The 57,671-nt window shown below is 33.0% G+C and carries 55 protein-coding genes (2 of these 55 only partly in view); 19 read left to right on the top strand and 36 right to left on the bottom strand.

The window, feature by feature from the left end:
- The 3 genes in view from ACVBED_RS05990 to ACVBED_RS05980 are tightly spaced (at most 13 nt apart) and all read right to left on the bottom strand, a layout consistent with a single transcriptional unit that may run on beyond the window.
- Positions 1-332, bottom strand: partial view of a M23 family metallopeptidase gene (locus tag ACVBED_RS05990; RefSeq protein WP_447119364.1) — the start only. 487 nt of this gene lie to the left of the window's left edge; the window shows 332 of its 819 coding nt (coding positions 1-332); the start codon lies at positions 330-332; its stop codon lies off the left edge, out of view.
- 1 nt (position 333) lies between these two features.
- Positions 334-1,209 carry a class A beta-lactamase, subclass A2 gene (bla, locus tag ACVBED_RS05985; protein ID WP_473094674.1) on the bottom strand — a complete coding sequence of 292 codons (876 nt, stop codon included), beginning with the start codon at positions 1,207-1,209 and terminating at the stop codon, positions 334-336.
- Positions 1,210-1,222: 13 nt separating this feature from the next.
- Complete coding sequence (locus ACVBED_RS05980; RefSeq protein WP_473094673.1) at positions 1,223-2,185, bottom strand: Gfo/Idh/MocA family protein; 963 nt, start codon at positions 2,183-2,185, stop codon at positions 1,223-1,225.
- A gap of 99 nt (positions 2,186-2,284) precedes the next feature.
- On the opposite strand from ACVBED_RS05980, the gene ACVBED_RS05975 reads away from it, so the two are divergent.
- A complete protein-coding gene (locus ACVBED_RS05975; RefSeq protein ID WP_473094672.1) occupies positions 2,285-2,935 on the top strand; it encodes a protein-L-isoaspartate(D-aspartate) O-methyltransferase in 651 nt (216 codons plus the stop codon).
- 48 nt (positions 2,936-2,983) lie between these two features.
- On the opposite strand, the gene ACVBED_RS05970 is transcribed toward ACVBED_RS05975, so the two are convergent.
- Positions 2,984-3,808, bottom strand: a complete 825-nt coding sequence (locus ACVBED_RS05970; protein ID WP_473094671.1) for an SDR family oxidoreductase — start codon at positions 3,806-3,808, stop codon at positions 2,984-2,986.
- A gap of 98 nt (positions 3,809-3,906) precedes the next feature.
- Complete coding sequence (locus ACVBED_RS05965; protein ID WP_473094670.1) at positions 3,907-4,932, bottom strand: beta-ketoacyl-ACP synthase III; 1,026 nt, start codon at positions 4,930-4,932, stop codon at positions 3,907-3,909.
- 285 nt (positions 4,933-5,217) lie between these two features.
- Between ACVBED_RS05965 and ACVBED_RS05960 the strand changes: the two genes are divergently transcribed.
- Positions 5,218-5,508: a hypothetical protein gene (locus ACVBED_RS05960; RefSeq protein WP_447119352.1), complete on the top strand. Its 291-nt coding sequence runs from the start codon at positions 5,218-5,220 to the stop codon at positions 5,506-5,508.
- A gap of 109 nt (positions 5,509-5,617) precedes the next feature.
- On the opposite strand, the gene ACVBED_RS05955 is transcribed toward ACVBED_RS05960, so the two are convergent.
- Positions 5,618-6,010, bottom strand: coding sequence for an acyl-CoA thioesterase (locus ACVBED_RS05955; protein ID WP_447119350.1), 393 nt, complete (start codon positions 6,008-6,010; stop codon positions 5,618-5,620).
- Between the two features lie 285 nt (positions 6,011-6,295).
- Here ACVBED_RS05955 and ACVBED_RS05950 point away from each other — a divergent pair, with 285 nt between their 5' ends.
- The 3 genes from ACVBED_RS05950 to ACVBED_RS05940 all read left to right on the top strand — a co-directional run bounded on the left by ACVBED_RS05950 (position 6,296) and on the right by ACVBED_RS05940 (position 11,560).
- Complete coding sequence (locus ACVBED_RS05950; protein WP_473094669.1) at positions 6,296-8,284, top strand: urocanate hydratase; 1,989 nt, start codon at positions 6,296-6,298, stop codon at positions 8,282-8,284.
- A gap of 28 nt (positions 8,285-8,312) precedes the next feature.
- Entirely contained in the window at positions 8,313-8,987 is a 675-nt protein-coding gene (locus tag ACVBED_RS05945) for a peptidoglycan DD-metalloendopeptidase family protein (RefSeq protein ID WP_447119346.1), read from the top strand.
- Positions 8,988-9,172: 185 nt separating this feature from the next.
- Positions 9,173-11,560 carry a TonB-dependent receptor gene (locus tag ACVBED_RS05940; protein WP_473094668.1) on the top strand — a complete coding sequence of 796 codons (2,388 nt, stop codon included), beginning with the start codon at positions 9,173-9,175 and terminating at the stop codon, positions 11,558-11,560.
- A 104-nt stretch (positions 11,561-11,664) separates the two neighbouring features.
- Here ACVBED_RS05940 and ACVBED_RS05935 read toward each other — a convergent pair whose 3' ends face one another.
- On the bottom strand, positions 11,665-13,203 hold the full coding sequence (locus ACVBED_RS05935; RefSeq protein ID WP_447119340.1) for a S41 family peptidase: 1,539 nt from the start codon (positions 13,201-13,203) through the stop codon (positions 11,665-11,667).
- 232 nt (positions 13,204-13,435) lie between these two features.
- Here ACVBED_RS05935 and ACVBED_RS05930 point away from each other — a divergent pair, with 232 nt between their 5' ends.
- Both ACVBED_RS05930 and ACVBED_RS05925 read left to right on the top strand, forming a co-directional pair.
- Positions 13,436-14,632, top strand: a complete 1,197-nt coding sequence (locus tag ACVBED_RS05930; protein ID WP_447119338.1) for an MFS transporter — start codon at positions 13,436-13,438, stop codon at positions 14,630-14,632.
- 36 nt (positions 14,633-14,668) lie between these two features.
- A complete protein-coding gene (locus tag ACVBED_RS05925) occupies positions 14,669-15,097 on the top strand; it encodes a hypothetical protein (protein WP_447119336.1) in 429 nt (142 codons plus the stop codon).
- An 81-nt stretch (positions 15,098-15,178) separates the two neighbouring features.
- Here the strand turns inward: ACVBED_RS05925 and ACVBED_RS05920 are convergent, their stop codons facing one another.
- Positions 15,179-17,389, bottom strand: a complete 2,211-nt coding sequence (locus tag ACVBED_RS05920) for an NADP-dependent isocitrate dehydrogenase (RefSeq protein WP_447119334.1) — start codon at positions 17,387-17,389, stop codon at positions 15,179-15,181.
- Positions 17,390-17,792: 403 nt separating this feature from the next.
- Here ACVBED_RS05920 and tpx point away from each other — a divergent pair, with 403 nt between their 5' ends.
- Positions 17,793-18,290 (top strand): thiol peroxidase, encoded by a 498-nt coding sequence (gene tpx / locus ACVBED_RS05915; protein ID WP_473094667.1) that lies wholly within the window; start codon positions 17,793-17,795, stop codon positions 18,288-18,290.
- A 60-nt stretch (positions 18,291-18,350) separates the two neighbouring features.
- On the opposite strand, the gene ACVBED_RS05910 is transcribed toward tpx, so the two are convergent.
- The 5 genes from ACVBED_RS05910 to idi all read right to left on the bottom strand — a co-directional run bounded on the left by ACVBED_RS05910 (position 18,351) and on the right by idi (position 22,607).
- Positions 18,351-19,514 (bottom strand): BaiN/RdsA family NAD(P)/FAD-dependent oxidoreductase, encoded by a 1,164-nt coding sequence (locus ACVBED_RS05910; protein ID WP_473094666.1) that lies wholly within the window; start codon positions 19,512-19,514, stop codon positions 18,351-18,353.
- A gap of 37 nt (positions 19,515-19,551) precedes the next feature.
- Positions 19,552-20,022: a CYTH domain-containing protein gene (locus tag ACVBED_RS05905; RefSeq protein ID WP_473094665.1), complete on the bottom strand. Its 471-nt coding sequence runs from the start codon at positions 20,020-20,022 to the stop codon at positions 19,552-19,554.
- A gap of 20 nt (positions 20,023-20,042) precedes the next feature.
- Positions 20,043-20,657 (bottom strand): Pr6Pr family membrane protein, encoded by a 615-nt coding sequence (locus tag ACVBED_RS05900; RefSeq protein WP_447119328.1) that lies wholly within the window; start codon positions 20,655-20,657, stop codon positions 20,043-20,045.
- 338 nt (positions 20,658-20,995) lie between these two features.
- Positions 20,996-22,075 carry a glycine cleavage system aminomethyltransferase GcvT gene (gene gcvT / locus ACVBED_RS05895; RefSeq protein ID WP_447119326.1) on the bottom strand — a complete coding sequence of 360 codons (1,080 nt, stop codon included), beginning with the start codon at positions 22,073-22,075 and terminating at the stop codon, positions 20,996-20,998.
- Between the two features lie 22 nt (positions 22,076-22,097).
- A complete protein-coding gene (gene idi / locus ACVBED_RS05890) occupies positions 22,098-22,607 on the bottom strand; it encodes an isopentenyl-diphosphate Delta-isomerase (RefSeq protein WP_447119324.1) in 510 nt (169 codons plus the stop codon).
- Positions 22,608-22,777: 170 nt separating this feature from the next.
- On the opposite strand from idi, the gene ACVBED_RS05885 reads away from it, so the two are divergent.
- Together ACVBED_RS05885 and ACVBED_RS05880 are read left to right on the top strand one after the other, a co-directional pair.
- On the top strand, positions 22,778-23,179 hold the full coding sequence (locus tag ACVBED_RS05885; protein ID WP_447119322.1) for an LNS2 domain-containing protein: 402 nt from the start codon (positions 22,778-22,780) through the stop codon (positions 23,177-23,179).
- Positions 23,180-23,204: 25 nt separating this feature from the next.
- Positions 23,205-24,167 (top strand): D-2-hydroxyacid dehydrogenase, encoded by a 963-nt coding sequence (locus ACVBED_RS05880; RefSeq protein WP_473094664.1) that lies wholly within the window; start codon positions 23,205-23,207, stop codon positions 24,165-24,167.
- A gap of 47 nt (positions 24,168-24,214) precedes the next feature.
- Here ACVBED_RS05880 and mscL read toward each other — a convergent pair whose 3' ends face one another.
- Positions 24,215-24,586 (bottom strand): large conductance mechanosensitive channel protein MscL, encoded by a 372-nt coding sequence (gene mscL, locus ACVBED_RS05875; protein ID WP_473094663.1) that lies wholly within the window; start codon positions 24,584-24,586, stop codon positions 24,215-24,217.
- Between the two features lie 204 nt (positions 24,587-24,790).
- Here mscL and ACVBED_RS05870 point away from each other — a divergent pair, with 204 nt between their 5' ends.
- A complete protein-coding gene (locus tag ACVBED_RS05870) occupies positions 24,791-26,290 on the top strand; it encodes an NAD(P)H-hydrate dehydratase (RefSeq protein WP_447119320.1) in 1,500 nt (499 codons plus the stop codon).
- On the opposite strand, the gene ACVBED_RS05865 is transcribed toward ACVBED_RS05870, so the two are convergent.
- From ACVBED_RS05865 to yidD, 3 genes are all read right to left on the bottom strand, one after another.
- Positions 26,287-27,273, bottom strand: coding sequence for a DNA topoisomerase IB (locus ACVBED_RS05865; protein WP_447119318.1), 987 nt, complete (start codon positions 27,271-27,273; stop codon positions 26,287-26,289). The two genes, ACVBED_RS05870 and ACVBED_RS05865, sit on opposite strands and share 4 nt — an antisense overlap.
- 71 nt (positions 27,274-27,344) lie before the next feature.
- Complete coding sequence (gene lgt, locus ACVBED_RS05860) at positions 27,345-28,214, bottom strand: prolipoprotein diacylglyceryl transferase (RefSeq protein WP_447119316.1); 870 nt, start codon at positions 28,212-28,214, stop codon at positions 27,345-27,347.
- A 7-nt stretch (positions 28,215-28,221) separates the two neighbouring features.
- The gene (yidD, locus tag ACVBED_RS05855) at positions 28,222-28,476 is read right to left on the bottom strand and encodes a membrane protein insertion efficiency factor YidD (RefSeq protein ID WP_447119314.1); all 255 of its coding nucleotides are present in this window, start codon (positions 28,474-28,476) and stop codon (positions 28,222-28,224) included.
- Between the two features lie 89 nt (positions 28,477-28,565).
- Between yidD and ACVBED_RS05850 the strand changes: the two genes are divergently transcribed.
- Positions 28,566-29,846: a replication-associated recombination protein A gene (locus tag ACVBED_RS05850; RefSeq protein WP_447119312.1), complete on the top strand. Its 1,281-nt coding sequence runs from the start codon at positions 28,566-28,568 to the stop codon at positions 29,844-29,846.
- A 46-nt stretch (positions 29,847-29,892) separates the two neighbouring features.
- Here ACVBED_RS05850 and pheA read toward each other — a convergent pair whose 3' ends face one another.
- The 10 genes from pheA to ACVBED_RS05800 form a co-directional block, all read right to left on the bottom strand.
- The gene (gene pheA / locus ACVBED_RS05845; RefSeq protein ID WP_447119310.1) at positions 29,893-30,732 is read right to left on the bottom strand and encodes a prephenate dehydratase; all 840 of its coding nucleotides are present in this window, start codon (positions 30,730-30,732) and stop codon (positions 29,893-29,895) included.
- Positions 30,733-30,795: 63 nt separating this feature from the next.
- Positions 30,796-31,398, bottom strand: coding sequence for a DUF2911 domain-containing protein (locus ACVBED_RS05840; RefSeq protein ID WP_447119308.1), 603 nt, complete (start codon positions 31,396-31,398; stop codon positions 30,796-30,798).
- Positions 31,399-31,474: 76 nt separating this feature from the next.
- On the bottom strand, positions 31,475-32,518 hold the full coding sequence (locus tag ACVBED_RS05835) for a bifunctional transcriptional activator/DNA repair enzyme AdaA (protein WP_447119306.1): 1,044 nt from the start codon (positions 32,516-32,518) through the stop codon (positions 31,475-31,477).
- A gap of 29 nt (positions 32,519-32,547) precedes the next feature.
- Positions 32,548-33,024 carry a DUF1203 domain-containing protein gene (locus tag ACVBED_RS05830; RefSeq protein WP_447119305.1) on the bottom strand — a complete coding sequence of 159 codons (477 nt, stop codon included), beginning with the start codon at positions 33,022-33,024 and terminating at the stop codon, positions 32,548-32,550.
- A gap of 82 nt (positions 33,025-33,106) precedes the next feature.
- The gene (locus tag ACVBED_RS05825; protein ID WP_447119303.1) at positions 33,107-33,748 is read right to left on the bottom strand and encodes an ABC transporter ATP-binding protein; all 642 of its coding nucleotides are present in this window, start codon (positions 33,746-33,748) and stop codon (positions 33,107-33,109) included.
- Between the two features lies 1 nt (position 33,749).
- On the bottom strand, positions 33,750-35,285 hold the full coding sequence (locus ACVBED_RS05820; protein WP_473094662.1) for an ABC transporter permease/substrate-binding protein: 1,536 nt from the start codon (positions 35,283-35,285) through the stop codon (positions 33,750-33,752).
- A gap of 51 nt (positions 35,286-35,336) precedes the next feature.
- Positions 35,337-36,044 carry a YqjF family protein gene (locus tag ACVBED_RS05815; protein WP_447119298.1) on the bottom strand — a complete coding sequence of 236 codons (708 nt, stop codon included), beginning with the start codon at positions 36,042-36,044 and terminating at the stop codon, positions 35,337-35,339.
- A 99-nt stretch (positions 36,045-36,143) separates the two neighbouring features.
- Positions 36,144-39,329: a carbamoyl-phosphate synthase large subunit gene (gene carB / locus ACVBED_RS05810; protein ID WP_473094661.1), complete on the bottom strand. Its 3,186-nt coding sequence runs from the start codon at positions 39,327-39,329 to the stop codon at positions 36,144-36,146.
- A gap of 2 nt (positions 39,330-39,331) precedes the next feature.
- On the bottom strand, positions 39,332-40,420 hold the full coding sequence (locus tag ACVBED_RS05805; protein WP_473094660.1) for a carbamoyl phosphate synthase small subunit: 1,089 nt from the start codon (positions 40,418-40,420) through the stop codon (positions 39,332-39,334).
- A gap of 81 nt (positions 40,421-40,501) precedes the next feature.
- The gene (locus ACVBED_RS05800) at positions 40,502-41,395 is read right to left on the bottom strand and encodes an aspartate carbamoyltransferase catalytic subunit (RefSeq protein WP_447119296.1); all 894 of its coding nucleotides are present in this window, start codon (positions 41,393-41,395) and stop codon (positions 40,502-40,504) included.
- Between the two features lie 233 nt (positions 41,396-41,628).
- Between ACVBED_RS05800 and ACVBED_RS05795 the strand changes: the two genes are divergently transcribed.
- Complete coding sequence (locus tag ACVBED_RS05795) at positions 41,629-42,084, top strand: Lrp/AsnC family transcriptional regulator (protein WP_473094659.1); 456 nt, start codon at positions 41,629-41,631, stop codon at positions 42,082-42,084.
- Here ACVBED_RS05795 and argH read toward each other — a convergent pair.
- The 8 genes from argH to ACVBED_RS05755 form a co-directional block, all read right to left on the bottom strand.
- A complete protein-coding gene (gene argH / locus ACVBED_RS05790) occupies positions 42,081-43,385 on the bottom strand; it encodes an argininosuccinate lyase (RefSeq protein WP_447119290.1) in 1,305 nt (434 codons plus the stop codon). The two genes, ACVBED_RS05795 and argH, sit on opposite strands and share 4 nt — an antisense overlap.
- A gap of 113 nt (positions 43,386-43,498) precedes the next feature.
- Positions 43,499-44,581: a M20 family metallo-hydrolase gene (locus ACVBED_RS05785; RefSeq protein ID WP_447119288.1), complete on the bottom strand. Its 1,083-nt coding sequence runs from the start codon at positions 44,579-44,581 to the stop codon at positions 43,499-43,501.
- On the bottom strand, positions 44,556-45,353 hold the full coding sequence (gene argB, locus ACVBED_RS05780; protein ID WP_447119286.1) for an acetylglutamate kinase: 798 nt from the start codon (positions 45,351-45,353) through the stop codon (positions 44,556-44,558). Before argB ends, ACVBED_RS05785 begins: the two co-directional genes overlap by 26 nt.
- Positions 45,354-45,364: 11 nt before the next feature.
- Positions 45,365-46,318 carry a Rossmann-fold NAD(P)-binding domain-containing protein gene (locus ACVBED_RS05775; protein ID WP_447119284.1) on the bottom strand — a complete coding sequence of 318 codons (954 nt, stop codon included), beginning with the start codon at positions 46,316-46,318 and terminating at the stop codon, positions 45,365-45,367.
- 53 nt (positions 46,319-46,371) lie between these two features.
- Positions 46,372-47,511: an aspartate aminotransferase family protein gene (locus ACVBED_RS05770; protein ID WP_447119283.1), complete on the bottom strand. Its 1,140-nt coding sequence runs from the start codon at positions 47,509-47,511 to the stop codon at positions 46,372-46,374.
- A 22-nt stretch (positions 47,512-47,533) separates the two neighbouring features.
- A complete protein-coding gene (gene argC / locus ACVBED_RS05765) occupies positions 47,534-48,499 on the bottom strand; it encodes an N-acetyl-gamma-glutamyl-phosphate reductase (RefSeq protein WP_447119281.1) in 966 nt (321 codons plus the stop codon).
- Positions 48,496-49,689, bottom strand: a complete 1,194-nt coding sequence (locus tag ACVBED_RS05760) for an argininosuccinate synthase (protein WP_447119279.1) — start codon at positions 49,687-49,689, stop codon at positions 48,496-48,498. Before ACVBED_RS05760 ends, argC begins: the two co-directional genes overlap by 4 nt.
- On the bottom strand, positions 49,658-50,242 hold the full coding sequence (locus tag ACVBED_RS05755; protein ID WP_447119277.1) for a GNAT family N-acetyltransferase: 585 nt from the start codon (positions 50,240-50,242) through the stop codon (positions 49,658-49,660). The genes ACVBED_RS05760 and ACVBED_RS05755 overlap by 32 nt, the downstream gene beginning before the upstream one ends.
- A gap of 262 nt (positions 50,243-50,504) precedes the next feature.
- Between ACVBED_RS05755 and acs the strand changes: the two genes are divergently transcribed.
- The 6 genes from acs (at position 50,505) to ACVBED_RS05725 (ending at position 57,132) form a co-directional block, all read left to right on the top strand.
- Positions 50,505-52,412: an acetate--CoA ligase gene (gene acs / locus ACVBED_RS05750; protein ID WP_473094658.1), complete on the top strand. Its 1,908-nt coding sequence runs from the start codon at positions 50,505-50,507 to the stop codon at positions 52,410-52,412.
- A 66-nt stretch (positions 52,413-52,478) separates the two neighbouring features.
- A complete protein-coding gene (locus ACVBED_RS05745; RefSeq protein WP_447119275.1) occupies positions 52,479-53,411 on the top strand; it encodes a DUF6438 domain-containing protein in 933 nt (310 codons plus the stop codon).
- Positions 53,404-54,543, top strand: coding sequence for an NAD(P)/FAD-dependent oxidoreductase (locus tag ACVBED_RS05740; protein ID WP_447119274.1), 1,140 nt, complete (start codon positions 53,404-53,406; stop codon positions 54,541-54,543). The genes ACVBED_RS05745 and ACVBED_RS05740 overlap by 8 nt, the downstream gene beginning before the upstream one ends.
- Entirely contained in the window at positions 54,543-55,259 is a 717-nt protein-coding gene (locus ACVBED_RS05735) for a methyltransferase domain-containing protein (protein ID WP_447119272.1), read from the top strand. The genes ACVBED_RS05740 and ACVBED_RS05735 overlap by 1 nt, the downstream gene beginning before the upstream one ends.
- Positions 55,260-55,297: 38 nt before the next feature.
- Complete coding sequence (locus ACVBED_RS05730) at positions 55,298-56,350, top strand: type III polyketide synthase (protein WP_447119270.1); 1,053 nt, start codon at positions 55,298-55,300, stop codon at positions 56,348-56,350.
- Positions 56,344-57,132, top strand: coding sequence for an enoyl-ACP reductase FabI (locus ACVBED_RS05725; protein ID WP_447119268.1), 789 nt, complete (start codon positions 56,344-56,346; stop codon positions 57,130-57,132). Before ACVBED_RS05730 ends, ACVBED_RS05725 begins: the two co-directional genes overlap by 7 nt.
- A gap of 49 nt (positions 57,133-57,181) precedes the next feature.
- Here ACVBED_RS05725 and ACVBED_RS05720 read toward each other — a convergent pair whose 3' ends face one another.
- Positions 57,182-57,671: the end of an alkene reductase gene (locus ACVBED_RS05720; protein WP_447119266.1), read on the bottom strand. 596 nt of this gene lie beyond the right edge of the window; 490 of the gene's 1,086 nt are visible here — the last part of the coding sequence; its start codon lies off the right edge, out of view — the gene reads right to left on this strand; its stop codon occupies positions 57,182-57,184.

Genomic DNA, 57,671 nt, shown 5'->3' with positions numbered 1-57,671 from the left:
TCATCATAATTAGTTTGCGTAATATCGCCAAAAGTATAATTACTACTTGAGCCATAACCTGCAGCTTTTTCAAGTTTAATCGGTGTGATCTCTGCGATCAGAAATCGTTTAGTCTGAGCCGGAATCACAACTATTTTACCATTTGGCAGCGAACTTTTCATATTATTTAAGGTGAAAATAAAAACAGCAGACATTGGCATTAATTCTAGATTTTCTGCGTACAGTTCATAAGAGCGGTCTTTTTTTTCTGAAAAGTATTTTATAGTTCCAACGCTTTGAGCAGTTATAAAAAACGGCAGAATACAAAGGAGGTAAGCCAAGATATTTTTCATACTAACTGTTTAAATTATCAAAAACGATTTTAGAAATATCCGCAATTATTTTGCAATTTACTTTTTCAGTTTCTTTAGAATTGCTCACGAAAACACAAATTGCATAATGAGTGCCGTTGGGTAATGTGATAATTCCCATATCATTTGTCGCCGCAGTAAATCCATTAATTGTGAAAGAAGTTCCAGTTTTATGTGCTAAAACATTTTTTGGTAATGATTCTGAAAGTCTATTTTTTCCGGTCGAAGTTTCCGCCATTATTTTCATTAAAAAATCGGTAGATGATTTAGAAACAATTTTACCTTCTTGGAAATCTTTTAAAAGTTTGACAATCGAATTCGTTGAACTAAAATTTTCATATTGTTTGTCTAAAACTTCATGACACTGTTCTTCAGTATATTTTATTTGAAAATCTTTGACGCCTTTTTTATTTATAAAATCTTGTACGGTTTTTGTGCCGCCAATTAATTTTAATAATAAATCACAACCATTATTGTCGCTTTGCGCCACCGTATATTCAATGATTTCCGCTAAAGTTAATTCTACATTCCCAATTGGATATTTCTCCCTAATTGGACTCCAAGTATTCTCTAACAGATCTGTTTTTTTAATTAAAATTGTTTGGTTTAAACTTAATTTTCCTTTATCAACTAAATTTAAAACTGCCAAAGCGATATGAAATTTAAATACACTTTGCATTGGTAAATGCTCATTTCCTTTAATGTTAAGTGCAAAAGGTTTTTCAATTCCCAAAACAGAAATACCGACAGTGGCTTTTTTTTCAGCGGTTATTTTATGAATTTGAGTTTCTAAATCAGATTTATTTTGCGCACATGACGTTGCGAAAATTATTAAAAATAGGAAGATTAGGTTTTTCATTTAATTTAAAATTCTAACTTATCATCTTCACAATTTCCAACGCTATTTTCAACGCTTCAGTTCCATCTTGCAAACTCACTTCCACATTTTTATTTTCTGTGATAGAATCTGCAAAACTTTCCAACTCATCTAAAATTGCGTTATTGGGATGAATCGGCGGATATTCAAAAATAATCTGGTTTTTTTCACCTTCCGCATTTTCAATGATCATATCAAAATCACTCGGATTTTCTGGTGCTTCTTTAATGCGAATAACTTCAGATTTTTTCTCTAAAAAATCCACAGAAATATAAGCGTCCTTCTGGAAAAACCGAGATTTTCGCATCGCTTTCATCGAAATTCTGGAAGTCGTCAAATTAGCAACACAACCATTTTCAAACTCAATTCTCGCATTGCAAATATCTGGTGATCTTGAAACCACAGAAACGCCGGAAGCATGGATGACTTTCACTTTAGATTTTACCAGACTCAGCAAAATATCCAGATCGTGGATCATTAAATCCAAAACCACTGAAACATCAGTGCCGCGCGGATTAAATTCTGCTAAACGATGGATTTCAATAAACATCGGGTCTTTAATGTAATCTTTTGATCCAATAAAAGCAGGATTGTATCTCTCAACATGTCCAACTTGTGCTTTTATGCCAAATTCTCTACATTTAAAAAGAATTTCTTCTGCTTCTTTTAAATTTTGCGTGACTGGTTTTTCAATAAAAAAAGGAATTTTATGTTCAATAGCTTTCATAGCGAAATCGTAATGATAAACCGTTGGCGTTACAATATCAAGCATTTCAATTTTAGATAATAAATCGTCAAAATCGTCAAAATATTTATAGCCAGATTCCGCTTCTATTTTTTTTCCGTTTTCGACATCTTTATCGTGAAAACCAATTAAATTATATTTATCAGACTGATTAAGTAATTTTAAATGAATTTTGCCCAAATGACCTGCGCCCACTAAACCTGCATTCAACATAGAATTTTTTTTAAGTGTGGTAAAGATAATAAATTAGACCTTAGATTTAGTTTCTTATCCAACTTCTGATATCTAACATCTTTTTGTATTTTTGTAACTATGACGGATTCTTTTGTACATAAAGGCAAGCGTAAATTTTTAGTAGAATACCTGCGGAATAAAATCGGAATTTCAGATGAGAATGTTCTCAGTGCGATGAATGAAGTGCCGCGTCATCTTTTTATCCAAAGTATTTTTGAAGAATTTGCTTATGAAGACCGTGCGTTTCCGATTGCAGCCAAGCAAACTATTTCTCATCCTTCAACGGTTGCCGAACAGACCGAACTTTTAGAATTAAAAAAAGATGAAAAAGTTTTAGAAATCGGCACTGGTTGTGGCTATCAAACGATGGTTTTAATGAAAATGAATACCTTAGTTTATACGGTTGAGCGTCAAAAAGATTTATTTGATTACTCAAAAAATATATTGAGAGAACTCAATTCTCGACCGAAATTTCAAAGTTTTGGCGATGGTTTTGCGGGACTTCCTACTTTTGCACCTTTTGATAAAATTTTGGTGACTTGCGGCGCAGAAAATTTACCTACAGAATTATTACATCAATTAAAAACGGGTGGAAAAATGGTAATTCCATTGGGAAAAACCGACGAACAGATTCTTTATCGTTTTACAAAAATTTCTGAAAGTGAAATTCAAAAGGAAGAATTTGGTGCTTACAAATTTGTACCAATGCTCGGAAATACGATTAAATAAAATTGCATTTCAAAAATTACTTATTACCCATTTTCAATTACTTGTGTTTTATCCCATAATATGAAAACCGCCATCCACATGCCGAATTTCACCAGTAATTCTGGTTTCTGGTCGAAATAAATGCACGATTTCATGGGCTAAATCTTCAGGTAATGCATTCCCAAGCGGACTAATTCTGTGTGCTCTTTCTACATCTTCATTTTTTAAAGTCGCATTTCCGGCTTTGCTTCCCATATAAGGTGAAAATCGCAATGCATTTGCTCTAATTCCGTATTTATTCCCGAGTTCATAAGCCATTTCGATGGTTAATCTTTCTAAAGCCGCTTTTGCAATACTCATATTAATGTACGGAAAAAAAGATACTTTTTCTGCGGCAATGTAACTGAGAGAGACAATGGAAGCACCTTTTTGTAAAACACCGCCATAAAGCAAAGCGTGACAAAGTGAAATTAATGAAAAAGCCGATACATTCATCGTATCATTAAATTCTTCTGCGGTTACCTCCAGCATTGGTTTTACTGATTTATTTCGAATCGTTTTGTCCATTGCGATCGCATGTAAAAACCCATTCAATTGAATATTTTTTTCTTTTAAATCTGTGGCTAGAAAAGTTAAACTTTCCGGTAAAGTCACGTCTAAAGGCGCGGTATAAATATCTTTGCCCAAAACTTTATCACAGGCATTTTTAAAATCGTCGTAATTTTTATTTAAAAAATCACTGGCTTTTTGCGATAAATTTTGATGAAATGGCGTCACGCCAAGTCCAGTGCAGACCACTTTTCCATTGTGTTGAAGGACCTTTTCGGCAGTTTTCATAGCCAATGAATTTTCATCAGCAATTCCAGTAATTAAAAAAGTTTGGTTTGAAAGCATGTTTTAAAAAATTATGAAATATTAATTATGATTTATGAAGTGAATTTAAAAGTTTTGTGTTTTATTAAATATTAAACTCAAAACTCATACTTAATAACTTATACTTTATATAAAGCAGTTCCCCAAGTCCAGCCAGAACCAACGGCTGCAAATAACAACAAATTTCCTGGTTTTATTTTCCCACTTTTATAGGTTTCATCCAAAACAATCGGGATTGTTCCGCCAGAAGTATTCGCATATTTGTCCATATTTGTCATTACTTTTTCAAATGGAATATTTACTTTTCTGGCAGTTTCCTGTAAAATTCTGATACTTGGTTGGTGTGGAATTACCCAATCAACATCTTCGGAAGTCAACTGATTGGCTTCAAGAATTTCTGTGATAACTTCGGGCAAAACTTTTGTCGCCGTGTTGTAAACTTCCTTCCCATTCATTTGGAAATAATGCAATTTATTTTTAATGGTTTCAGCCGAAGCGGGAAGTTCAGATCCACCTGCGGGAATATTAAAATGTAATTTTCCACGTCCGTCTGCATGAAGTTTAAAATCCATAAAACCTTTATCTTCGGTAGTTGCAGAGATTAAAATCGCACCTGCACCATCGCCAAAAAACACAGAATCTTTCCGTTCCCAATCCGTAATCGTCGAAAAAGTATCGGCGCCAATCACCAAAACATTTTTATACATTCCGGTTTGCACAAACTGACAACCAATTGCGATTCCATAAAGTCCGCCTGAGCAAACTGCCGAAATATCAAAAGCCACCGCTTGAAAGGCACCCATTTTTTCCTGTACGAAACACGCCGTAGAAGGTGCTTGACGGTCAGGCGTAGAAGTGGCAACGATAATTAAATTTAGATCCTGTGGCGTAACATCGGTTCCTTCCAAGGCTTTTAAACCTGCTTTATAAGCCAGATCACTCGTCACTTCGCCCACTGCAATTCTTCGTTCTCTGATTCCTAAGTTTTTAAATATCCATTCGTCAGAAGAACCAACTGCTTCAAAAAAATCGTTTTTTAATATTTTTGGCGGTACATAAGAACCAGTTCCTTTTATATAAGCGTTTATTTTCATTTTATCGATATTATTTGCAAATATTACATTTAAATTTTCAATTAATTGCATAAAAATATTTTTTTTACTGCTGATATTGATTATTATTTATATATTATCCAAATAATTAAATCTATTGTTAATTTGCATTTTCTAAAATTTAAATTTTGTAACTATTTATTTTTCAATATATTAATCTAAAAATACAAGATGTAAAGAATATTTTGAATATTTTTTCAGTTAATGTTTTGGGGATTTTAAAACATGGATTATGATCTACAAAAAGAAGCTCAAATAGTTAAATATTTATTTTTTGGCAATAAATTTGCTAACTTTTCATTGATAAAATTTTAAAAAATGGATACTGAGAACAACGAAAATCAAATAGAAAAAAATTTAGATAAATTAAATTACCCAAAAACCGAAGATATTTTTACGCAGGAAGACCATATTTCAATTGATGCAAATGGAAAACTTACAAAAAATGAATATATCAGCGACGGTATGGAAATGGATTTAGATGTTCCCGGTTCGGAGTTGGATAATGCGCAGGAAGAATTAGGTTCTGAAGATGAAGAAAATAATTATTACAGCACGAGCGACAATGATGACAACCACGAGGAAGTGAACGAAGATTTAATCAATTAAATATTTGGAGCAAGACGGTTTTATTTTCTTCCAATATAAATCTGGGCTTTTAAGCCTGGATTTTTTCCTTTTTGTAGAGATATTTTAGATTTTAAACAAGTAAAATACTCTAATTATTTTCAAAAATGGGTGATGGTTTTTTCTCATTATTTACGGCAACCAAAGTAAAATCCCCCGAAACGGATTTCTCCCTCTTATCCGCGTACATTTCTTCTACAAATATTTCCACGTGAACTTTTAGACTCGTATTTCCAACATATTTCACTTGCCCAATTAATTCTATTAAAGTGTCTGCAGGAATAGGTTTTTTAAAGTCAATGCGGTCACAACTTACCGTTACAAAACTTTTCCGGGCAAATCTGGTCGCTGTCATAAACGCTACTTCATCCATCATTTCCATTACTTTTCCGCCAAACATCGTATTATGATGATTGGTCGTATTTGGGAAAACCACTTTAAATACTTTTGTAATAGACTTCTGGATCTCTAATTCGTAATTCATTTTTATAATTTTAAAAATTAAAATGAATAGAAAACCTCGTGTTTTCTACTTCACCCGCGAAAGTTTTTGGGGATCTGACTTACCGAAAAATTCAGTTTACAGTTGCGCGACAGTTCATGATTTACACATGATTCACCCGTTTTTTGTAAACCAAAGATAAACTAATTTGTTCTTTAAAATTTATAGCTTTTGTTGACTTTACAAAATTTTAAATATTTTCTATATTTTAAGTTCATACAGAAAAACTGTATTTTTGTTAATAGTCTAAACTAATATCTTAAAACAATGTCAGATTTTAAATCTCAAGTGCAAGAAGGAATTCCTTCTGAATTACCACCAATAAAATCTTACGAAACTCAAATAAATCACGCGCCAAAGAGAAAAGACATTCTCAACGAAGAAGAAAAAATATTGGCTTTAAAAAATGCCCTGCGTTATTTTAAGCCAAAATTTCATGCAGAATTATTACCGGAATTCAGACAAGAATTAGAAGATTTTGGTAGAATTTATATGTATCGTTTTCGCCCGGATTATGAAATGAAAGCCCGACCAATTTCAGAGTATCCTGGGAAATGTGAGCAGGCAAAAGCGATTATGTTGATGATTCAAAATAATCTGGATTACGCCGTTGCGCAACATCCGCATGAGCTTATTACTTACGGTGGAAATGGCGCGGTTTTTCAAAATTGGGCGCAATATCTTTTAACCATGAAATATTTGTCAGAAATGACGGATGAACAAACTTTAACAATGTATTCTGGTCATCCGATGGGTTTATTTCCGTCGTCAAAAGATGCGCCACGAGTCGTAGTAACCAACGGAATGGTAATTCCTAATTATTCTAAACCAGATGATTGGGAGAAATTCAATGCTTTGGGCGTTTCACAATACGGACAAATGACTGCTGGAAGTTACATGTACATCGGTCCGCAAGGAATTGTTCATGGGACGACAATCACTGTTTTAAATGCATTTAGAAAAATAAAAAAATCTACAAAAGGTGGTTTATTTCTAACATCTGGATTGGGTGGAATGAGTGGCGCGCAACCAAAAGCCGGAAATATTGCAGGTTGTATTACTGTAATTTCTGAAGTAAATCCAAAAATTGCAAAAATTCGTCACGAACAAAAATGGGTAGATGAGATTCATGAAAATCTTGATAAATTAGTAGAAAGAGTAAAAAAAGCACAAGAAAATCAAGAAATTGTTTCACTCGCTTATCTTGGAAATGTGGTAGAAGTTTGGGAAAAATTTGATGGAGAAAATATAAAAGTTGACATTGGTTCAGATCAAACTTCGCTTCATAATCCTTTTGCCGGTGGTTACTATCCCGCGGGAATTTCTTTTGAGAAATCAAATGAAATGATGGCGGAAAATCCGGAACTTTTTAAAGAAAAAGTGTATGAAAGTCTTAGACGACAAACAAATGCGATTAATAAACATACTGAAAAAGGAACTTATTTTTTTGATTACGGCAATGCTTTTTTATTGGAAGCGAGTAGAGCAGGAGCGGACGTCATGTCAAAAAATTCTACGATTGGGAGGGAGTTTAAATACCCAAGTTACGTACAAGATATTATGGGACCGATGTGTTTCGATTTTGGTTTCGGGCCATTTCGCTGGGTTTGTGCAAGTGGAAAACCGGAAGATTTAGAAAAAACGGATCAAATTGCGTGCGAAGTTTTAGAGGAAATAATGAAAAATTCACCTGAGGAAATTCAGCAACAAATGCAGGATAATATTACTTGGATTAAAGGTGCACAAAAAAATAATTTGGTCGTCGGTTCACAAGCCAGAATTTTATATGCGGATGCAGAAGGAAGAATGAAGATTGCGGAATCATTTAATAATGCGATTAAAAATGGTGAAATTGGAGAAGTGATTTTAGGACGCGATCACCACGATGTTTCTGGGACAGATTCACCTTACAGAGAAACTTCTAATATTTATGACGGTTCGAGATTTACGGCGGATATGGCGATTCAAAATGTAATTGGCGATAGTTTTCGCGGTGCGACTTGGGTTTCCATTCACAACGGCGGCGGCGTTGGTTGGGGTGAAGTCATCAACGGCGGTTTCGGAATGTTACTCGATGGTAGCACAGAAGCCGAAAGAAAATTAAAATCAATGCTTTTTTGGGATGTTAATAATGGGATTTCCCGCAGAAGTTGGGCAAGAAATGAAAATTCAGTTTTTGCTATTAAAAGAGCGATGAAAAATGAGCCAAATTTAAAAGTGACGTTGCCGAATTTTGTGGATGAAAGTTTGTTTTAAAAAAAATAATTTAAAAATTTTAAAAATAATGGAATTATTAGAAGATATTCTAAAAGATCAAGAAAATGTAAAAGTCATTGATGCAAGGATAGATTATAAAAATTACGTTGCCTTAGATCTTTCTGCGTCACGTACAGATAAATTGGATTTGGATTTAGCCGACGCAAAAATGTTTGAAGAATTTGTAGAAAACCATCTTTCTCAAAATAATGCGAAAGTCGCATTTGGAGGTTATTTAGAGCATCGAAATCTATACAAAAGAAGTGAGAATTTTAATGATAAAAATACGGAGGAGCGAAATATTCATATTGGTTTAGATCTTTGGATAAAAGCTGGAACATCTGTTTTGAGCGCATTAGACGGAAAAATTCACAGTTTTCAAAATAATATGGCGCATGGAGATTATGGTCCAACCATTATTTTAGAACATCATATTGACGGTTTAATTTTTTATACTTTGTACGGCCATTTAAGTTTAGAAAGTTTAGATGGAAAAACTGAAGGGCAATCGGTAAAAAAAGGACAGAAAATTGCCGAACTTGGAAAACCGCCAATAAATGGAGATTACGCGCCGCACTTGCACTTTCAGATCATTAAAGATATTGAAAATAAAAAAGGTGATTATCCGGGCGTTTGTAGTTCAAAAGATGTAGATTTTTACAAAGAAAATTGTCCGAATCCTTATTTATTATTAAAAATTTAGAATTGTATATTGTATCTAAGGAATTATCCAAAACTTCTAACTTCCTGAAGAAAATTTTAAATCAATAATTAAGTCATTTTAATTAGTAAAAAAAAATACTAATTTTTGATTTAAATTAAAAAAAGTTCCTAAATGATCTGCTAAATTTTATTTAAATCATTATTTTTGCGTTTTAAATCAAAGTGATGAATTTTAAATTTACAATCTTTTTTCTGCTCATTTTTCAAGGTGTTTTTTCACAAGTTGGAAGTTTAAATATCAATGTTTTCGATAACTTTTCAAAAAAAGAATTAAACGCCACAATTAAAATTCCTAAAATAGACAGCTTATTTTCTGGTAGTGGAACAGTTTTTATTAAAAACATACCTTCTGGAACTTATACTTTAGAAATTAGCGCCTCAGGTTACGACACCGGAACTTTATCAGAAATTAATGTAGTTCCCAATCAAAATTTAACTTTTAGTATTGGTTTAAATGCAATTCCCTCTAAGACTATCGATGAGGTAATAATTAGTAAAAAAGCCTATAAAACTACGGCAGAAAGTCCGCTCTCATTAAGAAATATTACCAGCGAAGAAATTCAAAAAAATGCGGGTTCTAACCGTGATGTTTCAAAAGCCATTCTCAGTTTTCCGGGCGTTGGAAGTACGGCGAGTTTCCGAAACGATTTATTTATTCGCGGTGGCGCATCTTCAGAAAACCGGTTTTATATTGATGATATCGAAGTACCAATAATTAATCACTTTCAAACGCAAGGTGCTTCCGGCGGGCCACGGGGGATTATTACAGTCGATTTTTTAAAAGATGTCGATTTTTATAGCGGTGCTTTTCCCTCCAATGTAAGCGGCGCATTATCTTCCGTTTTTGAATTTCATCTCAAGCAAGCACGTAAAGATAAAATTGGTTATAAAGCGGTTTTAGGTTTAGACGATATGCAATTGATGGCAGATGGACCATTGTCTAAAGATCAAAGTTGGTCAGGTTTATTGAGTATAAGAAAATCTAATTTACAGATTTTATTTAAAGCGATTGGTTTGCCTTTTTTACCTTCTTACTATGATTCTCAATTTAAAATTTCTAAAAAATACAAAAACGGCGATGAACTTTATTTTATTGGTTTAGCCGCGATTGATCAGTTTAAATTTAATGATAAACCAAAGCAAACCTTATCCAATCTCACGACTTTAGATCGAATTCCCAAAGCGCCGCAGTGGAATTATACATTTGGTGCCGGTTACAGACATTTGGTAGAAAACGGCACTTGGCTTTTTACAGTGAGTAGAAATATGCTGAATAATGAAGCCCTAAAATATTTTCGAAATATAGAAATTCCGGAGAATAAATTAATTGATTACACGTCCCAAGAAACTGAAAATAGAATTAAAATAGACCGTACTTTTAAAATTGGTGAGGTTAAAATAAGCACTGGAATTAACGGGAATTTTGCAAAATACTACAACCGCTCTTATATAAAATCGGTGACGCAAATTCAAGCGGCGACTGATGATTATTTATCCCAATTAAATGTGAGTCAGTTTGGTTTTTACCTTCAAGGTTCAGAGAAAATTTTTAATGACAATCTGACGGTTTCTGCAGGTGTGAGATTAGATGGAAGTTCCTATTCGACATTAACCGATAATCCTTTTAAACAGATCTCACCAAGAATTTCTTTACATTATCAACTAAGTCCAAAATTTGCTTTAAATTTTAACAGCGGTATTTATTACCAGTTGCCAACTTACACGGCTCTCGGTTATAAACAAAATGGTGAATTTATTAATAAACAGTATTTAAAATATATCAGTAACGCTCATTTAGTTGGCGGGTTTGAATATAATGCGGAAAATAATTTACGATTCACGGCGGAAGCTTATTTTAAGAAATATAAAAATTATCCTTTCTCTTTAAGAAATCAAATTAGTTTAGCGAATGTAGGCGGTGATTTCGGTGTGGTTGGTCCGGAACCTTTAGATTCTCGCGGAGTTGGTAAAACTTATGGTTTTGAATTATTGGCACAAAAAAGAACGGTTAATAATTATTATGGCATCGCCGCCTACACTTTTGGTTATTCAAAATTCAGCAATGCAAATGGAGATCTGTCACCTTCCAGTTGGGATGCGCGGCATATTTTAAGCATTACAGGTGGGAAATATTTTAAAAGAAATTGGAATCTAAGCGCCCGTTTCAGATTACAATCCGGCTTACCTGAAACACCCTATAATTTAGAAGAGAGCCAATTTGTTTCTGTCTGGAATATTTCAAATGGTCCTTTGAAAAATTTTTATGCCATCAATTCTATCCGTGGAAATCTGGTGCAGCAATTAGATATGCGCGCAGAAAAAAAATGGATTTTTAAAAAATGGCAATTAACGGCTTATTTAGATGTGGTAAATATCTATGGCTCACAAAATCCAAGTGATCTGCCTGTTGTTAATCTACAGCGTGATTCTAATGGAAATCCCATTATTCAAAATCCTTCTGCACCACAAAACCAACAAGTTTATGACTTGCAAACCGGTAAACAAGATAAACTAACACCTTTGCCTTATTTCGGATTTATTTTTGAATTTTAATAATTGTCTCGCTGATTTAACAGATTTTCAATAAAGTTTCTGTGAATAAATATGCGGTATCTGTTAAATCAGCGAGATTAAATATTCATAATCCAAAGTAATTTTTAGTTTAAATTTTGTGCTTCATTTTTTTTAATCTGATCTAAAATCCATTCTTTATGTATATCTTTTTTTTGTAAAACTTCCGAAATTGTGGGAATAATTTCTTTATTAGGAACTACACCTTTTTCCGTATTTGTAAAAGTAATATTTGGTTGAAAGAGCATCAAACCAATAGGAAGTTTGAGTTTAGAATTTGGTAATGTTTCTGTAGAATATCGTCCAGCGACACTTCCATCATTTGCACCGCCAGTTTCCTCGCCCACTAAATAGGCACGTTTATCATCTTTTAACTTTGATGGTAAAATAGAGGCGGCAGAAAAACTTCCGCCATTTATTAAGACATATACTTTTCCATTAAAATTATCTTTTTTAATTTTTTTAACAGAATAGTTTGTTTTTAGATAATGTTTCCCGTTTTTTTCTACGTTTGAAAATGCCGTTCCTACTAAATAAAATGGAAAGGCTATTACAGCTAGAGGTTTAACAAAACCTGGTATTTGGTTAAAAAAATCCGCGTGGTACATTGATTTATTTGTAGTCACTTCAATATCATTCAGAAATTTTAATTTTTTATCTGTGAGATAAGAATAAAGGTTATTAATTTCTGCTACACTTCCGCCAAAATTATTTCGCATATCGATAATTAAATATTTTGTTTTTGCTTCTTTTAACTTTGAGAAACTCTCTTTGTAGAATTTTTTTGAACGTGTGTTGGAAAAGGAATTTATTACCATATACGCAACACTGCTGTCTTTTGTTTCAAAACTTAAACTGCGGTTGTATAATTTTCTCGCAGAATTATAATCGTTGTTTTTATTTGACTGTTCTTTCTTTTTAGTTTCTGATTTTTCCGCTTTCTTCTCGGTTTTAGAAATTTTATCGCGCTTTAAATAAAAGGTTTTTATCTTATTTTGATATTTAGTTTCCAGTTTTACACTGTCTAAAATGCCATTTTCATAGGTAAAAAAATTCGCCCACGCTCTTGATAGATAATATTTTTGAAAAGTTTGGTTTTTGCCGTCGCTTGTAATTAGTTTTTTATATTTTTTTAATAAATCTTTTGTCGGCACATCGTTGATTTTCAAAAGTTCAGTTCCCACCTGCATATTGGGAATTTTATCGGCATTATCTAAAACATACAAACGTTCATCCTCAATTGCAAAATTATAACGTCCAAAAAGTCCTTTCTGAGTTTTTAAATATTTTTTCTCTTTTCTGGTTAATTTTTTAACGGGAATAGTAACTCGTAAATGTCCTTCCTTGATTTTTGCAACAACCGGTTCTAATTTTGAATAAAAATCTAATGGTGTCAAAGGTTGATTGATAGTGGTTTTAAGCGAATCAAATTTATAATCTAAAGAATCTTTAGAAATATACCAATACAAATAGGGGTGAAGTTGCTGAAGTTTCAAGTAAGCAAAATCGACATCACATTTTAATTTTTCTGCGGCAATTGGTTTTTCTAAGTTTTTGTTGTAGGTTTTCACCGAAATACAAGAGGTAAAAAGACAAACTGTCAAAAAGTAAACTAATTTTTTCAATTCTTTATTTTGACCAAAACTAATAAAAATATAACGTTTTTTATAACTTATAACTCATACTTTTTAGCCGTGAATCACATAATTGCGGTTATATGTTTTTTGATTCAAATTAAAACTGCAATATTTTAAATCGTTTTTGTCAATTTATCGTTTCGTCATTCTCAAACCAATTTATCCATAAAAAAATCGGATTTTTGCAACTTGTTTTTAATTAAAAAACATATTTGTAGAAATGAGCGTTTTAAAAGAAAAAAACAAATATATCGCCACGCTTTTGGCGTTTGCAGTTATTCCAATCTCAGGTTTGTCGACCGACATTTATTTGCCATCAATGCCAGAAATGGCAAGGGAATTAGGACAACAGGAAAGTAGCATTCAACTTACTTTGTCTATTTTTTTGATCAGTTACGGCTTTACGCAGTTTTTTGCCGGAAGCGTTGTAGATGCTTTCGGTAGATACAGGGTTTCTCTGATTTCTTTGGCCTTATTTGTTGTGAGTTTTGTAATTACTGCAACTACTAAAGACATTCTAGTAATCTATGCGATGCGCGTTGTTCAGGGTGCTTTAGCAGGAATTGTTGTCGTTTCTAAACGGGCTTTTTTTGTTGACGTTTATGAAGGTGAAAAAAGAAAACATTACCTCAGTATAATGACGATTGTCTGGTCTGTTGGTCCCATCATTGCGCCGTTTATTGGTGGCTATTTGCAAAAACATTTTGGATGGCAATCTAATTTTTATGTTTTGGCAGGTTACAGTTTATTTCTACTAATTTTTGAATTCCTTTTTTCTGGTGAAACATTAAAAATGAAAAGACCTTTTCAAGTAGATTTTCTGATAAAAGAATATACGATGATGTTTCGTGCAAAAGATTTTTTCTACGCAATGCTAATGTGTGGTTTGAGTTACGCAATCGTTATTTTCTTTAATCTTTGCGGTGCTTTTATTATTGAGCATAAAATGGGTTATTCTGAAGTCGTTGCCGGATATGTTTCTCTAATTCTCGGTGTTGCTTGGATGACGGGTGGATTTTTGGGTAAATTTTTAATAGACAAAGCCTTTATGCCAAAAATTAGAATTGCAAATTATATTCAGTTGGCTTTAATTGTGGCGATGTTTTTTACTTCTTATTATGCAAGTACCATTTACAGTTTGGTGGCTTTTGCTTTTCTAATTCACATTACTGCGGGTTTTATTTTTAATAATTATTTTGCTTTTTGTATTGGAAGATTTCCAGATTCTGCAGGAATTGCTGGTGGATTGACGGGCGGAGTAGCGTTCATTCTCACATCAGGAATAAGTTATGCAATTGTCGCAGTCTTAAAACCAGAACTGCAACTAAAAGTTGCAGAAGGTTATTTTGTATTGGGAATTTTAGGTTTATTGGTTTTATTAATGACCAAATGGCGGAAAGCACACGTTTCAAATTAATTAAAATTTTATTAATTTTAGGGAAAATGTGAATCAATGAATAAATTTATAATTATTGTTTTTTGTATTTTTCTAAGTTGTAAAAGCCAAAAAAGCGAATATAACTATGCTGATAAAAAAATTAAATATGTTGATTTTTGTGACTTAGAAAATCATAAAAATGAATTGGTTGCAACCGAATTTTATTATACAGGCTTTGTAGAATATTGGTGGATTTACGGCAAAATTAAATGTGAAAATAATAATGAAACAAATTTAGCATTTGATATATTTCATATTCCCACAAAATTTAAAAGATTATTTGATAACCAAAAAAGTTACGATATTTTAAAAATCACCGCAATTGGAAAATTTAGAAATGATAATATAAACGGGTATGGACATGAAGGCAGCAATAAATCTGAATTTTTAGTTTTAAAAATTTTTAAAATGAAGAAAGCAGGTAAAATGATAATTAAACAATAGAAATTTTAGGATAAATTATCAATAAAAAAGCCATTTTCTAATTAAAGAAAATGGCTTTTAGATTAATTAAATTTCTAAAATTTAAATCCCAGAAATTATTTTATTTAAAGTTTCACTTGGTCTCATTGCGTTATCAGTTTTCTTAAAATCTGGGAAATAATACCCGCCAATATCTTGCGGTTTTCCTTGCGCGCCAATTAATTCAGAATTTATTTTTTCTTCATTATTTTTAAAATCTTCTGCTACTTTTTTGAAGTGAGTTGAAAGTTCTATATCTGTAGTTTGCTCTGCTAATTTTTCCGCCCAGTACATTGCTAAATAAAAGTGCGAACCTCGGTTATCAATTTGTCCTAATTTACGTGCAGGCGATTTATCATTAGCCAAAAATAAATCATTCGCAGCGTCTAAAGCATCGGCTAAAATTTGCGCTTTTTGGTTGTTTTTTGTTTGAGAAATAAATTCTAAACTCGCTTGCAAAGCCAAAAATTCACCTAAAGAATCCCAACGCAAATAACCTTCTTCAATAAATTGTTCAATATGTTTCGGTGCAGATCCGCCCGCGCCAGTTTCAAATAAACCGCCACCATTCATTAAAGGAACAATGGATAACATTTTTGCAGAAGTTCCCAATTCTAAAATCGGAAATAAATCCGTCAAATAATCTCTCAAAACATTTCCTGAAACGGAAATGGTGTCTTTTCCTTCACGTATTCTTTCTAAAGTCAATTTCATCGCATCTTTAATATCCAAAATACGGATATCTAGACCTGTAATATCATGGTGACTTAAATAATTTTCTACTTTTTTAATGATTTCCCGGTCGTGCGCTCTGCCTTTGTCTAACCAAAAAATGGCAGGTGTATCAGATAATCTTGCGCGGTTTACAGCAAGTTTTACCCAATCTTGAATCGGTGTATCTTTCGCTTGACACATCCTGAAAATATCATTTTTCTCAACTTTTTGTTCCAATAATGTTTCTCCGTTTTCATTCTCAACTTTCACAGTTCCATCTGCGGAAAGTTGAAAAGTTTTATCGTGAGAACCGTATTCTTCGGCTTTTTGCGCCATTAATCCAACATTAGGAACAGAACCCATTGTGCATGGATCTAATGCGCCATTTTTCTGCATATCTTTTATGACCGCTTCATAAAACCCCGCGTAACTTCTATCCGGAATAATCGTAATTGTATCTTCTTCTTTCCCTTCTTTATTCCACATTTTCCCGCCACCACGAACTAAAGCCGCCATTGACGCATCAACAATTATATCAGATGGAACGTGAAAGTTGGTGATGCCTTTTTCAGAATTTACCATTGCCACTTTTGCACCATTTTGTAACGTTTTTGCAATCGCGTCTTTTATTTCTTGCTCTTGTGGTTGCTTTTTAATTTTGTCAAATAAATCTTGCAAACCATTATTTGGGTTGATGTCTAGAGTTTTAAATAAATCTGCATATTTTGCAAAAACATCAGCAAAATAAGTTTCTAGAATCGCTCCAAACATAATTGGATCTGAAACTTTCATCATAGTTGCTTTCAAATGTGCCGAAATCATTACGCCTTTTTCTTTTGCTTCTTTTATGGTTTTTTCGACAAAGGATTTTAAAGAATTTAAACTCATTATTGCAGAATCAATTATTTCTCCTGCTTTTAAAGTAGCAAAATCTTTTAATACTTTTGAAGAACCATCGTTTCCATAAAAAACAATTTTATATTTTCCGTCTTTTTCAATAGTAGTGGAAGTTTCCGTGCCGTAGAAATCACCCGAGGTCATATTTGCAACTTCGGTTTTAGAATTAGATTTCCATTCACCCATTCTGTGCGGGTTATTTTTTGCGTAATTTTTGACTGCTTTTGGCGCTCTTCTGTCGGAATTCCCTTCTCTTAAAACTGGATTTACAGCAGAACCTAAAACTTTCGCATATTTTGCTTTTATGGCTTTCTCCTCCTCATTTTTTGGTTCAGAAGGATAATTTGGAATGTTATAACCATCTTTTTGTAATTCTGCAATCGCCTGATCTAACTGAGGTGCTGATGCAGAAATATTTGGTAGTTTAATAATATTTGCATCTGGAGTTTTAGCTAAATCTCCTAATTGTGACAAAGAATCTGCAATTTTTTGGTCTTCTTTTAAATACTCAGGGAAGTTTGCTAAAATTCTTCCTGCTAGAGAAATATCCGCCGGAATAATTTCGATATCGGCAGTCTTCGTGAAGGCTTTTACGATAGGCAAAAATGAATGTGTTGCCAGCATCGGCGCTTCATCCGTTAAAGTGTAATAAATTTTAGACATTATATTTTTTAATTTTTGTTTTGAATGTTGACAAAAATAATGATTTTTGCCCAATTTTTAGATTGTCACTAGCAATTTAATATCATAAACCTTCTATATTTCTTTCTGCAAGCGTGGTATTTCTAATATTAAAGTATTTAAAAAAACCTCTTTTAACCCAAATAAATTACATTTTTAACGATTTTAGTTTTGATAAATATTATCCAATGAAAATATTAAAAATTCTATATGATGCGGTTTAGTTTTAAAATATCTCTCAATCTAATTTATGATTATCTGCAATATTAAAAGAAAATGAAATTAGGCTATATCATAATTATAAAATTTAAGAATTATTTAACCATTGCTCTTCCTGCATTGAATCTATTTTTCGTTAAATTTGAACTAATTAAAAATAAAAATTATGGCAAAAATTACACTGGGTGGAAATCCAATAAATTCTGTTGGAGATCTTCCAAAGGAAGGATCAGAAATAAAAGATTTTAAATTAATAAATTCAGATTTAAGTGAAAAATCACTTTCAGATTATGCAGGAAAACGTAAAATTTTGAATATTTTCCCAAGTATTGATACAGGAGTTTGTGCAGCATCTGCGAGAGCATTTAACATGAAAGCTGGCGATTTGGACAACACTATTGTTATTAATGTTTCTAAAGATCTCCCATTTGCATTAAGTAGATTCTGTGCGGCTGAAGGTTTAGATCATGTGGAAAGTCTTTCAGATTTTAGAGGAAATTTCGGACATGATTACGGAGTTGAACTAGTAGATTCAGCAATGAAAGGTTTACTAAGCCGCGCTGTAATTGTGACCGATGAAGATAACAAAGTGCTTTATACGCAACAAGTGCCTGAAATTGCTCAGGAGCCGAATTATGAAGCAGCGCTTGCCGCTTTAAAATAAACAAGAAATTTTAGTATTTTAGAAAAAAGAATTATAAAGATATTTTATAATTCTTTTTTTTTATTTTAGAGAATCTGAAACTGAATTAGCAACATAACTTCCTATGCTGAAGCAGGCTTGTAAAAGATAACCGCCAGTTGGCGCTTCCCAGTCAATCATTTCACCTGCGCAATAAATATTTGGGAATTTTTTTAATTCTAAATGAGAAGTCAACTCTGAAAATGCGATTCCGCCCGCTGTAGAAATTACTTCATCAATTGGACGGAAACTTAGTATTTCAATAGGAAAATTCTTAACCATTTTTGCAAGATTCTCAATATCGGTATAACTTTCTTTATCCAAAGTTTTCAGAAGATTTAATCCTGTTGTAGAAATTTTTATTTTCTTTTTCAAGATAGAACTTGCTTTTTCTAGGCTATTTAATTGGTCTAAAATTTCACTTTCAGATATATTTGGTTTCAAATCAATATACAGAGTTAATGGAAAATCATACTTTCTTGTAAAGCGGTTCATAAAATAGACTGGACTTCCTTCAATGCCATATTTTGTAAAGACAACTTCACCAGTTTTTTGGTTTTTGTCAAATGAGATTTTTATATTTTTTAGATATTGTCCCTGCAATTGATGGAAAATAGAGTGGGTGTTGTATCCCGAATTAGCAGATTCTAAAGGGATTATTTCAATATTTTTCTTTACTAAAGCTTCGATCCATTTTGCATCGGAACCTGTTTTTTTCCAAGAGCCACCGCCCATAGCTAGAATTAATTTTGAATAAAAGATTTTTTGACAGTTTTTAAAAAAAACTTGACTTTTATCGAAATCTAAAAAAATGTGATCATAATGTATTTCAACACCAAGTTTTTCCAATTTATCCAGCCAAGCTTTTAAAACCTGAATTGGTTTAATGTTTTTTGTCGGAAATATTTTACCGGAACTTCCTACATAAGTTGTGATCCCAAGGTTTGAAAGCCAATCGATTACTTTATTGTTATCAAATTCTTTTACAATATTCTGAATTTCTTTAGATTCATATTTTCCTAAAAAAGATTCTAATTCTTCACTATGTGTTAAATTAAACCCACCATTTCCCGCAACTAAAAATTTTCTTGCCGCCGCTTTATTTTGATCAAAAACCTGAACTTTAAAACCTTTTTCAGCTAAAATTTGTGCGGTCATTAAGCCAGAAGGACCGGCGCCAATAATGATGATTTGATTGTCTTGCATTATAGCGCAAAAGTAAGGATTTAGATTTTTAGAAAATTTATTTCCAATTTTTGTATGGTGAGAGCGTTAAGTTGGAATTATAGTATTTCTCTTCGCCGGTAACTTCTTTACTAATAAAATCTGGAAGAGAGAATTTTTCGTTTTCGTTTTTTAGCTCAATTTCTGCAATAATTAATCCTTCATTTTTATCTAAAAATTCGTCAACTTCCCATAATTTATCATCAAAAATGATCTCGTGTCTAATCTTTGAAAGTTCAGCAACAGAAAATTGATCCAGTAATTCTTTTGCTTCATCAAATGGAATTTCATATTCAAATTCTGCACGTGTCGCACCCACAGAAGTGCCTTTTATTGTTAAAAAACCTTTGTCGAAAGTCTGTCTGACACGAATAGTTTTATTTGGGTCGGTTAAAAGATAACCTTGCCGATATAATTCCCCAGCAGCTTTCTTTACTTTCTGCCAACTATCTTTATTGACTAAAAATTTTCTTTCAATCTCGATTCCCATTAATATACACTTAAATCAATTTAGTTTTTAACTTTCTTATTTTGAATGAAAATTAAAATTCCCATTATTGCTAATATGAGCAGCAAAACCACGATGCAATTTATAATTGTTTGCGATATTCCAATTTCTATAAAATTTAAAAATGGATAAGGAAAATAGTTTGAAAGCTTGCCCCTAACTAATACTAAAATTAGATAAATTAGTGGATATAGCAACCAGATTATTAACTGACTAAATTTAGATTTTTCTTTCGGTGAATATATAAACCAGTAAATAAGAACCAATAATGGAATAATTGTATGCAAAAGTTCATCTACAACTCTCTGCATTCCTTTGGGTGACCACAATCCTCTTAAAATCACTTGATAAACAAATCCAACAATTACTATAAAAGTTGTAACAGCAATTAAGCTATTTTTTTGGTTGAAAATTAAAATTTTTTGCGAAAATGAATTTGATATTTTGGCTGTAAAAAATAATGCAACTAAAATATTTGTAAGAATCGTAAAAAAGCTGAAAAAGCGAATAATAGTTTCGGCAATGTCCGCCTGTCTATTTTGAATCATCAAAATAAACTGTGCAATAACTGCAAACCAACATAAAATAAATCCAGAAATTTCGGTTTTTCTTTGCATCAATTTTAATTTTTAAAAAACTACTATTAAAATTTTAAAAATAATTAAATAAAATTGATTTAAAAAATTTACTTCCGCAATTTGACTAATATTTCGAAATTTTAAAAAAGTTTTTACCGTAATTACTTCAGGAAAACTGCAAGTGATTTTATAATGATCAACTACTTAAAACATAAAAAAATCTTTTAAACTTTTCACGCAATTTTGACTAATGCGTAGGAAAAATTTGTATTCTCTTAGAAAATAAAATCATTACAGATATAAAAGCCATTTACAAAGAAATGGCTTTTTTTTAACTTCTATTATTAGTTTTATAAAAAATTACTGCGTTGCAAAATTTAAACAAAAGGTAATTTTACAATCTTTGCGGGGATACTTTTGTTTCTAATTTTTATAAAAATTTCACTATCAACTTTTGTGAAGTCTTTTGTAACATATGCCATACCAATACCTATTTTTTTCATTGGACTCATTGTGCCAGAAGTTACTTTCCCGATTACATTTCCTTTGGAATCTTCGACTTCATAATCATGTCTCGGGATTGCTTTTTCCTGCATTTCAAAAGCAACTAATTTCTTTGTAACACCATTTTCTTTTTGTTGGGCTAAGTATTCTTTATCAACAAAATCTTTATCAAATTTAGTGATCCAACCCAAACCTGCTTCCAAAGGTGAAGTAGAATCATCGATATCATTTCCGTACAGGCAAAATCCTTTTTCTAATCGCAAAGTATCGCGGGACGCCAAACCACAAGGCAAGAGTCCAAATTCTTCGCCTGCTTTGGTTAATGCTTCCCAGATTTCGACGGCATTTTCATTTTTAAAATAAATTTCAAAACCACCACTTCCAGTGTAGCCTGTGTTAGAAATGATAATATCTTCAACGCCAAAAATATTTCCAATTGCGAAATGATAATATGGAATTGCTGCTAAATCTGTTTCTGTTAGTTTTTGTAAAGTTTCAGCGGCTTTTGGCCCTTGGATAGCAATTAACGACATTTCATCAGAAACATTTTTTAAAACTGCGCCGAATTTTTCATTGTATTTTTGAAAATGTGAAAAATCTTTATTAATATTAGAGGCATTCACCACTACAAAATATTTTTCATCTGCGATTTTGTAAACGATTAAATCATCGACTATTCCACCGTTTCCATTAGGTAAACAAGTATATTGTGCTTTTCCGTTTTCTAAATTTTCAATATTATTAGTGCAAGTAAATTGTAAAAGATCTTTGGCGTTTTTACCTTCCACATAAAACTGTCCCATGTGAGAAACATCGAAAATTCCAACTTTTTCTCTTACTGCAAAATGTTCTTCATTAATTCCGGAATACTGAACAGGCATTTCAAACCCTGCGAAATCTACTATTTTTGCGCCTAAAGCAACATGTTTCTCGTACAAAGCTGTTTTGCTCATTTCTATATTTTGTTTTTAAATTTTATAAATGTTCTTTGTATTCTTTTAGAATAATTTTAAACCATTCTGTGAAATTTTCTGCTTTATCACGCATTTCCACTTCAAGATCTTGCATGGTGATATAGCGTATTTCTGAAACTTCATCTTTATTTAAATTAAATTCACCATCAAATTTGCCCACAAAAACGTGGTCTAATTCATGTTCCCATAAATTTTGTCCAACTTCTGCTTTATAAATAAAATAGAATTTTTCCTTTAGAACGGCGTCTATTCCTAATTCTTCTTTTATTCTTCTGCTCGCTGCCTCATGATAAGATTCATTTAATTTTGGATGTGAACATACAGCATTTGTCCATTGTTCTGGAGAATGGTATTTTTCTAAAGCTCTTTTTTGTAAAAGCATTTCACCTTTTTCATTAAATAAAAAAACTGAAAATGCACGGTGTAACAGACCAGTTTGGTGTGCTTTCATTTTCTCCATTTGCCCTATAATTTGGTCTTCAGGCGTTACTAAAACAACTAATTCCTCCATATTTATAAGCATCAAATTTAATAATTTAAAATGAGATAATAATATTTTTCTAAAATTTTGAAAACTATGGTATTAATTTGATTTTTTGGGTTCATTTTCAAACGATTACTTCGCAACAGAATAATTTATTTTGATAAAAAATAATTACTTTTGCACCTTGATAGTAAATTATGGAATTAGATTATACAGAACATTTAAGTCCGTCTTTAAGAGGCGATATTAAAAACTATTTAATAGATATTGACGGTACCATAACCGATGACATACCTAATGAAGAACCTGAAAGAATGGTTACTTGTGAACCTTATTTAGATGCACTTCACACCATAAATAAATGGTATGACGATGGACATCAGATTTGTTTTTTCACTTCTCGCACAGAGGCTTTGAAGCAAATTACAATTGAGTGGTTAGATAAAAATGGTTTTAAATATCACAGTATTCTCTGTGGGAAACCACGTGGAGGAAACTACCATTGGATTGATAATCACTTAGTAAAAGCAACTCGCTATAAAGGAAAGTTTACTAATCTTATTGAGAAAAGTGTAAGTATTGAAGTTTTCGAAGACTGATAATTAAATAAAATAGAAATAATTCATGAAAATATTAGCAAATGACGGTTTAAATCCTTCTGGAATTGAAGCTTTAAAGGAAAAAGGTTTTGAGGTGATAACAGATAATGTACCGCAAGAACTCTTAGTGGAATATATCAATAAAGAGCAAATAAAAACTTTGCTCGTGAGAAGTGCAACTAAAGTTCGTAAAGAACTAATTGACGCTTGTCCCCATTTAGAAATTATTGGCCGTGGTGGAGTAGGAATGGATAATATTGATGTAGATTATGCCCGCTCAAAAGGTCTTCATGTAATAAATACACCTTCATCTTCCTCAGAATCTGTTGCGGAATTAGTGTTTGCACATTTGTTTTCGGGCGCGCGCTTTTTACAGCAATCCAATAGAGGAATGCCCGTAAAAGGAAATAAAGAATTTGCCAAACTGAAAAAATCTTTCGAAGCCGGAATTGAACTTCGTGGAAAAACTCTTGGTATTATTGGAATGGGAAGAATTGGGCAGGAAGTGGCAAAAATAGCTTTGGGTCTCGGTATGAAGGTTGTTGCAGCGGATAATCAAGTAGGTAGAGCAAGTATAAAAGTAAAATTCTACAATAATCAATTTATCAATGTTGACATAGAAACTGAACCTTTGCAGGGCATACTTCAACACGCGGATTTTATTACTTTGCATGTTCCTGCACAGAAAGACGGATTTATGATCGGAGCCGCCGAATTTGATTTAATGAAAGAGGGTGCTGCGATTATCAACTGTTCAAGAGGAGGTGTTATTGATGAAACAGCTCTTTTAGCAGCACTAAATTCTAATAAAATATCATTTGCAGGTTTAGATGTTTTTTTGAACGAACCAACACCATCACAAGAAATTCTAAATCATCCAAAAATTTCTATGACCCCTCACACAGGCGCGTCAACAGAGGAAGCGCAAGACAGAATTGGGATTTCTTTGGCCGAACAAATTGCAAGTATTTTGCATAATCAAAAATAACAGAATAAAAAACTCGGAATTAATTTTTTCCGGGTTTTTTTCTCAATTTACTTTTTTAGAAGATCTCTTATTTCAGTTAATAATTGCTCTTCTTTTGTTGGGCCTGCTGGTGCTAAAATTTCTCTAGGCCCTTTCATTTTATTTATCCCTTTGATTACTAAAAATAGAACAATAGCAATTATTAGGAAGCTAAGTATTGCTGAAAAGAAATTTCCGTACATAACGCCATTCCAAGAAAGCAACTCTATTCTGCTAACTCCGGCAGCTTTTAGCGCTGGATTCAGCAATAAAGGGGTGATTACATCAGCAACGAACGAAGTTACAATTTTGCCAAAAGCGGCTCCAATAATTACCGCAATAGCTAAATCTACTACATTTCCCTTAAATGCAAATTCTTTAAATTCTTTTACAACTCCCATTTTTTCTAATTTTATTGAAAGTAAAAATAAGAAATTATTTGAAATTTTTACAAAAAAAATTATTATAAGTTTTATCTAAAATTTTTATTTTCAAACAGGAATCGGGATTTTTCGTCATTTTAGCTAAAGTTTTGACTACATTTATTATCAGAAAATTTCTGCAACTTCTTAAATTATTATTTAAACTAACTTCTAATATTTGAAATGAAACTTTTTACAAAAAAGCAAATCGAAGCAGCAGAAAAATATACTTGTCTGGAACAATCCATTTCAAAAGTTGATTTAATGGAGCGTGCGGGTGAACAAATATCACAATCAATAACTTCTGATTTTAAAGAATCGGAAAATATTTTTATTTTTTGTGGCAACGGTAATAACGGTGGGGATGGCTTCGTGGCAGCGAGATTACTTCACCATAGATTTTTTAAAGTAAAGGTATTTATTGATTTTAAAAACGAAAAATATTCCGAAGCAGCACAATATAATTTAAGTAAAATTAGAAAAATTGAAGACTTAGAAATTTTTGACTTTTCTGATATCAAAAATTTTAAAATTGAAAAAAGTGACCTTATAATCGATGCTATTTTTGGTATTGGATTGAATAGAAAATTATCAGATGAAAGCGCAGAAATAATTGGAATTTTAAACAAAATAGATGCTGTAAAAATTTCTGTTGATATACCATCGGGCTTACTTGCTGATGAAATGACACCAATCGATTTCCCTGTTTTTAGGGCAGACAACACTTATAGTTTTCAGTTTTGGAAGACGGCATTTCTTTATCCGGAAACAGGTAATTGCTGCGGAGAAATTAAAATTTTAAATATTGGTATTTCTGAACAATGGATTGAGCAAGAGTATGTAGATAGGTTTATTTCTGACGATATTTTGGTGAAATCAATATATAAAAAACGGGAAGATTTTTCTAATAAAGGAACTTTTGGAAATTCAGTTCTTATTGCTGGAAGTTATGGCAAGATTGGCGCCGCTGTTTTAGCGACTAAAGCCTCGCTCAGAAGTGGAAGCGGACTTACATTCACTATCGCGCCAGGATGTGGTTATGCTATTTTACAAAGTTTGGCACCGGAAGCAATGTTCATAAAAGGTGGCGAAAATCATATTACAACAATTGATTTACCAAAAAATGCAGTTTGCGGAATCGGGCCAGGAATAGGAACTGATAAGGAAACCTCAGAAATAGTCTTAAAATTTTTAAAAATTCAAAAGAAACCTTTGGTGATTGACGCAGATGCTTTAAATATTATTTCACAAAATAGGTCAACATTAAATTCAATTCCTGAGAACTCCATCTTAACACCACATCCTAAAGAATTTGCAAGGCTTTTTGGTGAAAGTGAAAATTCTTACGAACAGGCAAAACTAGCACGGAAAATGGCTGCTACTTTAAAAATCATTATTATTTTAAAAGGTCACCATACAAAAGTTTTTACGCCTGATCAAAAGGTATTCTTTAACAACACCGGAAATAGTGGAATGGCCAAAGGTGGCAGTGGAGATGTTCTTACTGGAATTTTAACTGCTCTTTTAAGCGAAAATTACGATCCTGTAAAAGCGGCAATTTTTGGAGTTTGGCTACACGGGAAATCTGGAGACATTTCCGCTTTACAAAACAGCAAAGAGTCGATGTCCCCAACAGATTTAATTAATAATCTTGGAAAGGTTTTTAACAGCTTAAATAACTAATCCCTGCGCAATCTTGCTCTCAAGAGACACAAAACACCTAACTCTTCTCCAGAGAGATTTTCAGTATTTTTCAGCATTTTATCAATCTCTTTTTTGAAATAAGTCATCGTTTCACCATCTGTATAAGCTTCAATTACGCGCGGGTCGATATAAGAACTTCTGGCTACCGCAGGCGTATTACCAAGTTTTTCAGACACTTTTATAATTGCATTTTTAATACGTTTATCAAGTTCTTTTTGATCTTTTTCTTCTAAAGCTCCTAGTTCATCTAATGCGATTGCCGCCATCATTGTGCCGCCCCAAGTTCTAAAATCTTTTGCAGAAAAGTCGTCGCCCATTACTTCATGGATATAAGCATTTAAATCATTGCTATTTACATCAATAATGTTGTCATTTTCATCATAGTATTTGAAAACTTCATAGCCAGGCATTTCATCTAAATCTTTAACTATTTTAGCAATTTTTGTGTCGACGATGTGCCTTTCTTGCTCTTTATGCGATTTCCCGGTGTATGAAAAAATAAGTTCGTCATTATCGATAATCAGGTGTTTGCTCCTAAGTGTAGTTAGGCCATAAGTCTTATTATCCTTGGTGTATCGTGAACTTCCAGGTCTAAAGTAAGCTGCATCCATCAAGCGTAGCATCGTTGCAAGTACTTTCTCACGCGTTAACTTTCGCTTACGCATGTGTTGGCCAGTTACGCGGCGCATGTGCTCAAGATTTTCTGCAAAATTTACAATTCTATCGAATTTTTTAAAGTTTTGCTCCTCTCTGAATTTTGGATTATAGATATATTGTTTTCGGTTTTTTTCGTCTCTACCAGTAACGAATATTTTATCTTCAGGATTTTCAGATATTTTAACGTCCTTCCACGCAGGCGGGATGATTAAAGACTCAATCCACGTTCGGGTTTCATTATTAACGGTTCTCCCATATAAATTTTTATAAGTAAAACCTCTCCCGCAACCTTTTCGAATATACATATTTTAGTATTTTTTTTAATACTATACTAAAAACTATTCCAAAAAGATTTTTTAACCGAAAAAAAATGAAATTATTCTGGTTTGGCAGACTGCTCGGCAGATATTTTATTATGTTTTGAATAGAACATAATCACAACACCCGATATCATAAAAGGAATTGATAAAACCTGTCCGGTATTTAGACCGTAAAAATGAATAAATTCATCGCCCTGAGGTTCTTTTAGAAATTCAACAAAGAATCTAACTGCCCAAAGAATTATAAAAAATAATCCGAAAAGCCAACCCTGCTGATATTTTTTATTAGTGTATCGGTATAAAATCCAAAGCAAAATTGCAAGTAAAAAATAACCACCTGCCTCAAATAATTGTGCAGGATATCTTGGTACGATTGGTCCGTATTCAGAACTTTGTTGTGGAAACAAGACAGCCAATGCAGAACCAGCAGGCGTTGGTTTTCCAATAATTTCAGAATTAAAAAAGTTTCCAATTCTCACGAAAGCACCACCAAGAGCGACCACAATACCAATTCTGTCATATACCCAAAATGGATTTTTCTTAATAATTTTAAAGGAATACCAAAGCGTTGTAAAAATTAAAGCGATGGTTGCACCGTGACTCGCCAAACCAGAGAAACCAGTAAATTCAAACGTTGGTTTTGTTCTAATTGGTAAAAAAACTGACCAAAAATCTTGGTGAAATAATTCTGGCTGATAAAAAATAACATGCCCCATTCTAGCACCGAAAATAGTTCCTAATAATGTCCAAGTGAAAAGCGGTTCTACATATTTCTCATTTACATTGTCAATTTTATAAATTTTACTCATTATGATATAACCTAAACCAAAGGCTAAAATGAACATTAAACTATAAAAATGTAGCGTAACTGGACCAAGATGAAAACCGGTGGAAGGATCCCATGTAAAAACTAAGAATTTGGACATTTTAAATTTATTTTTTTAAATTATATTTATTTGGAACAGGATCATAACCATTTCCACCCCACGGATGACAGCGTAAAATTCTTTTCATACCCAAATAAAAACCATAAAAGAGACCGTGAGTTTTAAGCGATTCTTCCATATAGTGGCTGCAAGTTGGCTCAAATCGGCAATTTTTTGGTAACCACGGTGAAATGGCAAATTGGTAGAATTTTATTAAAACTACCAAAGGGAATGTTAATATTTTATTGAGTGTCACTTTCAAAACACTGCAAAAATAGTTTAAATTATCTTAAATTTGATTCTCTCTATTTATAATTAACTTAATTTTATAATACTTCAGATTTCTTCCAAATGAATTCTAACACGCCACTTGCAGAACTTTTAAGACCTAAAAATTTAGATGAAGTTTTAGGACAGGATCATCTTACCGGAAAAAATGGAACGGTCAGAAAAATGCTGGAAAATGATGCGCTTAATTCATTAATTTTTTGGGGACCGCCGGGAACGGGTAAAACAACTTTAGCAGAAATAATTTCCGAGCAATCTGGCAGAAAATTTTACAAACTTTCTGCCGTTTCGTCTGGCGTAAAAGACGTAAGAGAAGTCATTGAAGATGCAAAAAAACAAAATCTTTTTTCAGGTAAATCACCGATTTTATTTATTGATGAAATTCATAGGTTTAATAAATCTCAGCAAGATTCTTTACTTCACGCCGTAGAAAAAGGTTGGATTGTTTTAATAGGCGCCACAACTGAAAATCCCAGTTTTGAAGTTGTTTCTGCATTACTTTCACGAAGTCAGGTTTATGTTTTAAAATCGCTGACTTATGAAAAATTAGTAGAATTAGCAGAGATTACTTTAAATAAATTTAATGAAATTCATAATAAACAATTTATTTTAAAAGATAAAGAAGCCTTTATACAATATTCTGGTGGCGATGCTCGAAAATTAATAAATTCTATCGAATTGGTTTTAAGTCAATATTTAAATTCAAAAAAAACTGAAATTGATAACGAAGATGTGCTTTCTGTTTTGCAAGAAACGATGGCACTTTATGATAAAAATGGCGAGCAACATTATGATATTATTTCAGCTTTTATAAAATCTATTCGCGGTTCTGATCCAAATGCAGCAGTTTATTGGCTTGCAAGAATGTTAGTTGGCGGTGAAGATGTGAAGTTTATTGCACGCCGACTGCTAATTTTAGCTGCAGAAGATGTAGGTTTAGCCAATCCAAATGCGTTGGTGATTGCCAATAATTGTTTCCAAGCAGTAAATGTGATTGGTAACCCAGAATCCAGAATTATTCTAAGTGAATGCGCGGTTTATTTAGCAGTTTCGCCGAAAAGCAATTCCACTTATAAAGCGATTAATGAAGCCATTTCTATAGTAAAAAAATCGGGAAATTTACCAGTTCCACTGCATCTCAGAAATGCACCTACTAAATTAATGAAAGATTTAGATTACGGCAAAGATTATAAATATGCCCATTCTTACGAAGGAAACTTCGTACAATCTGAGTTTTTACCGGAAGAAATTTCTGCGACAATATTTTACGATCCGGGCAATAATTCTACTGAAAAAAAAATAAAAGAAGATTTAGAAAAAAAGTGGAAAGGAAAGTACAAGTGAAAAGATAAACGTAAAAAATATTTATAAAAACTCAAAACTCCACAATTTAATTTTCGAGTTTATACTCTTTATAATGTCCTAAAAATCTAACTTCTGCGCCGATAGATTGCAATTCTTCTAAAGCATTTTCCGATAAGATTGGGTGCCATTCATTCGCCACATTAATAAAGAAAAAATAATTTCCCAAGCCGGTTTTTAATGTTCTGCTTTCAATTTTGCTTAAATTCATTTGTCGCCATGCAAAGACGGATAAAACCTGATGCAATCCTCCGGCGTGATCTTCCGGCAAAGTGACCATCAAAGACGTTTTTTCTCCTATAAATTTCTGTTTTAATTTTAAAGATTTTTTAGCCAAAGAAATCACTATAAATCGCGTGTGATTTTGTTCAAAATCATGAATATTTTTCTTCAGTATTTTTAAATCGTATAATTTTGCAGCATAAGAATTGGCAATTGCAGCGATTTTTTTATCTGAATTTTCAGAAACATATTTTGCCGCTGCTGCAGTTGAAGAAAAATCTTTCTTATTGCAATCTTTAAAATTTTTGTCTAAAAAATGATAACATTGCGCCAAAGCTTGCGGATGAGAGATGATTGTGTCAAAATCAGTATTATTTTTATTAACCAAAAGATGGTGCGCAATAGGCATAACAACTTCTGCTTCGATTGAAATATTTTTAAAATCATACAGATAATCCAAAGTCATAGAAACGGTTCCCCCAATGGAATTTTCTAATGGTACAACTGCTTTTTCAACTTCACCGTTTTCCACCGTGTTAAAGCAATCTAAAATATTAGAGTGCGGAATTAAGGTTTCATTTTTACAAATTTGAGAAGTTGCAAGTTGGGTAAAACTGGCTTCTGGACCGAGATAAGCGATTTTCATTTAACAAAAATAAAAAAAAGCCGCTTATAAAACGGCTTTAAAATTATTAAATAGATGAAAAAATTATTTCATTTTATTGATAGCACCTTTTACTTTATTTATTTCTGTTAATTGGCTAAGGATTTTCGTGATTTCTTCAGGATGCGCCACTACTATTGGAACACTTGCTTTGGTCATATCCCATGAAAACGTTAGATTGGCTGAGTTTTCAGTTAAATCATCTAACTCAATTTTAAGCCATTCTTGTTTTGCAGCCAATTTTTGAACAGGAACTTTAGTTTCCAAAACATTGAGTTTTGCATTAAAATCATAAGCGCCCCATTGTGTAGAATCTGAATTTAAAATTACCGTCCATTCAGTTGCGGTAGGAATTACAAATAAACCATAAGTTCCGGCTTTTATCATTTTACCACCGAACATGAAATCCTGTCCAAAAGTAATTTTTGTACATGTATTTGCACCGGCGCGCCAAACTTCATTAAAAGGAACTAGTTTTCCGAAAACTTCTCTGCCTTTCACCGCAGGTCTTCCGTAATCCACTTTGATGTTTGAAACCGATAATTGTTGATCCACAGTTTGTCTTGGACTTGCCACAGGAACCGAGTAATTTTGTGCAGAAAGCGATAAACTTAAAGCAAAAAATGTAGAGAATATTAACTTCTTCATAAATTTTTATTTTGCTAAAGATAAGATTTATTTGAGCAAAAATTTCACACCACAATTAAATTTTTTTGTATCGCATTTAAAAAAGAATTGCCTTTTCAAGTTCTAAAAGTTTTTGTTTCCGCCAAATTCCACCACCATAACCGGTTAAAGTTCCATTGCTTCCAATCACGCGGTGACACGGAATGATGATTGATATTTTATTTAATCCGTTTGCATTTGCAACAGCACGAACTTTTTTTGCATCGCCCAAAACTTCAGATTGCTTTTTATAACTCCAGATTTCACCGTATGGAATTTTTTGTAAAACTTGCCAGACAGATTTCTGAAATTCTGTTCCCACAGGCGAAAGTGGAACCGTAAATTCTTTTAATTTTCCTTCAAAATATAATTCTAATTCTTTCTCCAATAATTTAAAATGTGGATTTTCACCAATAATTATTTTTCCATTAAAGGTTTTTGCTAAATCCGTAAATTCGGTTTCCAGACTTTTTCGGTCGGCAAATTCAAGCATACAAATCCCATCTTTTGTCGACGCTGCATACATAATTCCGAGTGGTGTTTCAATTCTTTTTAAATCAATAATATTTTGAGTTTTAGAATTTGTTGGCGAATTTCCAAAGATTTTTTTAAAACTTTCATTAAAGCCACTTAAACTTTCAAAGCCGCTCTCATAAGCAGTTTCCATAATATTTTCACCTTCCTGAATTTTTTTAAAGGCATTATTTAAATTTAATTGCCTTTGAAATGCCTGAAAGGTCATTCCGTGATTCTTCAGAAACCACCGTCTAATAGTTGCTGGATTTAATTCTCTTTTAATTAAATCTGAATCTTTTAATTTCAATTCAGGATTTTCTGAAATTTCATTCAATAATTTTTGAATTTCTTTCGGCGTTGAATCTGAATTTTCTAAAGGTTTGCAAATTTTACATGGTCTGAAACCTTTGTCTAAAGCCTCTTTTGATGTTTCAAAAAACTCGACATTTTCCCTTTTCGGTTTTCTTGCGGTACAGGTTGGCAAACAAAAAATGCCGGTCGTTTTTACCGCCATCCAATAAACGCCCAAAAATTCTGGATTTTTATCTAGTGACGCCTGGTACATAATTTCGTTGGTGAGATTCATAAAAATAATGAAGTAATTTTTTGTTCAATTTAAACTCTTTCAACAGTGCAATTAAAACAACCTGGTTTTGCGTTGTGAATTTGAATATAATCAACAGATCTATTTTCTAAAATCTGGTGTAATTTTTTTTGGAGAAATTTGCCTTCTAATATTTCATTTTCTGTATAAATCATCATATTTTTTTTATCATAAACTCTTAAGGACAATAATCTGTGGTTTAGCATTTTTGGAATTTCATTGATTGAATAATGCACAGTTTTCTTGTTTTTTCTAATAAAAATTGGTCCGTTTGTCTTGTACGGAGAATCTACATTAAGAAAATTATAATTTAATAAATATACTTCTTCGCCAATTTCTGCGTCTTCCAAAGTAACTCTGCAGGGAAAACCGGGAAATTTATTTACTTTCATTATTACCATGTTTTTTTCTGTAAGTTCGTCATCTGATAATTTATTTAGATAAAGAAAATCTAAATTGTTGAGCGCTTTAATTCTAAAATTTTCCATTTTTTTTATTGCAAATTTAAATTTAGGAAGTTATTGTTTGCAACCGAAAAATGGACAGGTAATTTTTCAAGTAAAAAAAAGATCAAATCTGCAAAATCCTCGTTCCCAAAACTTCTGCTTCACCTTTAGAATGCGTCACCATTACAAAAGTAGTTTTTAGTTTTTGATGAATATCTTTCATTAAAATCTGCAACTTGTCCCGGGTTTCACTGTCTAAAGCAGAAAAAGGTTCGTCCATCAACACTATTTTCGGATTGTGCGCAATTGCTCTGATAATACCTACCCGTTGTTTTTGTCCGCCACTTATTTCATCTGGGAATTTATTTAATAAATCTTCATTTAATCCAACTAACGGTAATAATTCTGAAATTTTTTCTTTGCAAAAAGCATCTGTTTTTTTTAACAATTTCAAACAATAGATCATATTCTGAAAAACCGTTAAATGTGTAAAAAGTGAATTACCCTGCAAAACGTAACCCATTTCTAATCTAATACGAATTAAATTTTCTGAACTTAAAACTTCACTATCAACCTTAACCAAACCACTTTGGGGAATTAATAGTCCATTGATAATGCGGAGTAAAGTAGATTTTCCGCTGCCGCTTTCACCCAAAATACAAGTGAAACTTCCACGCTCAAAATCGGTTGAAAAGTTTTCTAATATTTTTTTAGAATTATAACTAAAATCAATATTTTTAAGGGAAATTATTGCTTTGTTTTCCATATTAATTTTGTAAATTTTTAAGGAAATTTCGAGCCACTTCTGCTAGATTTTTTTTCTCAATTTCTACTTCATAATTGAGTTCCTGCATTTTTTCGGTAGAAATTTTCCCCTGAAGTTTTAATAATAATTTTTCAACTTCTGGATATTTCTTTAAAATTTGTTCCCGAATGACAATTCCTGCTTCATAATTTGGAAAGTAATTTTTATCATCTTTTAATACTTGTAAATTTAAATTTTTAATTTGTGCATCAGTCGTGAAAACGTCGACTGCATTTATTTTTGCCTCTTCAAAGGCTTTGTAACGAAGATTAATATCCATTTCTTCTAATTTTTTAAATTTAAATGGATAGATTTTTTTTAAACCTGGAAAAGCATCGCTTCTTTCAAAAAAATCGAATTCAGCGCCGAAAGTAAATTTTTGACTTTGAATTGCGAGGTCTGAATAAGTTGAAATATTTTCAGGATTTTTTTTTGAAATCGCTAAACCGTAAGTATTATTAAAACCTAAAAGTCCGAGCCATTTTAATTTAAATTTTTCTTGATAGATTTTATTTAAATCATTATAATTAATTAAATGGTTTTGGGGTAATTTTTCCTTTAATACATTAAGCCACGCCGTTCCGGTATATTCTACGTAAACATCCAAATCACCTGAAAGCATCGCTGGTTGTATAGTAGTTGTTCCACCACCAATTCCAAATTTACGGGTCACCTTAATATCTGTTTTATTTTCAATTTCTTGTGCGATTATTTCGCCTAAAATAAATTGTTCACTAGTTGGTTTGGAAGCAACAACAATCGTTTTAGCACTATTTAAACTAAAAGGATTTATATAAATTATAGCCAAAACTGAACAAATCAAAACAAATATACTCGGGAAAATAATTCTATTCTTTTGTTTATTAGTCGCATTTTTTGAAATTAATCTTTGAAAACTATTGTCTTTCTCAAATGTTGCGATCCAATGATCACCAAGAATTGCAAATAAAGAAATCCCCAGTGAACCTGCGACAATTAATCCTGTATTCATTGTGTTTAATCCGCGGAAAATGGCTTGACCCAAACCGCCTGCGCCAATTAATGCCGCCAAACCCGCCAAAGCAACGATCATTACAACAGTAATTCTTAAACCCGACAATATTGAAGGCAAAGCGAGTGGAAAATAAATTTTTTTAAACACTTGAACTTGGGTGGAACCCAAACCTTGCGCGGCTTCTACTAATTGTGATGGCACTTCCTTTAAGCCTGTATAAACGCTTCTAACAATTGGAAGTAAGCCATATAAAATTAATACAATTAGAGCATTATTTAAACCGATTCCAACTAATGGAATTAATAAACCAAACATGGCAATCGATGGAATTGTGTAGAGAAAATTAATTAATGGTAAAATAATTTTTCGACTTTTAGCGGAATAAAACGCAAAAATACCAAGTAAAATCCCCAAGAAAGTAACCGCCAAAAGTGAACCTAAAGAGAGAAGAAGGTGTTCTGCTAAAAGATTAAGAAAATAAAATCTGCGTTCCCAAAGATTCATTAAAAATATTTTGAGACAAGGTAAAACATATATTTTTTCTGCGCAATAAAATTAGAATTTTCGTTTAACTTCAATGGAAATTTCAGAGCCAATTGCCAATAAAACTGACGATGGTTTTAAATCTTTTATGAAGGCAAATTCTTTTCCATAAACGCCTTCAATGTCAATGACAGAAGTATTTTTAGTCACTTCATATTGTTGCCATCTCGGATGTCTTACTTCATATTCAATGGTTTTGCTTTCGCTCAATTTATTGTAGCCAAAATAATGTTCCGTAATAAATTCTGTTTCAGAGTTAAATTCAATATCAATGGCATCTTTCTTTGTTTCTAAATGAATTGTGTTCCATTTATTATTGACTTTCCATTGGTAAATAAATTCCCTGCTATCTTTATTAACCTTTAATTGATGTTTCATTGAAACCGTTTGGTAATGCTCATTGTAAAAAGTATTGGCAACAAAAGAAATCGCAAATTTCGGTACAATTTCGCTGATAAAAACCGCGCCTCTTTTCCAAATTCCATTTTCAAAACGCCGAACGTAAAACCGAAGATTCACTTCTTCAAAATCGGTATGAAAAGGAATTTTTAAGCCCAATATTTTTACATTTTCAAATAAAAAACCGATAAAACTGACGAAACATTTTCCTTCAAATAAATCTAATTCCGTTCCGGGCGGAACGTATTTATCCAGAATTTTGGGATCAATTTCGTAATTAATCATTGCTAAATTTTTCCATTCCGCTGTTAAAAAACTCATTTTTTATTTTATTTAAAAGTAAAATTAGGAATAAAAAACCTTCAAGTAACTACATTCCTGAAGGTTTTAAGGTGATATTTATTAGTTAAATGTAGGATTTCACATCACTTCCATTTTAAAACTCATACTTTCAATCACTTTCAAAATGGCTTCCACCGTATCCATTGAGGTTAAACACGGAACGCCATTTTCTACCGAAGTCCGACGTATTTGGAAACCGTCTCTTTCAGATTGTTTTCCTTTGGTCATCGTATTTACAATGTATTGAACTTTTCCGTTTTGAATTAAATCAATTAGATTAATTTCTGGATTTTCTTCAATTTTATAGCCGATTTTCGTTCTAATATTTTCAGCTTCAAAATAATTTGCTGTGCCTTCTGTCGCCCAAATTTCAAAACCAATTTCCTGAAATCTTTTTGCCAATACTGCCGCTTCCGCTTTATGTTTATTCGCAACGGTGAAAAGGATGGCGCCGTGAAGTGGCATTTTTCTTCCCGCAGCAATTAAGCCTTTATATAAAGCCTTTTCCAAAGTGATGTCTTTTCCCATAACTTCGCCTGTAGATTTCATTTCCGGTCCGAGAGAAATATCGACTCTCGTTAATTTAGAAAAAGAAAAAACAGGGACTTTAACAAAAATTCCATCTTTAATTGGCGCGAGACCAGTTTTATAACCTAAATCTTTTAACTTTTGCCCAAGAATGACTTTCGTGGCTAAATTCGCCATTGGGATTTCCGTAATTTTAGATAAGAAAGGAACCGTTCTACTTGAGCGTGGATTGACTTCTATCACATAAACTTCCCCTTCAAATAAAACATATTGAATATTCATTAAACCAATAATATTCAATCCTTTTGCTAATCTTTCGGTGTAATCAACTAATGTAGCAATTTGTTTTTCAGTAATATTTTGAGGCGGATAAACGGCAATCGAGTCGCCAGAATGGACGCCTGCTCTTTCAATATGTTCCATTATTCCAGGAATCACGACTGTTTCGCCATCGGAAATGGCATCAACTTCAACCTCTTTTCCAGTTAAATAACGGTCGATTAAAATAGGATGTTCGGAATTTTCTTTCACCGCATTTGTCATGTAATATTCTAGTTCATCATTGTCATAAACGATTTCCATGGCTCTTCCGCCCAAAACATAACTCGGACGGACTAAAACTGGAAAACCAATTTCACTCGCAATAACCAACGCTTCTTGTGTTGTAAAACAGGTTTTACCTAAAGGCTGCGGAATTCCCATTTCTTGCAGCGCGGCTTCAAATTTATTTCTATTTTCAGCGCGGTCTAGATCTTCCAGTGAAGTTCCCAAGATTTTCACGCCGTGTGCTTCTAATTTATCGGCTAAATTTATGGCTGTTTGTCCACCAAACTGAACCACAACACCTTTTGGCTGTTCTAGTTCGATGATATTCATGACATCTTCTTCCGTTAAAGGTTCAAAATAAAGTTTGTCAGAAATTGAAAAATCAGTAGAAACAGTTTCTGGATTATTGTTAATAATTATTGCCTCATAACCCATTTCTTTTATTGCCCAAACCGAGTGAACTGTGGCGTAATCGAATTCTACGCCTTGCCCAATTCGAATTGGACCAGAACCCAAAACAATTATTTTTTCTCGATTTGAAGGAATACTTTCGTTTTCTTCTTCATAAGTTCCGTAGAAATAAGGCGTTTCGCTTTCAAATTCCGCAGCACAAGTATCGACCATTTTGTAAACGGGCATTAGGTTGTTTTTCTTTCGAAAATCAAAAACTTCACGCTGTGAAATTCCCCAAAGATGCGCAATGTTCATATCAGAAAATCCGAGTTTTTTTGATTTTTCTAAAGTTTCTAAATTAAATTTATTCGCGGCAATTTCTTTCTCAAAATCAATTAGTTTTTTAAGTTTCCAGATAAAAAATTTATCAATTTTCGACCATTCTACAATGGTTTCCCAATTGTAGCCTTTTCGCAAAGCATCACAAATAATAAATAACCGTTCATCATCACAAACTTTTATTCTGCGTTCGATTTCTTCATCAGACATCGCTTCTGCGATTTTGGTTTTTAAACCCAAATGTCTTAAACCAGTTTCCAAAGAACGAATGGCTTTCTGTAAAGATTCCTCGAAATTACGGCCAATTGCCATTACTTCACCCGTAGCTTTCATTTGCGTGGAAAGTCGGCGGTCTGCAGTTTCAAATTTGTCAAAAGGAAAACGTGGAAATTTTGTCACGACATAATCTAAAGCGGGTTCAAAACACGCATAAGAAGTTCCGGTAACTGGATTCATAATCTCATCTAAAGTCAAACCCACTGCGATTTTAGCGGCAATCTTTGCAATCGGATAACCGGTTGCTTTACTCGCTAATGCCGAGGAACGGGATACTCTTGGGTTTACCTCAATAATAAAATAATTAAAAGAATGCGGATCTAAAGCCAACTGAACGTTGCAACCGCCTTCAATTCCCAAGGCGCGAATAATCTTTAATGAAGAATTTCTTAGCATTTGATATTCTCTGTCAGAAAGTGTTTGTGATGGTGCAACTACGATTGAATCGCCTGTGTGTACGCCGACTGGATCAATGTTTTCCATATTACAAACTACAATTGCATTGTCATTTTTGTCGCGCATGACTTCGTACTCAATTTCTTTAAATCCTGCGATCGATCTTTCTACCAAACATTGACGAACTGGACTGTATTTTAAGCCAAAACTGGTAATTTCTTTTAATTCTTCTAACGTATTTGCAATTCCGCCGCCAGTTCCGCCCATCGTAAAAGCAGGACGAACAATTAAGGGAAAGCCTATTTTTTGAGCAAAGTTTAAAGCCTCTTCCACATTATGAACGATTTCAGAATCGGGAACAGGTTCGTTTAATTCACGCATTAAATTTCGAAATAAATCGCGGTCTTCGGCTTGGTTGATGGCTGATAATTTTGTGCCTAAAATTTCAATCTTACATTCATCTAAAATTCCTGAATTTTGTAATTCTACCGCCATATTTAAACCAGTTTGACCGCCCAAAGTTGGTAAAAGCGCGTCTGGACGTTCTTTGCGAATAATATGACTTACAAATTCTAAAGAAATTGGTTCGATATAAACTTTATCGGCAATTTCTACATCCGTCATAATTGTAGCAGGATTAGAATTAATCAAAATTACGCTGTAACCTTCTTCGCGTAAAGCCAAACAGGCTTGCGTTCCCGCATAATCAAATTCTGCGGCCTGACCGATGATTATTGGACCACTTCCAATAACTAAAATTGTTTTTATGTCTGTCCTTTTTGCCATCTTTAATTTAATTCTTTTTTTGATTTAAAATTTACCATCATTTCCATAAACTCATCGAACAAATAATTTGCGTCTTCCGGACCTGGACTTGCTTCCGGATGGTATTGAACAGAAAAACAAGCATGAATTTTATGTTTTAAACCTTCATTAGTTCTATCGTTTAATGCAATATGTGTTTCTTCTAAATCTGTGATTTTTAAACTTTCCTGATCAACCGCATAACCGTGATTTTGGGAAGTAATTGCGACTTTATTTTTAATTAAATCTAAAACCGGATGATTTCCGCCACGATGTCCGAATTTTAACTTAAATGTTTTTGCGCCACAAGCCAAAGCAATTAATTGATGGCCGAGACAAATACCAAATATTGGAATTTTGCCCAGTAAATTTTGGATCATTTCTATCGCAATCGGATTATCTTCCGGATTTCCTGGGCCATTTGAAAGCATGATTCCATCTGGCTTTATGAGTAAAATGTCTTCAGCGGTGACGTCGTGCGAAACAACTGTAATGTCACAATCCCGTTTTCCTAATTCTCTTAAAATTCCCAGCTTAGAACCGAAATCTACCAAAATAACTTTTAAACCGCGTCCGGGATTGGCGTATGGCGTTTTCGTGGAAACTTTCTCCACTTCATTTGTAGCAAAACTTTCATTTTTTAATTTTTGAATTTCAGATTGGATGTCTGAATCTGCATTTATAATTTTACCTTTTACAACGCCGGAATTTCGCAAAACCCGGGTTAATCTTCTGGTGTCAATTCCTGAAATTCCTGCAATATTTTTTTTCTCAAAGAATTCGTCTAAAGTCATTTGAGAACGAAAATTTGAGGGAAAATCGCAGACTTCTCTCACAATTAAACCTTTTATAGACGGCTGAATGCTTTCAAAATCATCACGGTTTATTCCATAATTTCCTATCAGCGGATATGTCATGCAGACGATTTGGTCGCAATAAGAAGGATCTGAAATTAATTCCTGGTAACCTGTCATCGCTGTGTTAAAAACAACTTCACCAAAAGTGTTTTCGTGATTTCCAAAACTTTCACCGTGAAAAACTTCGCCGGATTCTAATATTAATATTTTTTTCATTGTTATTGAGTCAAGATGCAACAGCCAAGAGTCAAGATTTAAGTGCTTGAAAGCAAGGTTGATCTTTAATTTATTATCTGTTTAATTATCTGAATTATTTCTGTCCAATTCCAATGCATTAGCCAAAATCGCCATTCTTGCAAAAACGCCATTTTCCATTTGTTTAAAAATTCTTGAGCGTTTGCATTCCACCAAATCTGAATCTATTTCTACATTTCTATTAATGGGCGCGGGATGCATTATTATAGAAGTTGACTTCATTTCCTGTTCTCTTTTTTTGGTCAAACCATATTTTTTATGATAAGTGTCTAGAGAGATTGCCATCTTTTCCCCGTGCCTTTCATGTTGTATTCTTAGCAACATCAAAACATCAACTTCTTTTGTTAATTGATCAATTTGCAAAAATGTTCCATTGATAATTGCACCTTCATCAAACCATTTAGAAGGTCCAGAAAAGAAAACCTTTGCACCAAGTTTTCTTAGAGCTGCGGCGTTTGAATTGGCAACGCGGCTGTGTTTTACATCACCAACAATGCCTATTTTTAAATTTTCAAAATCACCAAATTCCTGGTGAATAGTCATCAAATCTAAAATCGTTTGACTCGGATGATTTCCGGTGCCATCGCCTGCGTTTATTATTGGGATTTTAATATTTGCTAAATCTTCATAAAATTTATTTTGAGAATGCCTTATTACCAACAAATTGATTCCAATACTTTCTAGTGTTTTTGCAGTGTCATAAAGACTTTCGCCTTTGTTGACAGAACTTTTTGAGACATCGAAATGAATAACCTCAAAGCCAAGTTTACGTTCAGCGATTTCAAAACTCGTCTTAGTTCTCGTGCTATCTTCAAAAAAAAGATTTGCAGCAAAAATTTTTGATTTAGGTTTTACTTCTAAACCATTTTTAAAGTCATTCGCCAAAGATAATATTGATAGAATTTTTTCTTTGTCTAGGTTGTCTAAATTATTCATTTTTTAATTTTTAAACAAAAAAAACGAAGCCGTTAAGACTTCGTTTAATTAAAAATATTGTGAAACGGTAAAACCGTCTTTTCTAAAATCGTTCAATGGAAATTTTATTTTCATTGGGTACAAAGATAGAATATTTTTTGAAATCTAAAAATGATTTTTTCAACAAATCAAAGTATTAATTTTAACAGGCAATTTTCTATTTAAATTTTAATATTTTTGTTCAAAATCAAAATATGGATGCCAAAGACAAGATGATTCTCAGTTTACTTCAGGAAGATTCTACGATTTCGGTGAAGGACGTTGCAGAGAAAATCGGTCTCACATTTACGCCAACTTACGAAAGGATAAAACAGCTCGAGAAACAAAATGTGATTGAAAAATATGTTGCCATTCTTAACCGTGAAAAACTCGGGCTCAATATCATCGTTTATTGCAACATCCGGTTGAAAGAGCAATCGCAAAAAACTTTGGAAGATTTTGAAAAACACATTCAGAAATTTGATGAAGTGCAGGAAATGATAAGTCTTTCCGGGGAATATGATTACATGTTGAAAATTATCGTAAAGGACATTAACTCTTATAACGACTTCGCTGTTAATGTCATATCTAACTCGCCAAATATCTGGCAATATCATAGTTTAATCGCTTTATCTGAAGTGAAAAAAACAACGAAATATAAAATTGATTAAGCCAAAAGTTTAGAAGAAATTTTATGAAATTGATGTGTAATTTCTTCTAAACACAAATTCCCAATACTTCCCTGATGTGTGTGATTTAAGTCTTTTATGTCATATTCAAATTCATTATTTTCGATGTCATTTCCCACTTTTACGTAGGCGTCACGGAAAGAATTTCCATTTTTCACTTCTTCGTTTATTTTTTCTACGCTGAAGAGATATTTATATTTTTCATCGTCTAAAATTCCTTCTTTAACCTCAATATTAGGTAAGGTGTAAATTAAAATTTCCAGACATTCTTTTAAAGAATCAATTGCCGGAAAAAGAATTTCTTTGCTTAACTGCATATCGCGGTGGTAACCGGACGGTAAATTATTCGTGAGCAAAATAAGTTCATTTGGTAAAGCCTGAATTCTGTTGCAACGCGCTCTTACCAATTCAAAAATATCCGGATTTTTCTTGTGCGGCATAATGCTGCTTCCGGTGGTAAATTCTTTCGGAAAACTGATGAAATTAAAATTTTGACTTAAATATAAACAAACATCGTAAGAAAATCGGCTTAAAGTTCCTGCTAAAACGGACATTGACGAAGCCAATAATTTCTCGGATTTCCCGCGCGTCATTTGCGCATAAATAGAATTATAATTTAAGGTTTTAAAATTCAAATAATGAGTTGTGCTTTCTCTATTAATAGGGAAGGACGAACCATAACCGGCTGCGGAACCCAAAGGATTTTTATTGATGATATTTTTTACCGATAAAAGAAGTTCTAAATCATCTACTAAAGCTTCAGCATACGCGCCAAACCACAAGCCAAAAGACGAAGGCATGGCAATTTGAAAATGCGTGTAACCGGGCATTAAATGATCTTTATTTTGAGCAGCCAACTGAATTAAAATTTGAAATAATTCATCTGTTAATTCACTAATTTTTCTGATTTCATCTAATAAATACAATTTAATATTCAATAAAACCTGATCATTTCTGGACCGCGCCGTGTGGATCTTTTTTCCGGTTGAGCCCAGTTTTTCAATTAAAATAGACTCAATTTGTGAATGAATATCTTCTGCCTCCGGATCAATTGTAAAAGAATTGTTTTCGATTTCTTCTAAAATTTCATTGAGAATAGATTGAAGTTCCTGCGATTCTTCCTCTGAAATTAAACCAACTTCTGCTAACATTTTACATTGTGCTAAAGAACCGATCACGTCGTATTTTGCCAATCGGTCGTCAAAATCCAGGTCTTTACCAACGGTAAATTTATTGACTAATTGATTCGTTAATGTTTTATCTTTTTGCCAAATTTTTTTCATTATTGTTTTATTTTGAAAACCCTTTAAAATCAGGTTATGGATTTTTGAAATTTTACCAAAATTATTTTCCCCAACCCTAAAGGAATTAATTTTGCTAAAATTCTAAGTCATTTTTATAATATTTTTTCTAAAATTTTAGTATAAATTTCGATGCCTTCTTTTATTTCATCGATGTATATAAATTCATCTGCGGTGTGAGATCTTGTACTGTCGCCCGGACCAATTTTTATGGAAGTACACGGGATTATTGCCTGATCTGAGGAAGTTGGCGAGCCATAAGTCGTTCTTCCGATTTCTAAACCTGCTTTCACAATCGGATGATCTTCACTGATTTTTGAAGAATTTAACCTAAAAGATCTCGCTGATAATTTTGAAGTCATTTCAGATTGAATAATTTCAAAAACTTCTTTGTTGCTGTATTCGTCAGTTACACGGACATCTAAAGTAAAGTTGCATTTTTCCGGCACCACATTGTGTTGCGTTCCCGCATTGATCATGGAAAGTGTCACTTTAACTTCACCTAAATACGGCGAAATTTTGGGAAATTTATAATTTAAAATATGCTGCAGATCTGCCAGGCATTTCACAATTGAATTATTTTCGTTTGGATGCGCTGCGTGAGAAGGCGTTCCCTGCATTTCGCCATCAATTACCAAAAGTCCTTTTTCTGCAATCGCTAAATTCATCAATGTTGGTTCACCTACAATTACCAGTTCCACATTTGCAAGTTGAGGAAAAAGTAAGTCAATTCCGTCGTTTCCCGATATTTCTTCTTCAGCAGTCATTGCAATAATTAAGTTATGAGATAAATTTTCTGCTTCATAAAAATGCCGAAAAACCTGAATCATCGTTACCAAAGAAGCGCCTGCATCATTACTTCCCAGACCAAACATTTTTCCGTCTTTTTCAATCGCAATAAACGGATCATTTGTGTAGGCTTTATTTGGTTTTACCGTGTCATGATGCGTATTTAAAACAATCGAAGGTTTGCTTTCATCAAAGTATTTATTAGTCGCCCAAATATTATTTTTCAGTCTGTTTGTAGGAATATCTCTGTGCTGAAAATAGCCTTCAATCACCAAAGAAGCATCGTATTCATCTTTGCTTAAAGAGGGCGTTGCGATGAGTTTTTTTAATAAATCGGTGGCATTTTTTAGCAAATCTTCTGAATTATATATAGATTTCTGTTCCTTCATTTTGGTAGTTTATTTGGTTTTCTAATTTGGTTTCATTTATTAAAACCACTTTTTTAACATTATTTTCTACTGCTAAAAAAGCATTTTTAAGTTTTGGCAAAATGCCTTCATTTAATTTTTTAGTGGGTAACAATTCTAAATATTCTGTTTTATTTAAAGTTTTTATAAGAGAGTCAGGATTTTGTATATCCTCTAAAATTCCGTCTTTATCAAAACAATACAAAAGTTCAACCTCAAAATTTTCAGATAAAGCCTGCGCCAAAACGGACGCCACAGAATCTGCATTTGTATTGAATAAATTGCCTTTTTTATCGTGCGTAATTGCTGAAAATACCGGAACTAGATTTAGATTTAAAAACGCTTCCAGCAAATCAATATTGACGCTTTTTGATTCAACATCGCCGACAAAACCATAGTCAATTTCTGAAATAATTCGCTTTTCGGCTTTAATTAAATTGCCGTCTGCGCCAGAAAATCCGATGGCGTTGCAATCAAAATTTTGCAGTTGCGCAACAATGTTTTTGTTGATTTTCCCGGCGTAAACCATGGTCACAATATCCAGCGTTTCTTTGTCGGTCACTCTTCTGCCTTCGACCATTTTCTGAGAAATATTGAGCTTCTCTGCTAAATTTGAAGCCAATTTTCCCCCGCCGTGAACTAAAATTTTTGGTGCTTTTATAGAAGCAAATTTTTCTAAAAAGTTTTTTAAATCTAATTCTTTGTCGATTAAAGAACCGCCAATTTTAATGACATATAATTTCTGTTTTTCCATCACTTTCAACTTTAAGATATTTCATCTAAAATTTCACTAAAAACAGTTTGTGCAGAAAAAATTCTGTTTTTTGCCTGCTGATAAATAATTGAATTTTCACTATCCATTACTTCATCGCTCAATTCGACATTTCTACGAACCGGCAAACAGTGCATTACTTTTGCATCTTTGGTTAATTTTAATTTTTCTTGAGTCAGCATCCAGTTTTCTTTTACTTCAGGCATTTCAGCGTAATTTTCAAATGAAGACCAGTTTTTCACACAGATAAAATCTGCATCTTTCAATGCTTCGTTTTGATCGTGAATTATCGTCGTATTTTTCACAAATTTTGGATCCAAATCATAACCTTCCGGATTGGCAATCACTAAATCAACATCCATTTCTTGCATCCATTCAGCAAAGGAATTTCCAACTGCTTGCGCGATGGGTTTAATGTGTGGCGCCCAAGTCAAAACCACCTTAGGTTTTCGGCTTTCTTTCCAGTTTTCAGTGATCGTGATGCAATCTGCAAAACTTTGCAAAGGATGTCGCGTGGCAGATTCTAAAGAAATAACCGGGACTTTTGCGTGTTTTAAAAATTGCGACAAAATACTTTCGTTCACATCATCTTCTTTGTTTTTCATACCTGCAAAACAGCGTACCGCAATGATATCGCAGTATTGATTGAGAACTTCGATTGCGTCTTTTATGTGTTCAACTGTGTCGCCATTCATGATTGCGCCATCAGAAAATTCAAGATTCCAAGCTTCCTGCGCGGCATTTAAAGTCAAAACATTTAAACCTAAATTTTGTGCCGCAATTTGGCTGCTCAATCTTGTTCGTAAACTTGAATTTAAGAAAACAAGTCCAATCGTTTTTCCTTTTCCTTTATTTGCCTCTGCTAAAGGATTTTCTTTAATTTTAAGGGCCTTTTTTATGATTGATTGAAGACCATTAATATCTTCTACGGAAGTGAAATTTTGCATTTTATTTAATTAAAATTAGCCTTTTTTGCATTTGATAAAATTTTATAAAAAACTTAGTGATTTTGAAGAACAGATTCTAAAGCATTGATAAATAAATCGGCTTCTTTTTCTGTAATATTAAGTGCGGGAAGAAGTCTCAAAACATTTGGATTACTTGAATTTCCCGTGAAAACATGATGTTCATTTAAGATTTTTTGACGGATTTCTGAGCAAGGTTCATTCAACTCAATGCCGATCATTAAACCACGCCGCCTAATTTCTTTAATGTTTTGAAAATTTTTGATTTTAGTTTCAATATAACTTCCAATTTTCTCGGCATTCTCTATTAAATTTTCATTTTTAATGACATCTAAAACTGCAATTCCTGCAGCGCAAGCCAAATGATTTCCACCGAAAGTAGTTCCCAATAAACCGTTGCTGGCTTTAAATTTCGGACTGATTAAAACGCCACCGATCGGGAAACCATTTCCCATGCCTTTTGCAATCGTAATTAAATCGGGTTGAATATCAAATTCCTGATGTGCGAAAAATTTCCCGGTTCGTCCGTAACCAGACTGCACTTCATCCATAATTAAAATAGCTTCGTTTTCTGCACAAAGTTTTTTTAGCGAAAAGATCAGTTCTTCTGAAGGCAAAACAATGCCACCAACCCCCTGAATTCCTTCAATAATTACGGCAGAAATTTCATTTTTATTTTCTTGAAAGATTTCGTTCAACTGATTGATATTGTTCCATCCACATTTTATAAACCGTTCGGAAAAGTTTATTGGTGCTACAATTTTAGGATTATCTGTCACAGAAACTGCGGCAGAAGTTCGCCCGTGAAATGAGCCAGAAAAATAAACGACTTTCTTTTTGCTATTATGAAAAGATGCTAATTTTAAAGCGTTTTCGATTGCTTCTGCGCCAGAATTGCAAAGAAAAAGCGAATAATCTTCGTAGCCAGAAATTTCACCCAATTTTTCTGCCAATTCCGTTTGCAAGTGGTTTTGAACAGAATTTGAATAAAACGAAATTTTCTCTAATTGTTCTTTCAATTTACTTTGATAATGCGGATGACTATGCCCGATGGAAATCACAGCGTGACCACCATAAAAATCAAGATATTTTTTGCCATTTTCATCCCACAAAAAAGAACCTTCCGCTTTCACAGGATTAATATTAAATAATGGATAAACGTCGAATAAGTTCATGCTAGTTGGTAGTTGATGGTTTTTAAAACGCTATTGCTTTTAGATTTAGACCTAAATTTTCGTCCCAATTTTCGGCAATATTCATATTTTGTACGGCTTGTCCGGACGCGCCTTTTAATAAATTATCAATTGCGGAATGAATAACGACCATTTGATTGTTTTTTTCAATTTGAATCGCGCATCTATTGGTGTTCACGACCTGTTTCATGTCGATTGGTTTTTCTGAAATGCTTACAAATGCAGCGTCTTTATAAAAATCCTGATAAATTTTTTGAATTTCTTCCAGTTTCAAATCACATTTTAAGATAGAACTTGTAAAAATTCCACGAACAAAATCGCCACGCCACGGCACAAAATGCAGGTTGATTTCTTTTTCATTAACCTGATTTAAAGTTTTTAAAATCTCATCAACATGTTGGTGCGTCAAAGTTTTGTAAGCGGAAACATTATCATTTCGCCAGGTAAAATGCGTCGTTGCCTGCATCGATTGTCCAGCGCCAGTAGAACCTGTGATTCCCGTGGTGTAAATGTCTCCAAGTAAATTTAATTTTGTTAAAGGCAAAAGAGCCAACTGAATTGCTGTGGCAAAACAACCCGGATTTGCAATACTTTTAGAAGTTTTTATTTCGTTTTTAAATAGTTCAGGCAAACCATAAACAAAATTTCTATTTTCAAAAGTATTGTCAAGACGAAAATCATTTCCCAAATCGATGATTAAAACACCATCTTTTATTGAATTTTCAGCGAGAAAATTTTTACTTTCCTGGTGAGGTAAACATAAAAATAGGATATCGACTTCTTCAATTTTATTTGTTAAAATCATATCACAAACAGAAACCAGATCCGGATAAATTTCAGAAATTTTCACGCCATAATTTGAACGGCTGTATAAAAATTGAAGTTTTACTTTTGGATGAAAACTTAAAATTCTTACCAGTTCACTTCCTGTGTAACCATTTGAACCAATTATCCCAACAGATTTTATCATGACTTATTGATTAGATGATAAATAGACAATGAGTTACTCAAAACTTTTGTAAATCCTTTCACGTCTTGGCCAGTCCAGGCAAGATTTGCTTCGCCATAACTTCCAAATTTCGCTGACATTAAATCATTTTTAGATTCTATTCCATTTAAAACAAAACGGTATGGATGAAGTGTTAAAAAAACTTTTCCATTGACAGTTTTTTGCGAATTTTCTAGAAAAGTTTCAATATTTCTCATCACCGGATCCAAGAAAAGTGCTTCGTGTAGCCAGTTTCCGTACCAATCTGCCAATTGGGATTTTATGGTTTGCTGGTATTTCGAGAGCGTATGTTTTTCTAATAAATGATGGGATTTAATAATTATTGTTGCGGCTGCGGCTTCAAAACCAACACGTCCTTTTATGCCAACAATCGTGTCACCAACGTGAATGTCGCGACCAATTCCGTAAACAGAAGCGATTTTTTCAATTTTCTGAATGGCTAAAACCGGATTAGAAAATTGTTCGCCATTTATTGAGATAATTTCACCGTTTTTAAATTCAATTTCTAAATCTGAAGGTTCCGTTTTTTCAACCTGAGAAGGAAAAGCGTTTTCCGGTAGATTATTTTTTGAAGTTAAAGTTTCTTTGCCACCGACGGAAGTTCCCCAAAGTCCTTTGTTAATGGAATATTTTGCTTTCTCAAAATCCATTTCAAAACCGTGATTTTTTAAAAATAAAATTTCTTCTTCTCTAGATAGAGACAAATCCCGAATTGGTGTGATAATTTCGATGTTCGGACACATCACCTGAAAAATTAAATCAAAACGAACCTGATCATTTCCTGCGCCCGTGCTTCCGTGAGCAATCGCATTTGTGCCGATTTCGAGGGCGAATTTCGCGATATTTTGTGCCTGAACAGTTCTTTCAGCACTTACAGAAAGTGGATACGTGTTGTTTTTAAGAACATTTCCGAAAATTAAATATTTCACGCAATCGTTATAATAGTTGTCAACTGCATCGATAAATTTATAAGAAAAAACGCCTAATTTTTCTGCTTTTAACTTTAATTCAGTTGCATCTTCCTTTGTAAATCCACCCGTATTTACAGTTACAGCATGAACTTCACAATCCAAATTTTCACTTAGATATTTTGCACAATACGATGTGTCCAGACCGCCGCTAAATGCTAAAACTACTTTTTTCTTCGTCATTTTTCTCTTTACTAAATTTATTTTCTTCAATTTTTGGAACATATAACATTGCGGTACAAAGACAGTTTTTCCGTTCTTTGCTCATTAATATTTCATAGTTAACGCAATTTTTGCAACCGTTCCAGAAATCTTCGTCCTGCGTTAATTCTGAATAGATTACTGGTTTATATCCCATTTCCGCATTGATTTTCATAACCGGCAAACCAGTAGTTAATCCAAAAATCTTTGCATTGGGGTACCATTCTCGGGATAATTCAAAAATTTTCTTTTTGATTAAAGTGGCAATTCCTTTATTTCTATAATTTACAGAAACAATTAAACCTGAATTGGCCACAAACTTCTCATGTGACCAGGTTTCTATATAACAGAAGCCAATCCAGGTTTCATCTTCATCAATTGCCACGACGGCTTTTGATTCTAAAATTTTCGCGCTAATATATTCCAGGGAACGCTTTGCTATTCCTGTTCCTCTTTTTAATGCAGAATCCTCCATTTCTAATCGGATTTCCTCTGCATATTTCAAATGTTTATCTGAGGAAATTTCTATTTTCATTTAATTTTATCTTTTAAAGCAGTAAATTTAAGATAAATAATCCTTATAATTACAAATAAAATGCAATTAATTACTATTTATAATTTAAATTAAAGTGTTTTAATCTCTTTTGCGTTGAAATGTCAGATAAAAATTCTTTCATTTTTAAATAAATTAAAATTGAAAACCAGAAATCTAAACCTGAAGAAATTTTATTAACTTTAAAAAATAGGAACGGGATCTTTAATCCTAATTAAAAACTTCAAATAAAGCAGGCATATCCATGAACAATTATCATATTAAAAATCTTCCAGACTATTTTGAACAATATAAAAAATCAATAAAAAATCCCAAGAAATTCTGGGATAAAATCGCCGACGAAAATTTCGTTTGGTACCAACGCTGGAAAAAGGTTGTAAAATATGACATGGAAAATGCCAAAATCGAATGGTTTAAAAATGCCAAACTTAATATCACAAAAAATTGTCTGGATCGACATTTAAATGAACGCGGCGAAAAAACGGCGATTATTTTTGAACCGAATAATCCCAAAGATGCAGCGGAACATATTTCTTATAGTGATTTGCATACGCGTGTCTGTAAAATGGCGAATGTATTGCGAGATTTGGGCGTCGAAAAAGGCGACAGAGTTTGTATTTATTTGCCCATGATTCCTGAATTAGCGGTTTCTATGTTGGCTTGTGCAAGATTGGGCGCCGTCCATTCTGTTATTTTTGCAGGCTTTTCTGCCGCAGCGGTGGAATCTCGTGTAAATGACTGTGAAGCAAAAGTAATTATTTGTTCCGACGGAAGTTTTCGCGGAATGAAATCCATTGAATTAAAAGGAATAATTGATGATGCTGTAGAGAAATGTCCGACGGTAGAAAAGGTTTTAGTAGTAAAAAGAACTGGTGGTGAAGTAAAAATGAAAGAAGGAAGAGATTTCTGGTTGCAACCGCTTTACGAAAAAGCCTCTACAGATTTTGTTACAGTAATTATGGATTCAGAAGATCCGCTCTTTATTTTATACACTTCGGGCTCTACCGGAAAACCAAAAGGAATGCTTCACACAACCGCCGGTTACATGGTTTTTACGGCTTACACTTTTAAAAATGTTTTTGATTATCAGGAAAATGATATTTTTTGGTGCACCGCAGATTTAGGTTGGGTGACAGGTCATTCTTACATTCTTTACGGACCGCTTGCAAATGGTGCAACCACGGTTATTTTTGAGGGCGTTCCCACTTATCCAGAGCCAGACCGCTTTTGGGAAGTGATTGAAAAACATAAAATCACACAATTTTACACGGCGCCAACTGCCATTCGTTCCTTAGCGAAAGAATCTGCCGATTGGGTAGAAAAACATGATTTATCAAGTTTAAAAGTGATTGGTTCCGTTGGTGAACCGATCAACGATGAAGCCTGGCATTGGTATAACGACCATGTTGGCAAGAAAAAATGTCCAATTGTAGATACTTGGTGGCAAACTGAAACTGGTGGAATTATGATTTCGCCGCTTCCGTTTATTACTCCGACAAAACCAACTTACGCGACTTTGCCACTTCCTGGAATTCAACCGGTTTTAATGGATGAAAAACGCAATGAAATTACTGGAAACCAAGTCGATGGTAATTTATGTATTCGTTTTCCTTGGCCGGGAATTGCACGAACTATTTGGGGAAATCACCAACGGTATAAAGAAACTTACTTTACGGCTTTTCCGGGGAAATATTTCACTGGTGATGGTGCTTTACGCGATGAAGTTGGTTATTACAGAATTACCGGTAGGGTAGATGATGTCATTATTGTTTCGGGACATAATCTGGGAACTGCGCCAATTGAAGATAGTATCAATCTTCATCCTGCCGTAGCAGAATCAGCGATTGTAGGTTATCCGCATGATATAAAAGGCAGCGCACTTTATGGTTTTGTGATTTTAAAAGACACTGGCGAGAGCAGAGATAGAGAAAATTTAAAGAAAGAAATAAACAACGTAATTGCCGACACAATGGGACCGATTGCAAAATTGGACAAAATTCAGTTTGTTTCTGCTTTGCCAAAAACACGTTCGGGAAAAATTATGCGTAGAATTTTACGCAAAATTGCGGAAGGTGATTTTAGTAGTTTCGGCGATACATCTACTTTGCTGAATCCTGAGATTGTGGATGAGATAAAGAATGAACGAATATAAATATTAAACCAAACCTTACAGAAATGCGAGGTTTTTTATTTGTATCTTTATTTTTTAGATTTTTAAATGTTAAAATATATACTCTTATTTTTCGGTCTTTTTCTATTAAATTCTTGTGAGAAAAAAACGCTTAATGAAAAGGAAATTTTAGAATTAATTCATTCTAAGGAAGGTTACAAATCAATGCAATTAAGAACAGATTTTTCTTACGGTGAAAATTTTATTGATTCAATTAAATCATTCAGAAAAATTGTAAATAAAGAAAATTTCAAACCACTTTATGAAGCCGATTTTAATAATGATGGGAAACAAGATTATCTTTTAAATTTAGATATTGCAAAAAGCGATAATACTGATGTAATAATTAAACCTTATTTTAGTGAAGATTCCAAAAATTGTTTGATATTATTAAGCAATAAAAATGGATATCAATTTTTGAATCCAGGTAAAAAAAGAGTTTATGCTATTCTTTCAGCAAAAATCATAAATTTTAAAGGTCAAAATTTGATTAAATTATTAAACTTTAAAACGCGCTTTGACGATAGAAGTGATATGCTAAAAAATGATACTTTGATGATAAAAAACAATCAACTGACTGAATTTGTAAAACCACATCAAAATCATAAAATAGAAAAAATAATATTTACACAAATTAGTGGATATGCACCAGGGATTACCTATAAATTAACTTTAAAAAAAGATTCAACAGTTTTATTATCTAATTATTATGAAAGATTTAAAGGCAATTATTCTAGCAATAATTTTTCTAATTTTCCGAAACTTTCAAAGTATTTTAATGAAATAAATTTCACAAATCTAAAAGATAAATATCTTTCAACAGCATTTGATTCGCCTACCAAAAACACAAAAATTTTTTATGATAATGGAGAAGTTAAAATTATCAATGATTACAACGAAAGAGGGACATTGGGTCTTGTTAATTTTTACGAAAAAATGGATTCTTTAATGGCAAAACAAAATTGGCAAAAAATTGACTAATCCAACCCAAAACCCGCAAATCCTAATAATCGGCGGTGGTTTAGCAGGATTAACTTCTGCAATTCATTTGTCAAAGTTGGGTTTTTCTGTGGTCGTTATAGAAAAAAATTCGTACCCAAAACACAAAGTTTGCGGTGAATATATTTCCAACGAAGTTTCGCCTTATTTTAAATGGTTGAATGTTGACATTGAAGCACTAAAACCAACGCACATTAAAACTCTAAAATTTTCTTCAGAATCCGGAAAAGAGATCGAAACAAAATTGCCGCTCGGTGGTTTTGGTGTGAGCCGTTACATTTTAGATGAAGCGCTTTATTTAAAAGCGATCTCTCAAAATTGCACTGTTTTAGAAGATCTGGTTAATGAAGTTGATTTTAAAGACGGTATTTTTGAAGTTAAATTAGCTTCAGGAAAGGTGCTGAAATCAAAAATTGTTGTCGGCGCTTTTGGCAAAAGATCAAATTTAGATGTACAAATGAAGCGGGATTTTTCTCAAAATAAATCGCCGTGGTTAGCAGTAAAATCTCACTATTCTGGAAATTTTCCGGATGATGTTGTGGGTTTGCATAATTTTAAAGGTGGTTATTGCGGCGTTTCGAAAGTGGAAAATAACGAAATTAACATCTGTTATTTAACTAATTTTAAGTCTTTTAAAGAACATAAAAACATTGAAGAATTTCAGCAAGAAGTAGTTTCGAGAAATCCACATTTAAAAGGTATTTTAAAAAATTCAGTTCAGATTTTTGATAAACCATTAACGATCAGTCAGGTTTCTTTTGAGAAGAAAAGAAATGTTGAAAACCATATTTTAATGTTGGGTGACACCGCTGGATTAATTCATCCACTTTGCGGTAATGGCATGGCAATGGCTATTCACAGCGCAAAATTGGCGTCAGATCAAGTTCAAGATTATCTTGCAGAAAATATTTCTCGAGATGAAATGGAAAGAAATTATGCAAAAAACTGGAATTTAAATTTTAAAAAAAGATTACGTTACGGAAGATTTCTCGGAAAAATATTTGAAAATTCGTCGCTGTCGGAAACTTTAACTAAATTAATCACGTATTTTCCTTTTATGCTTCCTTTAATAATTAAAAAAACGCACGGCAAAGAAATCGTGATCACTCAATAATGGCATTAGATATAACGTATAGAACTGATTTAGAGGAATCTATGGATGATTTTTCTATGGATAATGAAGGTTTAATTACCGCTTTGGACGACATCGCAAAAATTAACCACGTTTTAGGTGGAAACGCCGTGACTTTGGATGGTGTTAAAAAATTACTTGAAAATTTCCCAACAGATAAAACCGTAACTATTATGGATTTTGGGTGTGGAAATGGTGACATGCTTCGAATGCTTGCGGACTATGCAAAAAGTAAAAATTTAAAATTCAATTTAATCGGAATAGATGCAAACGCAGCGTCCATAAGACATGCTGAAAATTGCTCAAAAGATTTCGATAATATTTCTTATCTAGCAGAAGATATATTTCTATACGATTTTTCAAAATATAATATAGATATTGCCCTAATTACGCTTACTTTACATCACTTTAAAGACGACGAGATTTTAAATTTGATGCGCGTCATATTTAATATCGTCAAAAAAGGAATTGTGGTTAATGATTTGCAGCGAAGCAAATTGGCATATCGTTTATTTCAAGCGATAATTTTTATTTTTAGACTAGAGAAAATGACTGCCAACGATGGTTTAATTTCTATTTTAAGAGGTTTTAAAAGGCCAGATTTAGAAAAATTTAGTAAAGAATTAGGTTTTAAAAAGTACAGTATTACTTGGAAATGGGCCTTTCGTTTTCAGTGGATAATTACAAAGATTAATTAAAAAACAGTTACGAATTGCTTCGTACCTAGCAATGATATATGAGTGTAAAAATAGTTTCAGTTGCCAAACAACTGCCAAAATATTCTCGAAAAACTAAAGAAGTTTTGCCATTTTTAGACCAATGGTTAGTTTCCCAAGATGATCGATTTCAGAGAAAAGTAAAGAAAATTTTCGAAGGTGCTGCAGTTGATCAGCGTTATTCTATAATGGATCCTGTGGAAGTTTTTACAGCGACTTCTTTTGAAGATAAAAATAATATTTATGCAAGAGAAGTCATCATTCTAGGCGAACAGGTTTTAACAAATGCACTCGCAAAAACCAATTGGGAGGCGCAAAGTTTAGATTACATCATTACCGTAAGTTGCACGGGGATTATGATTCCTTCTTTGGATGCGTATTTAATAAATAAATTAAATCTTCGCCAAGATATTGTGCGTTTACCTGTGACAGAAATGGGTTGTGCGGCAGGTGTTTCCGGAATTATTTATGCAAAAAAGTTCCTGGAAGCCAATCCGAATAAAAGAGCTGCTATTATTGCTGTTGAAGCGCCGACGGCGACTTTTCAGTTGGAAGATTTTTCAATGGCAAATATTGTAAGTGCGGCAATTTTTGGTGATGGTGCAAGTTGCGCGCTTTTAAGTTCCTACGAAGAAGATTTAGGGCCAAAAATTATTGCCGAAGAAATGTATCATTTTTATAATAATGAGCACATGATGGGTTTTCAACTCACTAATTCTGGTTTAAAAATGGTTTTGGATATTGAGGTTCCAGATACAATTGCCGCTCATTTTCCAGGTATTGTGCATCCTTTTTTAGCCAAACAAAATTTAAAAATTGATGATGTGAATTATTTAATTTTTCATCCGGGTGGTAAAAAAATAGTGCAAATGGTGGAAGAATTATTCTCAGAATTAGGAAAAAATATTGATACGACGAAAGAAATTTTAAGAAAGTACGGCAATATGTCCAGTGCGACCGTTTTGTATGTGTTGGAAGATATTATGAAGCAAAATCCGCAGAAAGGTGAAAGAGGTTTGATGCTCAGTTTCGGACCGGGATTTTCTGCACAACGCGTTTTATTAGAATGGTAGAAAATTTAAAAAAAGAATGGGCGTTAATTCTCGGTGGCAGTTCCGGTTTAGGCCTGGCTTCCGCTAAAAAATTAGCGCTTGATGGTTTTAATATCTGTATTGTTCACCGCAATTCTCGGGCAGAAATGTCAGAAATTTCCACCGAATTTGATAAAATTAAATCTTCAACTACTTCTTTTTTAAATTTTAATCTAGATGCTTTAAATTTAGAAAGTCAACAAAAAATTGTTGTCGAATTAAAAGAAGTCTTGAGTGACTCTAAAATTAGATGTCTCGTTCACAGCATTGCAAAAGGTAATTTAAAAGCAATGGTTTCAGAAGACAATTCGGTTTTAAGTTCTGATGATTTTATGATCACTTTTCAGGCAATGGCGGTTAGTTTATATGATTGGACGCAACTTTTATTTCAGGAAAAATTATTTGCCGCCGACAGCAGAATAATCGCTTTTACGAGCGAAGGAAGTTCAAAACCCTGGAAAAATTACGCCGCCGTTTCCGCGGCAAAAGCAAGTTTAGAAGCCATTTCAAGAAGTATTGCATTAGAATTTGCACCTTTTGGCATTAAATGCAATTGCATTCAAGCCGGCGTGACAGAAACGCGTTCTTTAAAAATGATTCCCAGAAGTGAAGATTTAATTAAAAATTCCATCGAAAGAAATCCAAATAAAAGATTAACAACGCCGGAAGATGTCGCCAATGTAGTTTCGCTTTTATGCAGAGATGAAGCAAAATGGATTACCGGAAATATTATTTCTGTTGATGGCGGTGAACATTTAAACTAAAAAAATCAGCCCAAATTGGACTGATTTTCTTTAAATATTTAAATTTTTTTTATGATTTTAAAGCGGGATAATCGGTGTATCCTTTTGCACCTGGCACGTAAAAAGTGTCGCTGTCTGCTTGGTTCAAAGGTGCATCAACGTCAAAACGTTGAACCAGATCTGGATTTCCTATAAATGGAACACCGAAAGAAATTAAATCAGCAATATTTTCTTCAAGCGCTCTTTCCGCAGATTCTTTTAAAAATCCACCATTGATTATAAAAGTGCCTTTATAAATTGCACGGTAATGTTTTGCGATTTCAAATATTGATTTTTGTGGATGATCACCTTTTTCGGTAAAACCACTAAAGTGAAGATATGCCAAATCGTAGTCATTAACTTTATTTACCAAATATTCAAACATTTCTTGGGTTTCATCGTCTTTTACCATTCCAAAAAGCCCGTCAAGATCTGGCGCAAGGCGCAAACCCACTTTCTCGATCGGTATTTTTTTAGCAACTGCATCTAAAACTTCAAATAAAATTCTACCTCTGTTTTCA

It is taken from the genome of Halpernia sp. GG3, from assembly GCF_052976925.2.
This window is presented reverse-complemented; position numbering and strand designations above follow the sequence as displayed.

What these genes read in the sequence shown, in the direction of transcription:
- bla (WP_473094674.1), bottom strand. Translation starts at nt 1,209, where the DNA reads ATGAAAAACCTAATCTTCCTATTTTTAATAATTTTCGCAACGTCATGT.
- ACVBED_RS05980 (WP_473094673.1), bottom strand. Translation starts at nt 2,185, where the DNA reads ATGTTGAATGCAGGTTTAGTGGGCGCAGGTCATTTGGGCAAAATTCAT.
- ACVBED_RS05975 (WP_473094672.1), top strand. Translation starts at nt 2,285, where the DNA reads ATGACGGATTCTTTTGTACATAAAGGCAAGCGTAAATTTTTAGTAGAA.
- ACVBED_RS05970 (WP_473094671.1), bottom strand. Translation starts at nt 3,808, where the DNA reads ATGCTTTCAAACCAAACTTTTTTAATTACTGGAATTGCTGATGAAAAT.
- ACVBED_RS05965 (WP_473094670.1), bottom strand. Translation starts at nt 4,932, where the DNA reads ATGCAATTAATTGAAAATTTAAATGTAATATTTGCAAATAATATCGAT.
- ACVBED_RS05960 (WP_447119352.1), top strand. Translation starts at nt 5,218, where the DNA reads ATGGATACTGAGAACAACGAAAATCAAATAGAAAAAAATTTAGATAAA.
- ACVBED_RS05955 (WP_447119350.1), bottom strand. Translation starts at nt 6,010, where the DNA reads ATGAATTACGAATTAGAGATCCAGAAGTCTATTACAAAAGTATTTAAA.
- ACVBED_RS05950 (WP_473094669.1), top strand. Translation starts at nt 6,296, where the DNA reads ATGTCAGATTTTAAATCTCAAGTGCAAGAAGGAATTCCTTCTGAATTA.
- ACVBED_RS05945 (WP_447119346.1), top strand. Translation starts at nt 8,313, where the DNA reads ATGGAATTATTAGAAGATATTCTAAAAGATCAAGAAAATGTAAAAGTC.
- ACVBED_RS05940 (WP_473094668.1), top strand. Translation starts at nt 9,173, where the DNA reads ATGAATTTTAAATTTACAATCTTTTTTCTGCTCATTTTTCAAGGTGTT.
- ACVBED_RS05930 (WP_447119338.1), top strand. Translation starts at nt 13,436, where the DNA reads ATGAGCGTTTTAAAAGAAAAAAACAAATATATCGCCACGCTTTTGGCG.
- ACVBED_RS05925 (WP_447119336.1), top strand. Translation starts at nt 14,669, where the DNA reads ATGAATAAATTTATAATTATTGTTTTTTGTATTTTTCTAAGTTGTAAA.
- ACVBED_RS05920 (WP_447119334.1), bottom strand. Translation starts at nt 17,389, where the DNA reads ATGTCTAAAATTTATTACACTTTAACGGATGAAGCGCCGATGCTGGCA.
- tpx (WP_473094667.1), top strand. Translation starts at nt 17,793, where the DNA reads ATGGCAAAAATTACACTGGGTGGAAATCCAATAAATTCTGTTGGAGAT.
- ACVBED_RS05910 (WP_473094666.1), bottom strand. Translation starts at nt 19,514, where the DNA reads ATGCAAGACAATCAAATCATCATTATTGGCGCCGGTCCTTCTGGCTTA.
- ACVBED_RS05905 (WP_473094665.1), bottom strand. Translation starts at nt 20,022, where the DNA reads ATGGGAATCGAGATTGAAAGAAAATTTTTAGTCAATAAAGATAGTTGG.
- ACVBED_RS05900 (WP_447119328.1), bottom strand. Translation starts at nt 20,657, where the DNA reads ATGCAAAGAAAAACCGAAATTTCTGGATTTATTTTATGTTGGTTTGCA.
- gcvT (WP_447119326.1), bottom strand. Translation starts at nt 22,075, where the DNA reads ATGAGCAAAACAGCTTTGTACGAGAAACATGTTGCTTTAGGCGCAAAA.
- idi (WP_447119324.1), bottom strand. Translation starts at nt 22,607, where the DNA reads ATGGAGGAATTAGTTGTTTTAGTAACGCCTGAAGACCAAATTATAGGG.
- ACVBED_RS05885 (WP_447119322.1), top strand. Translation starts at nt 22,778, where the DNA reads ATGGAATTAGATTATACAGAACATTTAAGTCCGTCTTTAAGAGGCGAT.
- ACVBED_RS05880 (WP_473094664.1), top strand. Translation starts at nt 23,205, where the DNA reads ATGAAAATATTAGCAAATGACGGTTTAAATCCTTCTGGAATTGAAGCT.
- mscL (WP_473094663.1), bottom strand. Translation starts at nt 24,586, where the DNA reads ATGGGAGTTGTAAAAGAATTTAAAGAATTTGCATTTAAGGGAAATGTA.
- ACVBED_RS05870 (WP_447119320.1), top strand. Translation starts at nt 24,791, where the DNA reads ATGAAACTTTTTACAAAAAAGCAAATCGAAGCAGCAGAAAAATATACT.
- ACVBED_RS05865 (WP_447119318.1), bottom strand. Translation starts at nt 27,273, where the DNA reads ATGTATATTCGAAAAGGTTGCGGGAGAGGTTTTACTTATAAAAATTTA.
- lgt (WP_447119316.1), bottom strand. Translation starts at nt 28,214, where the DNA reads ATGTCCAAATTCTTAGTTTTTACATGGGATCCTTCCACCGGTTTTCAT.
- ACVBED_RS05850 (WP_447119312.1), top strand. Translation starts at nt 28,566, where the DNA reads ATGAATTCTAACACGCCACTTGCAGAACTTTTAAGACCTAAAAATTTA.
- pheA (WP_447119310.1), bottom strand. Translation starts at nt 30,732, where the DNA reads ATGAAAATCGCTTATCTCGGTCCAGAAGCCAGTTTTACCCAACTTGCA.
- ACVBED_RS05840 (WP_447119308.1), bottom strand. Translation starts at nt 31,398, where the DNA reads ATGAAGAAGTTAATATTCTCTACATTTTTTGCTTTAAGTTTATCGCTT.
- ACVBED_RS05835 (WP_447119306.1), bottom strand. Translation starts at nt 32,518, where the DNA reads ATGAATCTCACCAACGAAATTATGTACCAGGCGTCACTAGATAAAAAT.
- ACVBED_RS05830 (WP_447119305.1), bottom strand. Translation starts at nt 33,024, where the DNA reads ATGGAAAATTTTAGAATTAAAGCGCTCAACAATTTAGATTTTCTTTAT.
- ACVBED_RS05825 (WP_447119303.1), bottom strand. Translation starts at nt 33,748, where the DNA reads ATGGAAAACAAAGCAATAATTTCCCTTAAAAATATTGATTTTAGTTAT.
- ACVBED_RS05820 (WP_473094662.1), bottom strand. Translation starts at nt 35,285, where the DNA reads ATGAATCTTTGGGAACGCAGATTTTATTTTCTTAATCTTTTAGCAGAA.
- ACVBED_RS05815 (WP_447119298.1), bottom strand. Translation starts at nt 36,044, where the DNA reads ATGAGTTTTTTAACAGCGGAATGGAAAAATTTAGCAATGATTAATTAC.
- carB (WP_473094661.1), bottom strand. Translation starts at nt 39,329, where the DNA reads ATGGCAAAAAGGACAGACATAAAAACAATTTTAGTTATTGGAAGTGGT.
- ACVBED_RS05805 (WP_473094660.1), bottom strand. Translation starts at nt 40,420, where the DNA reads ATGAAAAAAATATTAATATTAGAATCCGGCGAAGTTTTTCACGGTGAA.
- ACVBED_RS05800 (WP_447119296.1), bottom strand. Translation starts at nt 41,395, where the DNA reads ATGAATAATTTAGACAACCTAGACAAAGAAAAAATTCTATCAATATTA.
- ACVBED_RS05795 (WP_473094659.1), top strand. Translation starts at nt 41,629, where the DNA reads ATGGATGCCAAAGACAAGATGATTCTCAGTTTACTTCAGGAAGATTCT.
- argH (WP_447119290.1), bottom strand. Translation starts at nt 43,385, where the DNA reads ATGAAAAAAATTTGGCAAAAAGATAAAACATTAACGAATCAATTAGTC.
- ACVBED_RS05785 (WP_447119288.1), bottom strand. Translation starts at nt 44,581, where the DNA reads ATGAAGGAACAGAAATCTATATATAATTCAGAAGATTTGCTAAAAAAT.
- argB (WP_447119286.1), bottom strand. Translation starts at nt 45,353, where the DNA reads ATGGAAAAACAGAAATTATATGTCATTAAAATTGGCGGTTCTTTAATC.
- ACVBED_RS05775 (WP_447119284.1), bottom strand. Translation starts at nt 46,318, where the DNA reads ATGCAAAATTTCACTTCCGTAGAAGATATTAATGGTCTTCAATCAATC.
- ACVBED_RS05770 (WP_447119283.1), bottom strand. Translation starts at nt 47,511, where the DNA reads ATGAACTTATTCGACGTTTATCCATTATTTAATATTAATCCTGTGAAA.
- argC (WP_447119281.1), bottom strand. Translation starts at nt 48,499, where the DNA reads ATGATAAAATCTGTTGGGATAATTGGTTCAAATGGTTACACAGGAAGT.
- ACVBED_RS05760 (WP_447119279.1), bottom strand. Translation starts at nt 49,689, where the DNA reads ATGACGAAGAAAAAAGTAGTTTTAGCATTTAGCGGCGGTCTGGACACA.
- ACVBED_RS05755 (WP_447119277.1), bottom strand. Translation starts at nt 50,242, where the DNA reads ATGAAAATAGAAATTTCCTCAGATAAACATTTGAAATATGCAGAGGAA.
- acs (WP_473094658.1), top strand. Translation starts at nt 50,505, where the DNA reads ATGAACAATTATCATATTAAAAATCTTCCAGACTATTTTGAACAATAT.
- ACVBED_RS05745 (WP_447119275.1), top strand. Translation starts at nt 52,479, where the DNA reads ATGTTAAAATATATACTCTTATTTTTCGGTCTTTTTCTATTAAATTCT.
- ACVBED_RS05735 (WP_447119272.1), top strand. Translation starts at nt 54,543, where the DNA reads ATGGCATTAGATATAACGTATAGAACTGATTTAGAGGAATCTATGGAT.
- ACVBED_RS05730 (WP_447119270.1), top strand. Translation starts at nt 55,298, where the DNA reads ATGAGTGTAAAAATAGTTTCAGTTGCCAAACAACTGCCAAAATATTCT.
- ACVBED_RS05725 (WP_447119268.1), top strand. Translation starts at nt 56,344, where the DNA reads ATGGTAGAAAATTTAAAAAAAGAATGGGCGTTAATTCTCGGTGGCAGT.